56 protein-coding genes and 1 pseudogene (2 of these 57 only partly in view) are annotated in these 54411 nt (G+C 72.5%); 21 read left to right on the top strand and 36 right to left on the bottom strand.

Annotation, left to right across the window (positions count from 1 at the left end; translation table 11 throughout):
* Positions 1–911, bottom strand: the 5' portion of a protein-coding gene (locus tag C1N81_RS41710) for an MBL fold metallo-hydrolase (protein ID WP_394436701.1). 19 nt of this gene lie to the left of the window's left edge; the window shows 911 of its 930 coding nt (coding positions 1–911); its start codon is at positions 909–911; its stop codon lies off the left edge, out of view.
* A 145-nt stretch (positions 912–1056) separates the two neighbouring features.
* Between C1N81_RS41710 and C1N81_RS41705 the strand changes: the two genes are divergently transcribed.
* The 3 genes from C1N81_RS41705 to C1N81_RS41695 all read left to right on the top strand — a co-directional run bounded on the left by C1N81_RS41705 (position 1057) and on the right by C1N81_RS41695 (position 3357).
* Positions 1057–1269 carry a hypothetical protein gene (locus C1N81_RS41705; RefSeq protein ID WP_394436698.1) on the top strand — a complete coding sequence of 71 codons (213 nt, stop codon included), beginning with the start codon at positions 1057–1059 and terminating at the stop codon, positions 1267–1269.
* Positions 1256–2647 (top strand): amidase, encoded by a 1392-nt coding sequence (locus C1N81_RS41700; protein WP_394436695.1) that lies wholly within the window; start codon positions 1256–1258, stop codon positions 2645–2647. Before C1N81_RS41705 ends, C1N81_RS41700 begins: the two co-directional genes overlap by 14 nt.
* A gap of 89 nt (positions 2648–2736) precedes the next feature.
* Positions 2737–3357, top strand: a complete 621-nt coding sequence (locus C1N81_RS41695; RefSeq protein ID WP_394436692.1) for a TetR/AcrR family transcriptional regulator — start codon at positions 2737–2739, stop codon at positions 3355–3357.
* Between the two features lie 30 nt (positions 3358–3387).
* Here C1N81_RS41695 and C1N81_RS41690 read toward each other — a convergent pair whose 3' ends face one another.
* Positions 3388–4089 carry a scabin-related ADP-ribosyltransferase gene (locus tag C1N81_RS41690; RefSeq protein ID WP_394436690.1) on the bottom strand — a complete coding sequence of 234 codons (702 nt, stop codon included), beginning with the start codon at positions 4087–4089 and terminating at the stop codon, positions 3388–3390.
* 206 nt (positions 4090–4295) lie between these two features.
* Between C1N81_RS41690 and C1N81_RS41685 the strand changes: the two are divergent.
* The 3 genes and pseudogenes from C1N81_RS41685 to C1N81_RS41675 all read left to right on the top strand — a co-directional run bounded on the left by C1N81_RS41685 (position 4296) and on the right by C1N81_RS41675 (position 7561).
* A pseudogene (locus tag C1N81_RS41685) lies at positions 4296–5578 on the top strand (alpha/beta hydrolase).
* A gap of 76 nt (positions 5579–5654) precedes the next feature.
* Positions 5655–6665: an SPFH domain-containing protein gene (locus C1N81_RS41680; protein WP_394436688.1), complete on the top strand. Its 1011-nt coding sequence runs from the start codon at positions 5655–5657 to the stop codon at positions 6663–6665.
* Positions 6662–7561 carry an NAD(+)/NADH kinase gene (locus C1N81_RS41675; protein WP_394436686.1) on the top strand — a complete coding sequence of 300 codons (900 nt, stop codon included), beginning with the start codon at positions 6662–6664 and terminating at the stop codon, positions 7559–7561. The genes C1N81_RS41680 and C1N81_RS41675 overlap by 4 nt, the downstream gene beginning before the upstream one ends.
* Positions 7562–7564: 3 nt before the next feature.
* Here the strand turns inward: C1N81_RS41675 and C1N81_RS41670 are convergent, their stop codons facing one another.
* From C1N81_RS41670 to C1N81_RS41655, 4 genes are read right to left on the bottom strand one after another with little or no spacing between them, the layout of a single operon-like run.
* On the bottom strand, positions 7565–9025 hold the full coding sequence (locus C1N81_RS41670; RefSeq protein WP_394436683.1) for a glycoside hydrolase family 76 protein: 1461 nt from the start codon (positions 9023–9025) through the stop codon (positions 7565–7567).
* Between the two features lie 50 nt (positions 9026–9075).
* Complete coding sequence (locus C1N81_RS41665; RefSeq protein ID WP_394436680.1) at positions 9076–9651, bottom strand: PASTA domain-containing protein; 576 nt, start codon at positions 9649–9651, stop codon at positions 9076–9078.
* A 30-nt stretch (positions 9652–9681) separates the two neighbouring features.
* Positions 9682–9981 carry a hypothetical protein gene (locus C1N81_RS41660; protein ID WP_394436678.1) on the bottom strand — a complete coding sequence of 100 codons (300 nt, stop codon included), beginning with the start codon at positions 9979–9981 and terminating at the stop codon, positions 9682–9684.
* Positions 9982–9988: 7 nt separating this feature from the next.
* Positions 9989–11359 carry an endo-1,4-beta-xylanase gene (locus tag C1N81_RS41655; protein WP_394436675.1) on the bottom strand — a complete coding sequence of 457 codons (1371 nt, stop codon included), beginning with the start codon at positions 11357–11359 and terminating at the stop codon, positions 9989–9991.
* A gap of 413 nt (positions 11360–11772) precedes the next feature.
* On the opposite strand from C1N81_RS41655, the gene C1N81_RS41650 reads away from it, so the two are divergent.
* Together C1N81_RS41650 and C1N81_RS41645 are read left to right on the top strand one after the other, a co-directional pair.
* Positions 11773–12366 carry an LOG family protein gene (locus C1N81_RS41650; RefSeq protein WP_394438561.1) on the top strand — a complete coding sequence of 198 codons (594 nt, stop codon included), beginning with the start codon at positions 11773–11775 and terminating at the stop codon, positions 12364–12366.
* Complete coding sequence (locus C1N81_RS41645) at positions 12363–13286, top strand: alpha/beta hydrolase family protein (protein WP_394436672.1); 924 nt, start codon at positions 12363–12365, stop codon at positions 13284–13286. Before C1N81_RS41650 ends, C1N81_RS41645 begins: the two co-directional genes overlap by 4 nt.
* Here C1N81_RS41645 and C1N81_RS41640 read toward each other — a convergent pair.
* From C1N81_RS41640 to C1N81_RS41630, 3 genes are all read right to left on the bottom strand, one after another.
* Complete coding sequence (locus tag C1N81_RS41640; protein ID WP_394436669.1) at positions 13274–14167, bottom strand: alpha/beta fold hydrolase; 894 nt, start codon at positions 14165–14167, stop codon at positions 13274–13276. The genes C1N81_RS41645 and C1N81_RS41640 overlap by 13 nt on opposite strands.
* Before the next feature lie 12 nt (positions 14168–14179).
* A complete protein-coding gene (locus C1N81_RS41635; protein ID WP_394436667.1) occupies positions 14180–14722 on the bottom strand; it encodes a hypothetical protein in 543 nt (180 codons plus the stop codon).
* Between the two features lie 91 nt (positions 14723–14813).
* The gene (locus tag C1N81_RS41630) at positions 14814–15674 is read right to left on the bottom strand and encodes a class I SAM-dependent methyltransferase (protein ID WP_394436665.1); all 861 of its coding nucleotides are present in this window, start codon (positions 15672–15674) and stop codon (positions 14814–14816) included.
* A 180-nt stretch (positions 15675–15854) separates the two neighbouring features.
* On the opposite strand from C1N81_RS41630, the gene C1N81_RS41625 reads away from it, so the two are divergent.
* Positions 15855–16544 (top strand): TetR/AcrR family transcriptional regulator, encoded by a 690-nt coding sequence (locus C1N81_RS41625; protein ID WP_394436663.1) that lies wholly within the window; start codon positions 15855–15857, stop codon positions 16542–16544.
* Between the two features lie 27 nt (positions 16545–16571).
* On the opposite strand, the gene C1N81_RS41620 is transcribed toward C1N81_RS41625, so the two are convergent.
* The 8 genes from C1N81_RS41620 to C1N81_RS41585 form a co-directional block, all read right to left on the bottom strand.
* Positions 16572–18179, bottom strand: a complete 1608-nt coding sequence (locus C1N81_RS41620) for an FAD-dependent oxidoreductase (protein ID WP_394436661.1) — start codon at positions 18177–18179, stop codon at positions 16572–16574.
* Positions 18180–18225: 46 nt separating this feature from the next.
* Positions 18226–19197 (bottom strand): AurF N-oxygenase family protein, encoded by a 972-nt coding sequence (locus C1N81_RS41615; RefSeq protein ID WP_394436659.1) that lies wholly within the window; start codon positions 19195–19197, stop codon positions 18226–18228.
* Positions 19198–19228: 31 nt separating this feature from the next.
* A complete protein-coding gene (locus C1N81_RS41610; protein WP_394436656.1) occupies positions 19229–20743 on the bottom strand; it encodes a flavin-containing monooxygenase in 1515 nt (504 codons plus the stop codon).
* A 169-nt stretch (positions 20744–20912) separates the two neighbouring features.
* On the bottom strand, positions 20913–22217 hold the full coding sequence (gene ccrA / locus C1N81_RS41605) for a crotonyl-CoA carboxylase/reductase (protein WP_394436654.1): 1305 nt from the start codon (positions 22215–22217) through the stop codon (positions 20913–20915).
* A 72-nt stretch (positions 22218–22289) separates the two neighbouring features.
* Complete coding sequence (locus tag C1N81_RS41600) at positions 22290–23294, bottom strand: alpha/beta hydrolase (RefSeq protein WP_394436652.1); 1005 nt, start codon at positions 23292–23294, stop codon at positions 22290–22292.
* Positions 23295–23322: 28 nt separating this feature from the next.
* Complete coding sequence (locus C1N81_RS41595; RefSeq protein ID WP_394438558.1) at positions 23323–25704, bottom strand: acyltransferase domain-containing protein; 2382 nt, start codon at positions 25702–25704, stop codon at positions 23323–23325.
* Positions 25638–27389: a beta-ketoacyl synthase N-terminal-like domain-containing protein gene (locus C1N81_RS41590; RefSeq protein ID WP_394436649.1), complete on the bottom strand. Its 1752-nt coding sequence runs from the start codon at positions 27387–27389 to the stop codon at positions 25638–25640. Before C1N81_RS41590 ends, C1N81_RS41595 begins: the two co-directional genes overlap by 67 nt.
* A complete protein-coding gene (locus C1N81_RS41585; RefSeq protein ID WP_394436647.1) occupies positions 27386–29113 on the bottom strand; it encodes a fatty acyl-AMP ligase in 1728 nt (575 codons plus the stop codon). The genes C1N81_RS41590 and C1N81_RS41585 overlap by 4 nt, the downstream gene beginning before the upstream one ends.
* Before the next feature lie 275 nt (positions 29114–29388).
* Here C1N81_RS41585 and C1N81_RS41580 point away from each other — a divergent pair, with 275 nt between their 5' ends.
* Positions 29389–30795: an MFS transporter gene (locus C1N81_RS41580; protein ID WP_394436644.1), complete on the top strand. Its 1407-nt coding sequence runs from the start codon at positions 29389–29391 to the stop codon at positions 30793–30795.
* Positions 30796–31054: 259 nt separating this feature from the next.
* On the top strand, positions 31055–32299 hold the full coding sequence (locus C1N81_RS41575) for a PucR family transcriptional regulator (protein ID WP_394436642.1): 1245 nt from the start codon (positions 31055–31057) through the stop codon (positions 32297–32299).
* 28 nt (positions 32300–32327) lie between these two features.
* Here C1N81_RS41575 and C1N81_RS41570 read toward each other — a convergent pair whose 3' ends face one another.
* Both C1N81_RS41570 and C1N81_RS41565 read right to left on the bottom strand, forming a co-directional pair.
* Positions 32328–32972, bottom strand: a complete 645-nt coding sequence (locus C1N81_RS41570) for a dihydrofolate reductase family protein (protein ID WP_394436640.1) — start codon at positions 32970–32972, stop codon at positions 32328–32330.
* Positions 32973–33105: 133 nt separating this feature from the next.
* A complete protein-coding gene (locus C1N81_RS41565) occupies positions 33106–33699 on the bottom strand; it encodes a TetR/AcrR family transcriptional regulator (protein WP_394436638.1) in 594 nt (197 codons plus the stop codon).
* A 115-nt stretch (positions 33700–33814) separates the two neighbouring features.
* Here C1N81_RS41565 and C1N81_RS41560 point away from each other — a divergent pair, with 115 nt between their 5' ends.
* Positions 33815–34759 (top strand): SDR family oxidoreductase, encoded by a 945-nt coding sequence (locus tag C1N81_RS41560; RefSeq protein ID WP_394436636.1) that lies wholly within the window; start codon positions 33815–33817, stop codon positions 34757–34759.
* A gap of 26 nt (positions 34760–34785) precedes the next feature.
* Here C1N81_RS41560 and C1N81_RS41555 read toward each other — a convergent pair whose 3' ends face one another.
* Complete coding sequence (locus C1N81_RS41555; RefSeq protein ID WP_394436635.1) at positions 34786–35289, bottom strand: DUF2267 domain-containing protein; 504 nt, start codon at positions 35287–35289, stop codon at positions 34786–34788.
* Positions 35290–35415: 126 nt separating this feature from the next.
* A complete protein-coding gene (locus tag C1N81_RS41550; protein ID WP_394436634.1) occupies positions 35416–35859 on the bottom strand; it encodes an Hsp20/alpha crystallin family protein in 444 nt (147 codons plus the stop codon).
* Positions 35860–36132: 273 nt separating this feature from the next.
* Here C1N81_RS41550 and C1N81_RS41545 point away from each other — a divergent pair, with 273 nt between their 5' ends.
* The gene (locus C1N81_RS41545; RefSeq protein WP_394436632.1) at positions 36133–36816 is read left to right on the top strand and encodes a hypothetical protein; all 684 of its coding nucleotides are present in this window, start codon (positions 36133–36135) and stop codon (positions 36814–36816) included.
* 58 nt (positions 36817–36874) lie between these two features.
* A complete protein-coding gene (locus C1N81_RS41540) occupies positions 36875–37423 on the top strand; it encodes an EF-hand domain-containing protein (protein WP_394436630.1) in 549 nt (182 codons plus the stop codon).
* Between the two features lie 17 nt (positions 37424–37440).
* Here C1N81_RS41540 and C1N81_RS41535 read toward each other — a convergent pair whose 3' ends face one another.
* The gene (locus C1N81_RS41535; protein ID WP_394436627.1) at positions 37441–38202 is read right to left on the bottom strand and encodes a nucleotidyltransferase domain-containing protein; all 762 of its coding nucleotides are present in this window, start codon (positions 38200–38202) and stop codon (positions 37441–37443) included.
* Between the two features lie 32 nt (positions 38203–38234).
* Entirely contained in the window at positions 38235–38933 is a 699-nt protein-coding gene (locus tag C1N81_RS41530; protein ID WP_394436625.1) for a restriction endonuclease, read from the bottom strand.
* A gap of 207 nt (positions 38934–39140) precedes the next feature.
* On the opposite strand from C1N81_RS41530, the gene C1N81_RS41525 reads away from it, so the two are divergent.
* Positions 39141–39701: a GNAT family N-acetyltransferase gene (locus C1N81_RS41525; RefSeq protein WP_394436622.1), complete on the top strand. Its 561-nt coding sequence runs from the start codon at positions 39141–39143 to the stop codon at positions 39699–39701.
* 115 nt (positions 39702–39816) lie between these two features.
* Here the strand turns inward: C1N81_RS41525 and C1N81_RS41520 are convergent, their stop codons facing one another.
* The 4 genes from C1N81_RS41520 to C1N81_RS41505 all read right to left on the bottom strand — a co-directional run bounded on the left by C1N81_RS41520 (position 39817) and on the right by C1N81_RS41505 (position 43222).
* Entirely contained in the window at positions 39817–40185 is a 369-nt protein-coding gene (locus tag C1N81_RS41520; protein WP_394436619.1) for a VOC family protein, read from the bottom strand.
* Between the two features lie 41 nt (positions 40186–40226).
* Complete coding sequence (locus tag C1N81_RS41515) at positions 40227–41327, bottom strand: PHP domain-containing protein (protein WP_394436618.1); 1101 nt, start codon at positions 41325–41327, stop codon at positions 40227–40229.
* A 101-nt stretch (positions 41328–41428) separates the two neighbouring features.
* The gene (locus tag C1N81_RS41510; RefSeq protein ID WP_394438555.1) at positions 41429–42364 is read right to left on the bottom strand and encodes an endo-beta-N-acetylglucosaminidase H; all 936 of its coding nucleotides are present in this window, start codon (positions 42362–42364) and stop codon (positions 41429–41431) included.
* A gap of 294 nt (positions 42365–42658) precedes the next feature.
* Complete coding sequence (locus C1N81_RS41505) at positions 42659–43222, bottom strand: TetR/AcrR family transcriptional regulator (protein ID WP_394436617.1); 564 nt, start codon at positions 43220–43222, stop codon at positions 42659–42661.
* 115 nt (positions 43223–43337) lie between these two features.
* On the opposite strand from C1N81_RS41505, the gene C1N81_RS41500 reads away from it, so the two are divergent.
* Positions 43338–44609 carry an MFS transporter gene (locus C1N81_RS41500; protein WP_394436616.1) on the top strand — a complete coding sequence of 424 codons (1272 nt, stop codon included), beginning with the start codon at positions 43338–43340 and terminating at the stop codon, positions 44607–44609.
* Between the two features lie 30 nt (positions 44610–44639).
* On the opposite strand, the gene C1N81_RS41495 is transcribed toward C1N81_RS41500, so the two are convergent.
* Both C1N81_RS41495 and C1N81_RS41490 read right to left on the bottom strand, forming a co-directional pair.
* Entirely contained in the window at positions 44640–44849 is a 210-nt protein-coding gene (locus tag C1N81_RS41495; protein ID WP_394436615.1) for a 4-oxalocrotonate tautomerase family protein, read from the bottom strand.
* Between the two features lie 52 nt (positions 44850–44901).
* Positions 44902–45669 (bottom strand): SDR family oxidoreductase, encoded by a 768-nt coding sequence (locus C1N81_RS41490; RefSeq protein WP_394436614.1) that lies wholly within the window; start codon positions 45667–45669, stop codon positions 44902–44904.
* An 86-nt stretch (positions 45670–45755) separates the two neighbouring features.
* Between C1N81_RS41490 and C1N81_RS41485 the strand changes: the two genes are divergently transcribed.
* A complete protein-coding gene (locus C1N81_RS41485; protein WP_394436613.1) occupies positions 45756–46613 on the top strand; it encodes an MmyB family transcriptional regulator in 858 nt (285 codons plus the stop codon).
* Positions 46614–46668: 55 nt separating this feature from the next.
* On the opposite strand, the gene C1N81_RS41480 is transcribed toward C1N81_RS41485, so the two are convergent.
* Positions 46669–46845, bottom strand: a complete 177-nt coding sequence (locus C1N81_RS41480; RefSeq protein WP_394436612.1) for a hypothetical protein — start codon at positions 46843–46845, stop codon at positions 46669–46671.
* Between the two features lie 215 nt (positions 46846–47060).
* Positions 47061–47576 (bottom strand): MarR family winged helix-turn-helix transcriptional regulator, encoded by a 516-nt coding sequence (locus C1N81_RS41475; RefSeq protein ID WP_394436611.1) that lies wholly within the window; start codon positions 47574–47576, stop codon positions 47061–47063.
* A gap of 217 nt (positions 47577–47793) precedes the next feature.
* On the opposite strand from C1N81_RS41475, the gene C1N81_RS41470 reads away from it, so the two are divergent.
* The 4 genes from C1N81_RS41470 (at position 47794) to C1N81_RS41455 (ending at position 50849) form a co-directional block, all read left to right on the top strand.
* A complete protein-coding gene (locus C1N81_RS41470) occupies positions 47794–49296 on the top strand; it encodes an MFS transporter (protein WP_394436610.1) in 1503 nt (500 codons plus the stop codon).
* Positions 49297–49497: 201 nt separating this feature from the next.
* Positions 49498–49734 (top strand): 30S ribosomal protein S18, encoded by a 237-nt coding sequence (gene rpsR / locus C1N81_RS41465; protein ID WP_394436609.1) that lies wholly within the window; start codon positions 49498–49500, stop codon positions 49732–49734.
* A 31-nt stretch (positions 49735–49765) separates the two neighbouring features.
* On the top strand, positions 49766–49930 hold the full coding sequence (gene rpmF / locus C1N81_RS41460) for a 50S ribosomal protein L32 (RefSeq protein WP_394436608.1): 165 nt from the start codon (positions 49766–49768) through the stop codon (positions 49928–49930).
* A gap of 151 nt (positions 49931–50081) precedes the next feature.
* Positions 50082–50849 carry a polysaccharide deacetylase family protein gene (locus C1N81_RS41455; protein WP_394436607.1) on the top strand — a complete coding sequence of 256 codons (768 nt, stop codon included), beginning with the start codon at positions 50082–50084 and terminating at the stop codon, positions 50847–50849.
* 25 nt (positions 50850–50874) lie between these two features.
* Here C1N81_RS41455 and C1N81_RS41450 read toward each other — a convergent pair whose 3' ends face one another.
* The 5 genes in view from C1N81_RS41450 to C1N81_RS41430 are tightly spaced (at most 39 nt apart) and all read right to left on the bottom strand, a layout consistent with a single transcriptional unit that may run on beyond the window.
* Positions 50875–52188: an alpha-glucosidase/alpha-galactosidase gene (locus tag C1N81_RS41450; RefSeq protein WP_394436606.1), complete on the bottom strand. Its 1314-nt coding sequence runs from the start codon at positions 52186–52188 to the stop codon at positions 50875–50877.
* On the bottom strand, positions 52185–52361 hold the full coding sequence (locus C1N81_RS41445; RefSeq protein WP_394436605.1) for a hypothetical protein: 177 nt from the start codon (positions 52359–52361) through the stop codon (positions 52185–52187). Before C1N81_RS41445 ends, C1N81_RS41450 begins: the two co-directional genes overlap by 4 nt.
* Positions 52362–52400: 39 nt before the next feature.
* Complete coding sequence (locus C1N81_RS41440; RefSeq protein WP_394436604.1) at positions 52401–53294, bottom strand: carbohydrate ABC transporter permease; 894 nt, start codon at positions 53292–53294, stop codon at positions 52401–52403.
* Complete coding sequence (locus C1N81_RS41435) at positions 53291–54247, bottom strand: carbohydrate ABC transporter permease (protein ID WP_394436603.1); 957 nt, start codon at positions 54245–54247, stop codon at positions 53291–53293. Before C1N81_RS41435 ends, C1N81_RS41440 begins: the two co-directional genes overlap by 4 nt.
* A gap of 9 nt (positions 54248–54256) precedes the next feature.
* On the bottom strand, positions 54257–54411 hold the 3' end of the coding sequence (locus C1N81_RS41430; RefSeq protein WP_394436602.1) for an ABC transporter substrate-binding protein. It continues 1177 nt past the right edge of the window; only the last 155 of its 1332 coding nucleotides appear in the window; its start codon lies beyond the right edge, outside the window — the gene reads right to left on this strand; it ends in the stop codon at positions 54257–54259.

The raw sequence follows: 54411 nt of genomic DNA, 5'->3' as shown, positions 1-54411 counted from the left end.
GACAGCCGGAACGCCCCCTCGTGCGCCACGACCCGTCCGGCGGTGGGCGGGGCGAAATGGGTGCCGAGGACGAGCGTGTCCGTGCCCGCGAGGGAGCCGAGCAGCGTACGGCGGGTGGCCTCGGACCGTTCGGGGTCGATGTCGACGCACGCCCCGATCCCGGGGTGGGCGAACTGGACCGGGTGGTGGATGCAGTCGCCGGTGATCAGAGCGGTCGCTCCGCGGCTCGTCAGCTCGACGGCGACGTGCCCCGGGGTGTGCCCCGGCGTGGGAAGCATGCGCAGCCCGGGGGCGAGCCGGGCCCCCTCCGCCGGGACGTCGACGAGGTCGAGCAGCCCCGCCTCCTCGACCGGGAGCACGGAGTCCCGGAACATCTGCGCCCGCGCCTCGTCCATGGCGTACCCGGCCCAGAACTCGCGCTCGGCGCGCGAGGTGACGTAGCGGGCGCGGGGGAAGGTGGGCACCCACGTGCCGTTCTCGCGCCGTGTGTTCCAGCCGACGTGGTCGGCGTGCAGGTGGGTGAGGATCACCAGGTCCACGGAGTCCGGCGGGAACCCGGCGGACGTAAGGCGCCGCAGGTAGTCGGTGTCCAGGCCGTGCCAGGCGGGGTTGGCGCGCTCCTTGCCATTGCCGATACCCGTGTCGACCACGACGCGCAGGCCGTCGAGGACGAAGGCGAAGCTGTGGCTGTCCAGGCGCAACACCCTGCCGGAGTCGACGTGTTGGGGGTGCAGCCAGTCTTGCCCGGCCACGACGTCCGGGGTGGCGTCGGGCAGCAGCCACGCACCGGTGGCGGGCGGCAGGGGGATCTCGTCGACGCGGTGCACGACGACGTCACCGACCGTCCAGGTACCACCGGCGCTCCCCTCACTCCCGTCGGTCGCGTCCGTCGAGGGGGAAGTGCGCGCCATCGGTCGTCTCCTTGAGGTAGGGCCAGGGCGTTCGGGCCCGGACGTAGGGGCCCAACATGTAAACGCTAAGTGTTTGCGTTAAGTCACCGTAGGCCCTACTGTCACCTAACGCAAACTCTTAGCTTTTATTCAAGGGAGAACCGTCATGTCCTCCGTCGAACCCACCCCGGCCCAAACGGCCCTCTGGGCCGCCCGCGCGGGGCTCCCGCTGCCCGCCGACCGCCATGCCGCCGTCGCGGCCACAGCGCTGCACATCCACTCCGTCGTCACCGTCCTGCGCGAGCTGGACTTCGGCGACACGCCGCCCGCTCCCGCCTACCGAGCCGCCGAGGAGGCGACCCTCGATGCAGCCGTATGAACTCACCCTGGCCGCGGCGGCCGACGCGATCCGGACCCGCCGGCTGTCACCCGTGGAGCTGACCGACTCCGTCCTCGACCGCGTCGCGCAGGTCGAACCGGAGCTGCACGCCTACGTCGCCGTCTCCGTCGAGCGGGTCCGCCGGGCCGCGCGCGACGCCGAGCGCGAGATCGCCGCAGGGCGCCACCGCGGCCCGTTGCACGGCATACCGATGGGGCTCAAGGACCTCATCGACGTCGCGGGCGCGGCGACCTCGGCGAGTTCGCGGGTGCGGGCCGGCCATCGGGCGCGGGCCGACAGCACCGTCGCCGCCCGCCTGTCCGCCGCCGGTGCCCTGCTGGTCGGCAAGACGCACACCCACGAGTTCGCCTACGGGCTGACGACCCCGCAGACCAGCAACGCCTGGAATCCCGGCCGCGTGGCGGGCGGCTCCAGCGGCGGGTCCGCCGTCGCGGTGGCGGCGGGCACCGCGACGTTCGCGCTCGGCACCGACACCGGCGGATCGATCCGGGTGCCCGCCGCGCTCAACGGGGTCGTCGGCCTCAAACCGACCTACGGCCTCGTCCCCCGCCACGGCGTCACCTCCCTGTCCTGGTCCCTTGACCACGTGGGCCCGATCACCCGCACCGTCGAGGACGCGGGCCTGGTCCTCACCGCCCTGACCGGTCACGACCCGCGCGACCCCGCCTCCCTGACCACACCCCCCACGGACTACCGACCCCGCGCGAGCACGGATCTCAAGGGGATACGTGTGGGCGTGCCGCGCACCTACTACGTCGACCACGTCGACCCGGAGGTGGCGGCCGCCGTCCGGCACGCCGTCGAGGGCCTGCGGTCCCTCGGCGCCCGTCCGGTCGAGGTCGACATCCCGATGACCCGCTACATCCAGGCCACCCACTGGGGCCTGATGGTGCCCGAGGCGACCGCCTACCACGAGAGCACCCTGCGCACGGTCCCCGAGCTGTACCAGGACGACATCCGCCTCCTCCTCGAAGCCGGTGAACTCATGTCGGCGGGCGACTACTTGCGCGCACAACGAGCCCGCACACGGATGCGGCAGGAGTGGTCACACGTGTGGAACGAGGTCGACCTGGTCGCGGCCCCCACCGTCCCGGTCACCGCCGTCGAGGCGGGCCGGGCGACGGTCACGTATGCCGACGGCACGGTGGAGGGTGTCTCCGACGCATACGTGCGTCTCTCGTCCCCCGCGAACATCACCGGGGCGCCCGCGCTGTCCGTCCCCATCGGCCACGACGGCGCGGGGCTGCCGATCGGGATGCAGCTCATCGGGCGTCCGCTCGGGGAGCACGTGCTCCTGCGGGTCGGTCACGCCTACGAGCGGACACAGCCGGCCCGTCGGCTCGCACGTGCGGCGTAGGGAGCGCCCCGCGCCCAGCGCCCCGCGCCCGCGTTCGCGTTCGCGTTCGCGTTCGCTAGACGCAACTCATTCGCTTTAGGGTAGGTGGCATGAGCAGGCAGATGGTGCGCCCCGGCGGGCGCAGCGCCCGGGTCCAGGCATCCGTCCACACCGCCGTGCGCGAACTGGCGGCGGAAGTGGGGCGGGACGCGCTGACCGTACCGCTGGTCGCCCAGCGCGCGGGCGTGACACCGTCGACGATCTACCGGCGCTGGGGTGATCTGCAGGAGCTGCTGTCGGACGTGGCGGTCGAGCGGCTGCGGCCCGACACCGCGCCTAGGGACCTCGGCGATCTGGCGTCCAGCCTGACGGCGTGGGCCGAGCAGTTCCTCGACGAGATGGCCTCCCCCGCCGGCCGCGCCTACATCCGGGACGCCCTGCTCGGCGACCCGGACGGCAGCAACGCGGGCCAGTGCTCGGCGTACGCCGCCGACCAGATCGGCCTCGTCCTCACCCGCGCGGCCGGACACGGCGCGGACGGGAACGGGGACGGGGACGAGGGCGCGAGCGGGGACGGGGACGCGAGCGGGGACGGGGTGCCCGACGTGGAGACGGTCGTCGACCGCGTCGTCGCGCCCATCATGTACCGCATCCTCTTCCGCCCTGAGGGCCTGGACGCGGCCTATGCGCGACAGCTCGTCGCCGATCTCCTCGGGCGGACCGGCCGGTGAGGACCGGTCCGCGGCGGAACCGGGGCCCGCTCAGAACGCCGGTTCGAGGAGGGGCCGGAAGTCCGGGTTGCTGCGGCAGCTCAGCTCGTCGTAGGTGTTGACCTTGGTCTCCGGGTCGGTGCGCACCAAGTGGTACTTGCAGGCGCTCTTGATGTGCTCGCCGTCGACGCCGCCGGGGAAGTCGATCTCCTTGTTCCAGAGGTACGGGGAGTCGTAGCCGTTGTGGTGAGCGGTGGCGTTCACGTCGATGCCGCCCGGCGCCTCGATCTCGTAGACCCAGCCCGTCTTGGCCGACCCGTACGTGGCGAACTTCTGCGCCACCCACTTCTCACAGCTCGTGCTGAGGTGTGCGGTGTCCTGTCCGCCGCCCTTGACGATGTACTCGGCCAGCGGGGTGAGCTTGTCGCCGCGCGGGGTGAAACCCTCGTCGAAGAGCTGCTCCACGTTCTCGCGCCGGTCGCCGCGCCAGAGCGTGTTGGTGTCGTCGCGCCACTGCCAGTTCTCCTGGCTCGCGGTGCGCCACACGGCCGGGGCGATGGCGCGGGAGGTGGTCGTGCGCCACCAGTCCGTCGGGTCGTACTGCGTGACCGGCCCGCAGGGTCCGGTGTCGGGGGCAGAGGCCCGCGCCGTGGCGGCGCGGTCGGCGTCGGTCGCGCCCGCCGGGGCGGCGACGGTCAGCGAGGCGGTGGCGAGAGCGGAAGCGGCGAGGACGCCCAGAGCGGCCTTCAACATGGTGCACCCCATCAGGAGGTCGGCAGAACGGGCCCTTTCTATCGGCGTTCCGATCAAGAACCGGCCGGAACGCACACCCGGTCACCCCCTTGGGGCCATCAGTCATATCGGGGACGTCGGGGAGCCGCGTCGGGGGGCTACCCCCACCCCGCACCGGCCTGCTCACCCGATGGGCCCCCGTCCCGCGGCCCAAATACCGTCGCCGCATGACCACTTACCGCGCCAAGGCGCTCCTGCTGGCCCTCTCCGCCACCACCGTCGCCGCGACTCTGACCGCGACGACCGCGCCTCCCGCCACGGCCCGTGCGCACGACGCGCCCGCTCTCGACTGGCGTCCCTGCGCGAGACCCGACGCGGGCGGGCCGGCGCGGCAGGAGTGCGCCACCCTCCCCGTCCCGCTCGACTACCGCGACCCCTCGGGGCCCCGGCTCTCCCTCGCCGTCTCCCGCGTCCGGAGCGACCGGAGCGCCGGACGGCGCGGGGTCCTGATGGTGCTTCCCGGCGGCCCGGGAGGGTCCGGGGTACAGCGTCTGACGCAGAAGGGCGCGGCCCTGCAGAAGAATCTGGGCGGCGCGTACGATCTGGTCTCCTTTGATCCGCGCGGAGTCGGCGGCAGCACTCGCGCCACCTGTCAACTTCCGGATGTCTACCGGCACTTGACGGCTCTGCGGTCCTGACCCTCCCCCACCGGCGCCATCGACGCCACCGTCGACCGCTCGCGCCGCATCGCCGACCTGTGCGCCCGCAACGGCGGTCCGGCCCTGGGCGGCTTCACCTCCGCCAACCAGGTGCGGGACATGGAGCTCCTGCGCCGCGCACTCGGCGAGCCGCGGCGCGGATACGGCAGTTGTTCCTCGATGTGGCCGCCCGCCTGGACCGCGCGCCCAGGGAGTCGACGACACCGGGCGTGCCCCTCACCGGGAACCGTCTGCGCCAGGCCCTGCAGAACGCCCTCTACAGCGACACGAACTTCCCGGCCCTTGCGCGGCTCGTCGACGCGGGCCGCAGCACGGATCCGCGGGTGCGGCCCGTCCTCAGTCCGGATGTCGCGGGTCCGCTGCCGGACGCGGACGCCGCCGTCACGATCGCCGTGATCTGCAACGACGTGAGCTGGCCGAAGGGAAACGGCGCGATCGCCTCGTACCGCCGGGCGGTGGCCGCCGACCGGGTGCGGCATCCGCTCACCGCGGGGTTCCCCGCGAACATCACACCGTGCTCCTTCTGGAAGTGGACCCCGGCCGAGAAGCCCGCGCGAATCACCTCTCGGGGCCCCTCAACCATCCTGATGGTCCAGAACCGGCGTGACCCGTCGACGCCGTACTTCGGCGCGCTGAAGGTGCGGGAAGCGCTGGGCGCGCGAGCGCGGCTGGTGAGCGTGGACGGTGGCGGGCACGGCGTCTATCTGGGCACGGGGAACGCCTGCGCCCAGCGCGCGGTGACGGAGTACCTGCTCACGGGCGTACGACCGCGCCGCGACACGGACTGCTGAACCACCTCTTCTCGTCCTCTTGACGCTAAGCGTCGCCCGAATTAGAGTCACCTTGACCTTAAAGAAGGAGGCTCCCATGGCCGACATCACCAGGCGCTTCGGCTGGCGCCATCTGCGGGCGGCGCCCACGGCCCACGTACGGCACCACCGTTCGGGGAAGCTCGCGCACGACGGCGCCGGGCTGAGCTTCTGGTTCCGGCCACTGACCGCCGCACTCTCCGAAGTGCCGGTGGACGACCGGGAGTTGGCGATGACGTTCCACGCCCGCACCGTCGACTTCCAGGACGTCGCCGTGCAGGCGACGGTCACCTACCGGATCGCCGACCCGGCCGTCGCGGCCGAGCGGCTCGACTTCTCCGTCGATCCGGACACGGGGGTGTGGCGCGGCGCCCCTCTTGAGCAGCTGGGCACGCTGTTGACCGAGAGCGCCCAGCAGCACGCTCTCGAAGTACTGGCCCGCACACCTCTGGCGGCGGCCCTCGCCGAAGGGGTGCCGGCGGTGCGCGAGCGGGTGGTGCAAGGACTGCGGGAGGAACCGCGGTTGCCCGCCACCGGGATCGAGATCGTCGCCGTACGGGTGATGGCGGTACGGCCCGAACCGGAGGTGGAGCGCGCCCTGCGCACACCCGCACGCGAGCTGATCCAGCAGGAGGCGGACCGGGCCACGTACGAGCGGCGGGCCGTCGCCGTGGAGCGGGAGCGCGCCATTGCCGAGAACGAGCTGGCCAGCCAGATCGAACTCGCCCGGCGCGAGGAGCAGTTGGTCGAACAGCGCGGCGCCAACAGCCGCAGGGAGGCCGAGGAGAAGGCGGCGGCCGACGCGGTCCGGGTCGGCGCCGAGGCCCAGCGCGCGGTGCGCCTCGCCCAGGCGGAGGCCGAGGGCGCCCGTACGGTCGGCGAGGCCCGCGCCCAGGCGCAGGCGGCCTGGCTGCGGGTGCACGGCGATGTGGATGTGGCGGTGCTGCACGCCCTGACCGGCACCCGGCTCGCCGAGAACCTGCCGCGCATCGACAGCGTCACCGTCTCCCCCGACGTACTGACCGGGCTGCTCGCACGGCTCGGCGCGGGCCAGGAGCCGGAGGCGTGAGCCTGGCGCCCCGGGCCGTCCTCGTCCATCGCGCCACGGAGTACGAGGAGCTGGTCGCCCGGCACGGCACCCACGGGCAGGCGGCCTTCTTCCTCTCCTCGCGGGGCCGGTCCATCGAGGAGGTCGTCGAGCGGCACCGCCGCGCGGAGCGGGCGCTGGCGCTGGCGTCGGCCGGGGTGCCGCTGAACTGGCGGCGCGCGCAGGTCGAGCGGGCCGACCTGGACCGGTTCCTGTTCGGTCCCGAGGACGTGGTGGTGGCGGTCGGGCAGGACGGGCTCGTCGCCAATGTCGCGAGTTACGTCGACGACCGGCCGGTGGTCGGCGTCGACGCGGACCCCGGCCGCAATCCGGGGGTCCTGGTGCGGCACCGCCCGGCGGACGTCGCCCGGCTGCTGCCCGCCGCCTTCTCGGGCTCCGTGGGCGGCGACGAGCTGACCATGGTCGAGGCCGTCACGGACGACACGCAGCGGCTGGTGGCGCTGAACGAGATCTACGTCGGTGCGGCCGGGCACCGCACCGCCCGATACCGCCTGGGTCTCGACGGCGACAGGGGTGCCGTCGAGACCCAGGCCTCCTCCGGGGTGCTGGTCGGCACGGGGACGGGGGCGAGCGGCTGGCTGCGGTCCGTGTGGCAGGACCGCTCCGCCCAGCCGCGCCTCCCCCACCCGACGGAGGAGCGGCTCGCCTGGTTCGTCCGCGAGGCGTGGCCGTCCCCCACCACGGGGACCAGCCTGAACGCGGGTGAACTGGCGGCGGGCGCGCGGCTGTCGGTGACCGTGGAGTCCGAGCGCCTCGTCGCCTTCGGGGACGGCATGGAGAGCGACGCGCTCGAACTCACCTGGGGCCAGACGCTCCGCGTGGGCCTGTGCCCCACGAAGCTGCGGCTCGTCGGGTGAGAGCTATGGTGCCGCGTTCAAGAGGTCCAGGGCGCTCTGCTGGCGGGCGGCATCGGTCCGGTCGACCGGGCCCGACCAGCGCAGCCCGTACTGGTCGAGCGCAGTGCGGTCCGCCTGATACGCACGGTCTGCCTGTTTACGCAGGTAGGAGCGGTACGGGTGGTCGGACAAGGCCGCGTCGAGGGTGGCGAGGCCGCGGACGTGGGCGCCCTTGAAGGACGGGCCGTCCGCACCGCAGTCGCCGCTCTCGCACGGGTCGCGCAGGATGCCGTCGGCGGTGTTCAGCGCGGAGGAGGTGGTCGCGGCGTCGGCGATCTGGCGGGCCGCCGTCAGGGTCGCGCCGTCCCCGGTCGCCCGGTGCAGTGCGGTGAGGGCGCCGAGGAGGACACCCTGGTTGTAGGACCAGACGGTGCCGTTGTTGGTGCGGCAGGTGGCCAGGTCAAGGCCGTCGTTGACCAGATGGCCACTGTTGATCATGCCGCTGTTCCGGAACCAGTCCCAGCCCGCGCGGGCCCGCCCCAGATACGTGCTGTCGCCCGGGATGCGCTGGTGCAGCGCCGCGTTCAGCTCGATGTACAGGGAGTTCGGGATGGCGTTCTTGTACGTCTTGGCGGTGCTCCACCACACCCCGCCGCCACACGTGGTGTCCCAGTAGGCGGCCATGTGGTCGGCGTCGGCGCGCGCCGTGTCGAGGTAGCGCCGCTCCCCGGTCAGGTCGTACGCGGCGATCCAGGCCAGGCCCCACCAGCCGGTGTCGTCCAGGTACTCGTTGCGGAACTGTCCCTGGGCGGCGCCGAGTTGCTTCTCGTAGGTGGTGGAGATGGCGTAGCGGTAGCTGCCCATGCCGGTGACGCGGATGTTGTCGATCACGGCGGTCAGGGCGTTCGCGGAGTTCCACCAGCCGGTGGTGGCGAAGAGGCCCGTGCTCTGGTCGTAGGACATCATCTGCGCGGTGGCGGCGGCCCTCGCGCGGTCGCCCGCGTTCCAGGTGGTGCGCGCCCACGGGGTGCAGGCGATGTCGGCCCGGTCGACGGCCTTGCCGCAGGCGCGCAGGGCGCCGACGCCGCGCTGCGCCCAGTCGTCGTTGTTGTACATGAGCGTGCGCCATCCGGTGCGGCCCGCGGGCACGGAGGTGTTGCCGAGCCTGCTGCCGGAGGCCCAGCTGCGACCGCCGTCGAAGGAGCGGTCGAGCCACACCTCGTCGCCGGCCGCGCCGCCCTCGACCGAGGCCCAGCCCATGGCGGAGCCGTCGTCGAGGTGCAGCGCGAACGTACGGTTCGCGAGCTTCGCGGTGACGGGGGTGCGGTCGCCGCCCGCCTGGGCGGGGTCGCGCGCGTCGCAGTAGGTGTTGCAGACGGCGGCCGCCGCACCCGGACGGGGTGCGGCGTGCGCCATGGTTATGGGGACGAGTGCCTGGCACGCGGTGAGTGCCGCGGCCACGAGGAGGACACGTAAGCACTTCATACCGCTACTGTCCGGCACACGTGTGCCGGAAGGGAAGACGGTGGCGGGCGTTACGCTTGCGGACACGTCCCGACGGCGACGTAGAGCCTGACGTCCTGATCCGCGTCGAAGGGGCGGCCGGGCGCCGGGGACTGCCTGCACACCTCTCCGTCGACACGGGAGAGGTCCTCCTCGCTCACGGCGCCGTCGGTCCCGTAGTACACCTCGATGCCGCCGCCGCTGTACCCCTTCTTCAGCAGCGTGTCATAGGCCCGGTCGAAGTCCTGCCCCGTGACGGAGGGGGTCGCGGGGACGGCGACGTGCGCGTTCCGCCGGGCCGGGCACTTCTCCGCGTACGGGACCGCCCAGAAGTCGACCGCGCCCGCCGCGTCGTCCTGCCGGGAGAAGCAGTACCGCCAGAGGTCCGGGCGCTTCATGTCGACGGTACGGCCGAGGTCGGTGGCGTCCGCGACCGAGTAGCCGAGGCCCTTCGCGCTCGCGCTCCTCAGGTGTGCGGGAAGGCTGTCCGGCGGGAGGGACGAGGCCGTCGGCGCGGGCGTGTCCGAGGACCGGTCCGTGCAGCCGGCGCTGACGGCTGCCACCGCCAGCACCAGGGCTGTGCCGCCGGCGATTCTTCCGAGGTGCAAGGGTCGTTCTCCTGTCGGTCCGGTCCGCGGTCAGCGCGTGGCGTCGAAGTGGTCGCGGAGTTCCTCGTCGCAGTTCTCCTGCTCCGAGGTGCGGATCCGGCTGAACGAGAGCACTCCGCCCTCGTCGTCCTTCCGCTCCGCCCTGGCCGCGGCCAACTGCTTCTCGACCTCCGCGATGTACTGCGCGCAGGCGGCGCTGACAGGCGCCTTCTCCCGCCGGCCGGAACCCGACGACCCGTTGAGGGCGAGAGTGGCGGCCACGCCTCCCGCGCACAGCACCGCCCCCACGGCGATCCATGGGCGACGGCTCATCCGCGGTGCTCTGGGCATTGCGGCATCATACGATCACCGCCCCGGTCGTGCAGGCGCCGAGTACGGGTGCGGCCCCGTTGCCGTTCTTCTGGGCGGTGAAGCCGAAGCTCGTCGAGGCACCCGGCGCCAGGCTGCCGTTGTAGGCGGCGTTCTTCACCGTCATGACGGTGCCGCCGCTGTCCCAGCTCGCCGAACCGTTCCAGACGGTGACGATCTTCTGCGGGGCCGGCACCGTCAGGGTCGTGGACCAGGCGGTGATCGGTGAGCTGCCCGCCGTCACCGTCACCTTGCCGTTGTATCCGTCGTTCCATGCCTCCGCGGTCGTGTACGAGACGCTGCACGTCGCCCCCGATCCGTCGCCGCCTCCGGGGGTTCCGGAGCCGCCGAGCGCGGTGAGCGCCGCCGAGTACGCCGGTTTGGCGGTGTAGTTGGAGTCGAAGAGGAGCGGGGTGCCGCTGCTGCGCCACGAGTACTTGTCGGTCACACCCCAGACGGTGATGCCGGTGCAGCGGGACACGGCGAGACACGCCTTGACGACATTGCCGTAGTTGGTCGCCTGGGCGGTGCCGGACCCCTCGATGTCGAGTTCGGTGATCTGCACGTCGACGCCGAGGTCGGCGAAGCGCTGGAGGTTGGCCTGGTAGTCGGACGGGACCGGGGACGCGCTGTTGAAGTGGGACTGGAAGCCCACGCAGTCGATCGGCACCCCGCGCGCCTTGAAGTCCTTGACCATCGCGTACACCGCGTTGCTCTTCGCGTTGACGCCGTCGGTGTTGTAGTCGTTGTAGCAGAGCTTGGCGTCCGGATCGACGGAGCGGGCGGTACGGAACGCCTCCTCGATGAAGCCGTCGCCGAGCCTGTCCTGGAACGGTGAGCTGCGCCGGGCGCCGCTGCCGCCGTCCTGGAACGCCTCGTTGACGACGTCCCAGGCGTAGATGTCGCCCTTGTAGTGCTGCATGACCTGCGTGATGTGGTTGTTCATCGCCGAGCGCAGATCGGTCGCGGACAGCCCCGACACCCAGGAGGGCAGTTGTGAGTGCCACACCAGGGTGTGGCCGCGGACCTTCATGCCCTTGCTCCGGGCATGGTCGACGATCTGATCGGCGTTGCCGAACGTGAAGGAGCCGCGGGTGCCCTCGGTGGCGTCCCACTTCATCTCGTTCTCCGGGGTCACCTGGTTGAACTCCCGGTCCAGTGTGGACGCGTAGGCGGATTCGCCCAGGTGGTTCGCGGCCACGGCGGCGCCGAAGTAGCGGCCCTTGGCGGCCGCCGCCGAACCGAGGCTGTCGGCCGCCGCGGCGGTCTGCGACAGCGCCGCGACGGTCACCGCGGTGAGGAGCGAGGCCACGCCGGTTCTCAGGGCGACGCGGGCACGTGAACGGTTGCTCGTTGCCATCTCATCCCTTCCGGAGGCGTCGCGAGGCGCCGGGACGGGTGGTGCGTGCGGTGCGGACTTCCGTGCGGAGCGGACAATCGTGTGGACGGACGATCGTGCCGAGCGGCGGGATGGAGCCGGGGACGTATCGCGACGCCGAAAAGTTTCAGTAACGGTCCCGAAACACTGCGGAGACCGTACGGACAGACGGGAAGCAGGTCAACCACTTCGGTCGAGATGGCCGGAGAATGCGGGCCGGGCACCAATGTGGCTCAAGTGGCGTGCCCCCCAGAGGCGTTGGCGATAGTTTTCGACGCCGTCGAACCGGCAGGGAACCCGCATGGGGCCGGCATCGGATCGCCTCCGCCCTCACCCCCAAAGCCCCGCGCGTGGTACACCCGGAGGATCTGTCGCCGATGTCCTGGGGATCTTCCATGCGCCGCCTCGCCGTCTTCCTCGCCTCGTCCAACGGGCACGACCCGGCCCACGCCGAACTCGCCGCGGCCGTCGGCACGGAGCTGGCCCGGCGGGGCATCGGGCTCGTCTACGGCGGTGGGCACAGCGGACTGATGGGGATCATCGCGGACAGCGCCCTGGCGGCGGGCGGCGAGGTCGTCGGCGTCATGCCGCGCAGCATGGTCGAGCGGGAATGGGCGCACGAGGGCGTGACGAAGCTGATCCTGTGCGACTCCATGCACGAACGCAAGGCGATCATGGCCGAGCACGCCGACGCCTTCGTCGCCCTGCCCGGCGGCCTCGGCACCCTGGAGGAGATCTTCGAGGTGTGGTCGTGGCGCCAGCTCGGCTTCCACTCCAAGCCTGTCGGCTTCCTGGACACCGGAGGTTTCTGGACACCGCTGCTCGCGTCCCTGCGCTCCATCGCCGACTCCGGCTTCCTGCCCGCGTCCACCCTGGACGACCTGGCCGTCGCCCCCGACCTGCCCGCTCTCCTCGACGCGCTGGAGAGGCGCCTGCGCGAAGCGCCGGAGCCCGCGCACGGCGAGACGTGGCACCGGCTCGACAGGTGAGGCCCCGCCCCTCCCCCCTGCGGGACGTCACGTTCGCCGGCGGCGCGGTGCGGCTCGCCGGGGTGCTGGGGCTGCCCGGGGCCGGTGTGCCCGTCCGGGCGGGGGTGGTGCTGGTCGGAGGGTCCGGGCCGACCGACCGGGACAACGACACCTTCTTCCCGCCGCTGCGACGGCACTTGCTGGATGCCGGGATCGCCGTCCTCTCCTACGACAAGCGGGGCGTCGGCGCGTCGTCCGGCGACTGGCGGGACTCGACCCTGACCGACCTGGCGGCCGACGCGTCCGCCGCGCTGGGCTTCCTCCGCTCCGCATCCGGGGTACGCGCCGACACCGTCGGCCTGTTCGGGCACAGCGAGGGCGGCTGGGTGGCGCTGCGTGCGGCGAGCGGGCGGGACGACGTCCCCTGGGTCGTCACCACCGGGTGCCCCGCGGTGAGCCCGGCGGCGCAGGAGCGCCACGCGCTGGCGGTCCGGCTACGGAAGACGGGCACGGGGAACCGTGACGCGCTGGCCCTGTACGACCGCCTCGTCGAAGCAGGGCGGTCCGGCGCCGACTTCGCGACGGCCCGGCGGCTGGTGGAGGCGGCCGGGGCCCCGCCGGAGCTCGACCCGTTCTGGGCCGGTATGGACGAGCGGCTCTGGACGTTCGTGCGGCGCAAGCAGGACCACGACCCGGCCGCCGATCTCCACCGGCTCCGCTGCCCCCACCTGGCCGTCTTCGGCGGCGACGACCCGCTGGTGCCGGTCGCGGACAGCCTGCGCGTGCTCGGCGCGGCCGCCTGCCGCGCGGATCGTCCCCGGCGGGCGGCGCTCACGGTGGAGGTCGTGCCGGGGGCCGATCACCGGGTGCGGATGCCGGGTTCCGCGAGCATGGCGCCGGGGTGCCTCGACGCGGTGACGCGCTGGATTCACGGGGCCTGACGCAGGGGCGGCTGCTCCCGTTCGGGCCGCAGGAAGTCGGCGAGCGACGCGGCCAGTTCCTGCGGGGCCTCCTCCGCCACATGGTGGCCCGAGTCGATGCCGTGGCCGCGGACGTCGTCGGACCAGTCGCGCCAGATCGCGCGCGGGTCGCCGTACAGGTCCTCCAGGTCGTCGCGGAGCGACCAGAGGATCAGGGTCGGGCAGGAGAGACGGGTGCCTGCGGCACGGTCGGTCTCCTCGTGGCGGCGGTCGACGGTGAGTCCCGCGCGGTAGTCCTCGAGCATCGCGCGGACGACGTCCGGGTCACGGGTGGCCCGGCGCCATTCGGCGTGGTTCTCGGCGCCCATGAGCGCCGGGTCCCCGTGGTACCAGCGGTCGGGGTCCGCGGTGATGACGCGCTCGGGGATGTCCGGCTGGGCGAAGAAGAACCAGTGCCACCACCGCGTGGCGAAGTCGGCGTCGACCCGCGACAGATGCTCCGTGAGGGGCAGGGCGTCGGCGAAGACCGCCCGCGAGACGGCCTCGGGGTGGTCGAGCGCGAGGCGCAGGGCGACGCTGCCGCCGCGGTCGTGCCCCACCAGCGCGAAGCGGCGGTGCCCGAGGTGGCGCATGACGGCCACCACGTCCCCGGCGACGGCACGTTTCGCGTAGCCCGCGTGGTCGGCGGTGAAGCGGGGTCCTCGCGAGCGCCCGTAGCCGCGCAGGTCCGGGCAGACCACCGTGTGACCGGCGCGGACGAGCAGTGGGGCGACGCGGTGCCAGGTCGCCGAGGTGCGGGGGTGGCCGTGCAGGAGGACCACGGGCGGTCCTTCGCCGCCGTACCGGACGAAGGCGGACGCCTCGCCGAGATCGACCCGTGTCTCCCTGAATTCCTCGAACACCGTGCGGACTCCCTAGCGCGGCTGAGGCGTCGGAGCCGGGGCCGTGGCCTGCGTGCGCAGCGCCTCGTCCATGGCGCGCAGGCGGCGCGTCTGGAGGTTGCCCGCGTAGGTCAGCCAGCCGAGGAACACCACGGTGAGCACCGCGAAGCCGACGGTCTGGCGCGTGCCCGCGGTGAGGCCCGTGAGCACGGTGATCGTCACGAACATGACCGCCAGCACGATGAAGGCGGCCACGCGGTGGCGGGAGCGGTGCAGACGCTGGTCGACGAGTTCACGCATCGCCTGTCGCTCTCCGGGGTCGGTCGGTGGGTCGCCGCGGCGCAGTCGCTGGTCGAGGGAGACGAGACCGTCCGTGCTTCCGGCGGCCTTCCGCTCCCTGCGGCGTACGGTGAGGATCACCGCGAGGCCGCCGAGGGACGTCAGAGCCAGTCGGGCCACCACCGCGAGGAACGAGCGTCCTGGATACAGGAGTTGGATCAGGAGGGCGCCCAGGAGCACGGACAACGCGTACTGCGCCCAGAGGTGTTTGCTCAGGTAGATGTGCAGGCGTTCCATGGTCGCTCCCCGTCCCCTCTCCCGGGCCCCCCAGGACCCCTCGGTCACGCCCCGGTTACCCGGCCCCCGCGCGCACATGCCCCGGCCCCCGTCATGGCTTCGTCGCCGTGTGGATGTTGTAGCGCCATGCCTCCTGGTGGCGGTACATCTCGACCCCGCTCATCGCGTTGATCAGCGAGTCGCCGTAGCCGAACCTCTCGGCGACCCCGTACGGCAGGGCGCCGAGGGCCGCGAACGCCCGCAGCATCGGCAGGACATGGGCGGTGGCGTCCAGGGTCGCCTCCACCACGAACCCGGTGTCCGCGAGGAGCCGCTCCAGGCAGCCGTGGTGCAGCGTCAGCATCGCGGGCATCGCCGACAGTTCGCAGACCCGGCGCAGCGCCCGGTTCGCCTCCGGCGTGAGCTGCTGCGCCGGGGTGCTGGAGTACTCGAACATCACCAGGCGGCTCCCGGGGCGCAGCACCCGGTGGAACTCGGCGAGGGCCATCTCCGGGGCCGCGGAGTGGACGAAGGACTCCATGGTGTAGAGGCCGTCGAAGGAGTCCTTCGCGAAGGGCAGTGCGTGGTAGTCGGCGACCAGGAAGCGTGTGCCGCCCCGCGTGTCCCGCCGCTGTGCGGAGCGTTTGCGGGCGCGGGCGACGTCCGCCTCGATGCCGTCGATCCCGGTGACGTGCGCGCCGGTCTCCCGGGCGACGGTACGGGCCACGTCGCCGATCCCGCAGCCCGCGTCGAGGACGGCGGACGCCGCGGGGACCGCCAGTTCGCGCGCCGCGACGGCCTCCATGCGGCGCATGGCCGCGGCGAAGGCCCAGGGTGAGCCGCCGGGCTCGTACCAGCCGAAGTGCCGGGTGCGGCCGAGCAGTATGGCGTAGCCCCAGCGGGACTCCCAGCGCCGGTAGTAGGGCAGGACACGTTGGCGGTAGTTGGTGCCGCTGTCCGTGGGGTCGGTCATTGCTGCCACCTTCGTTCGGTCCCCGGCGGGCGTGTGACGGCCCGGTGGGCGGATGTGTCCGGTGAACGACCCCGTCCCCACCAGGTCGCGGCGGGGGCAACCTGCGCGGCGGCGCCGGAATTCGGCCGTATGAACGACGATGCCCGTCGTTGACGTCCGGGTCCCCGATATCCTGGCGCGATGGCGGACAGAACCGGCGGCGAGCCGCCCATCGACAGGCGCTCCACCCGGTGGGACGAGCACAAGGCGCAGCGTCAGCTCGAGCTGGTGGACGCGGCGGTCGCCCTCATCGAGGAGGAGGGCGCGCGGTTCCGGGTGCAGCGGCTCGCGGAGCGGGTGGGGCTGCCCCGGTCGGTGCTCTACCGCCACTTCAAGGACCGCGCCACGATGGACGAGTTGATCCGCCGCCGGGTGGTGGAGTCGTTCATGCGGCGCATGGAGCCCACGCTCACCTTCGACGGCACGATCGAGGAAGCGGTCCGGCGGGTCGTCGGCGCGCACCTGGACTGGGTGTCCCAGCATCCGCGGCTGTACGCGTTCATGGGCGTCGGAGAGCACGCGATGGGCGACGGGTCGCTGGTCGCGGACACGAAGACGGCCATCGCGATGATGCTGAGCGACCGGTTCGGTGACGTGCTCAAGGCGCTCGGGGTGAGCGAGGCGCCGATCCGTTCGGTGGCGATCGGGATCGTCGGCTTCGTCGACACCTCGGTCAACCAGTGGATGCGGGACGAGCGGCGCGAGCAGTCCGAGGAGGAGCTGCGGGCGATGCTGTGCCGTTCGGTGTGGGCGGTCCTGGACGCGACGCTGCGGGATCTGGGCGTGAAGCTGTCGCCGGATCAGCGCGTGGCGGACCTGGAGCGGGCCTGACCCCGCTCCCGGTCCACGTGACGGCCGTCAGGCGCGTGTCGCCGGGATCGCCTCCGCCGCCCGGCACAGGGACTCGGTGTCCGTGAACTTGACGCGCGGGCGGCCCTGCGCCTCGCCCGCCTCGCGTTCGGCCCGGTCGATGGCCCGCCAGGCGTCCAGGTCGAGCGCCTGCGTCGTCGTGCGGACGGCGTGCTCGGGCCCCGTGAGGCGGCCTGCGGCGAAGTCGTCCAGGAGCGACTCGACCGTCTCCTGCGCGCAGGTCTTGTTCGTCCCGATGAAGCCGGTCGGGCCGCGTTTGATCCAGCCCGCGACGTAGACGCCGGGTTCGACGCGGCCGCCTTCGTGCGGCACGGTCGCGCTCGCCTCGTCGAAGGGCAGCCCCGGCACGGGCCGGGCGCGGTAGCCGACGGAGCGCAGGACGAGGCCGGTCTCCAGGGTCTGTACGTCGCCGGCGGGGCGGGCGCGGACGGTGCCGTCGGCGTCGGTGTGCAGCTCGGTCGGGGTGATCTCCAGGGCGCGTACGGACGTGTCGCCGGTGATCCTGACCGGGCTTGTCAGGAAGCGCAGGACGATGCGGCGGCGGCCCTCGACCGGTGTACGGGCGGCAAGCTCCGCAAGGAGCCGGGTCTTGTCGCCGGTGTCCGGGTCCAGGCCCTCGGGCCAGCCTTCGACCAGCACGTCCACGTCCTTCAGCACGGACAGCGCGAGGAGTTCGGGGACGGTGAACGCGGCCTGGGCGGGTCCGCGGCGGCCCAGGAGCACGACCTCGCGGACCTTGCTGGCGCGCAGCGCGGCGAGCGCCCGGTCGGAGATGTCGGTGCGGGCGAGGGTGTCGGGGTCCGCGGTGAGGATGCGGGCGACGTCCAGGGCCACGTTGCCGTTGCCGATGACGACGGCGCGTTCGGTGTCCAGGGGGTGGTCGTCGTGGGCGCGGTCGGGGTGGCCGTTGTACCAGCCGACGAAGTCCGTCGCGGAGACGCTGCCGCGCAGGTCCTCGCCCTCGATGCCGAGGCGTCTGTCGGTCGCGGCGCCGACGGCGTAGAGCACCGCGTGGTGCTCGCGCAGGAGGTCGCTGTGAGTGAGGTCGGTGCCGAGTTCGACGCCGAGCCGGTAGCGGAAGCCGGGCTGCGACTCGATCGTCCGGAAGAGCTGGGTGACCTGCTTGGTGTCCTGGTGGTCGGGGGCGACTCCGGCCCGCGCGAGCCCGTACGGCGTGGGCAGCCGGTCGTGGACGGTGACGCGCACGCCGGGGTGGCGCAGCAGTTCGTCGGCGGCGAACATCCCGGCCGGGCCCGCGCCGACGACCGCCACGGACAACTCGCCCTCCGGCAGCCCGCGTTGGCGCGGCACCACGTACATGGGGCTGCGGTCGGTGTGCGGGTTCTGCTTGTAGTAGTCGGCGTTCAGCTGGAGGAACGGCAGCTCGCCCTCGCCGAGCTTGGTGTGCGACTTGAGCGCGTCGACGGGGCAGGCCGTCGTGCAGGCGCCGCAGTCCACGCAGGTCTGCGGGTCGACGTAGAGCATCTCGGCCGTGGCGAACCCGGGCTCGCCCGGCGCGGGATGGATGCAGTTGACCGGGCAGGCCAGCACGCAGGAGGCGTCGGCGCAGCAGGATCGGGTGACGACGTACGGCACGGCGGGCTGGTCTCCGTTCGGGGATACGACGGGCTGGGGCTGACGGTCAGTCGGTGTGCAGGGCGGGCTCGCCGCGGAAGCGGGCCGGGCGGCCGTCGATCCGCAGGGCCTTCCAGACCGGCCGGGACACCTTGTTCATCAGGCCGATGTCCTCGGCGAGCATCCGTACGTCGGAGAACAGGTCGTGCAGCATCTTGCTGCCCGCCTCGGACTTCCAGAAGACGTCCTTGATGACCCAGTCCGGGATGCCGACCTGTGCGGCGGACTTGCGGTCCGGGATCATGATGACGTCGCACAGGACCCGCATGATCACCGGGAAGAGGACGGACAGGGCGGCGCGGCGGGCCTTGCGCATGTGCGGGACGCGCAGGCGCAGGAACTCGTGCGCGAAGGAGATGTGCCGCGCCTCCTCGGCTATGTGGATCTGCATGATCCGCTGCGGCAGGGGGTGGACGGGTTCGCCGCTGCGCAGGGCCGACTTCTGGAGGTGGTCGATGGGCTCCTCACCGGCGAGGATGCCGGTGAAGAACGCCTCGGGGTAGAGCGAGCCGGCGAGCGGCAGGAAGCGGCTGACCTTGCGGAACCAGCGCTTGCCGCCCGCGGTGTCCACGCCGGTCCTATTGACCAGCTCCTGGAACATCTGCGTGTGGTGGGTCTCCTCGGTGATCTCGTGCGTGAGGTAGCGGAACTCCTCGTTGCGGTTGCCGAGTTCGTAGAGGTAGTCGAGGGCGCCGCGCATGAGGATGTTCTCGAACTGCATGCCCACCTTGGCGATGACCGCCCAGCGCCAGATCCCGATCCGGATCTGCGTCTCCAGGGGCTGTTCCCGGTACCAGGGGTGTGCGCCGAGGGCGTCCGCGCTGGTGAGCACCCAGCGCGGGTCGCTCGTGTCGACGGCGAACTCGGGGTCGTCCCAGCTGATGTCTTTGAAGGCGTTGAAGTTGACGTTCACGGAGCCCTCGGACAGGGTCCGCAGGCGCTCGTCGTACAGCTTCCTGGTCAGGTTCGCGGTCATCATCGTCCTCGGTTCCTGTTGTACGGCCGTACGGTCAGGCGGCGCGGGTCGGGGCGTCCTGGGCCACGCCCGCCTTCTCGAAGCGCAGGGGGCTGTCGTCGATCGGGGCGTCCTGGAGGAGGGCGCGGTCGCGGTAGTAGTTGTTCCACAGCCGCCAGGGGTCGCGGGTGCCCTGGCGCGGCATGACCTCGTTGGCGCGGGCGATGTAGCCGGAGGTGAGTGCCTCGCCCATGACGGAGAACTCCGAGCGGTCGGAGTCGGAGGCGACCGGGGTGGCGACGGCGTGGCCGTGGCGCCGCATGTGGGCGATCAGGCGGGCGGTGTAGGCGCCCGCGAGGTCCGCCTTGAGGGTCCAGGAGGCGTTGGTGTAGCCGATGACGAGGGACATGTTGGGCACGCCTTCGAGGAGGACGGCCTTGTAGAGGACGCGGTCCTTGACGTCCACCGGCACGCCGTCGACCGAGAGGGTCATGCCGCCCATGAGGCGCACGGTCAGGCCGGTGGCGGTGACGATGATGTCGGCCTTGATCTCCCGGCCGGACTTCATGCGGATGCCGTCGGCGGTGAAGGTGTCGATCTGTCCGGTGGCGATCGACGCCTCGCCGCGCTTGAGCACCTTGAACAGGTCCCCGCCGGGGACGACGCACAGGCGCTGGTCCCACGGCTTGTACTTCGGGCTGAAGTGCCGCATGTCGACGCTCTTGCCGGCCTGGGCGCGGACGAGGCCGAGGAGCACCTTGCGGGCGAGGCGCGGGTACGCGCGGCAGAAGGCGTACATGCCGCGCTGGAGCGCGATGTTGCGGGTGCGGACGACCTTGTGGGTCAGCCGGGCGGGGGCGCGCAGCTTCTGCAGGACGGAGGTGAGCGGGTCGACCTCGGGCAGCGCGAGGACGTAGGTGGGCGAGCGCTGCACCATGGTGACGTGCGCGGCGCTGCCGGCCATCGCGGGCAGCAGGGTGATGGCGGTGGCGCCGGAGCCGATGACGGCGACGCGCTTGCCGGTGTGGTCGAGGTCCTCGGGCCAGTGCTGCGGGTGGACGAGGGTGCCCTCGAAGTCCGCCTCTCCGGGGAACCGCGGCCGGTAGGGCGTGTCGTAGTCGTAGTAACCGGTCGCGCCGACGAGGTAGCCGGCGCTGTAGGTCTCGCGCCCACCGGTGGACTCGTCCTCGACCTCGACGGTCCACCGGCCGGTCTCGTGCGAGAAGTCGGCGCTGATCGCGCGGCGCCCGAAGCGGACGCGGTCCAGGATGCCGCCGTCGGCCGCGGCGTCCTCCACGTACTGCCGGATCTTCGCGCCGTCGGCGAGGATGCGCTTGTCGCGCCAGGGGCGGAAGCCGAAGCCGAAGGTGGGCATGTCGGAGTCGGAGCGGATGCCGGGGTAGCGGAAGAGGTCCCAGGTGCCGCCGACCCGGGCGCGGCGCTCGAGGACGACGAGCGAGGCCGCCGGGTTGTCGCGCAGGACATGGCGGGCGGCGCTGATGCCCGATATGCCGGCACCGATGACCATCACGTCGACTTGGCTGACGTGGGTGACGTGGGTCTGCTCCATCGCGGAGGGTCCTCACTCTCGCTCGCGGGCCCCCGGGAGAGGCAGGGGCGGAGGTGCGCCCCGCCCCTCGGGGCACGGCAGTTGCTCAGACACGTGGTTCCACTTCTGCGTGTGATGGCAACTTACCTGCGACACGGTGTTTCAGATACCTCCAGTAACGTGTTCTGGGTCACATTCCCATGAGCGCCCGCCGCTTCTCGCGGTCAAAGACGCCGAGCCCCGGGCGCGGGGCGAGGCCGAGAACGCCGACCTTGCCCGTGTGCAGGCTGCGCTGGACCAGGCGGGCGGCCTCGCGCGTCTCCTCCAGGGGGTACGTCGCCGAGAGCGCGGGGCGCAGCAGGCCGAGGTCCAACAGGCGGTGCATCTCGCTCAGTTCGGCCAGGTTGACGCCGTGGCTGCCGATGACGCGCTTGAGTCGCATCCACAGGAAGCGGTTGTCGAACTCGTGCTGGTAGCCGGTGGTCGAGCCGCACGTCACGACGGTGCCGCCGCGCCCGACCACGTACACGGACACCCCGAACGTGGCCCGCCCCACGTGCTCGAACACGATGTGCGGATCGGCGCCGACGGCGCTTCTGATCAGCTTCCCGAGGCGGCGTCCGGGGACGGCGGGGTCCTCGGGGACGGTCCCGTCGAGGCCGATCTCGCGCCGGTCGATGACGACGTGGCAGCCGAACTCCCGTGCCGCGCGCGCCTTCTCCTCGCTGCCGACCACGCCGACCGCGATGCCACCGCCGCTGCGCACGAGCTGCGCCGCGTACGCGCCGAGGCCGCCCGAGGCGCCCCAGATCAGAACGACGTCGCCCTGCTTCATCCGGGCGCCGCGCTCACTGACGAGCATCCGGTAGGCGGTGCCCGCGCACAGGGGGTTGCTCGCCGCCTCCTCCCAGGTCAGGTGGGCCGGTTTGGGCAGGAGCTGATTGGCGCGGGCGACGCAGTAGTGGGCGAGGCCGCCGAAGTTCGTCTCGAAGCCCCAGGCCAGCTGGGAGGGGCCCATCATCCCGTCGGCATGCGTCGCGGGGTCCTCGTCGTCGACGTACACGGGCGAGACCACGACCCGGTCGCCGACCCGCCAGCGCCGCACACCCGCGCCCGCGCGGACGACGACGCCCGCCGCGTCCGAGCCGATGACGTGGTGCGGGGCGTCGTGGCGGGCGGCCCAGCCGCCGTCGCGGCCGAACTTGCGGAGGAACGAGAAGGTCGGCACCGGCTCGAACATCGCCGACCACACGGTGTTGTGGTTGATGCCGCTCGCGAGGACCGCGACGAGCACCTCGTCCGGGGCGAGGTCCGGCATCGGCACCGGGCCGACGTGGATCGACTTGCGTACGTCCTTGTCGTCGACGCCTTTGAACGTGTCCTGGTCCTCGGCGCGCAGATGAGCCGCCAGGTATCGCGTCGGCACGGGTAACTCGGCGAGCGTGGCGGCGGGGGCGCCGGCCACCACGGCAGCGGCGAGCGGATCGGCTTCCATGGCGTTCCTTTCGGGCTGGATGGGGACGCGAACGGGGTCTTCAGGTCGCGGTCGGTTCAGGTCGCGGTCGGTTCAGGTCGCGGGCAGTCCGAGTCCGGCGGCGAGGGTCGGCCAGGACGCCTTGAACTCGCCCTGCCACGACGACCAGGCGTGCGAGCCACCCGCGTACAGATGGGTCTGCGCGGGCACACCGAGCGCGGTGAGGCGGCTGGTGAACTTCCGCGCCTGCGCGTACAAGGTGCCTTCCAGGACGGCGCCCTGGAGGTTCCCGTAGTCGTCGCTGGGGATGCCACTGCCCTGCGAGACGTACAGGCGGGTGCCCTTCAGTTTCTCGGCGAGGGCGTACGGGTTGTGCGCGGTCCAGTTCGCGCGCTGGAGCAACGGGTCGCCCCACAGCAGTCCTGGCAGTTGCAGTTCCCGGGCGACGATCGCGTTGACGACGGTGATCATGCCGATCGCGGTCGTGTCGAGGACCCCGCTGTACGAGGCCGCCGCCGCGAACGTCCCCGGTCTGCGGGCGGCGAACGCGAGCGCGCCGTAGCCGCCCGTGGAGACCCCGGCGACGGCCCGCCGCTCCCCCGCGTAGAACTCCGCGCGCAGCAGCGCCATGACCTCGTCGACCTGGAACGTCTCGTAGTCGGGGCTGCGGCGGCCGAGGTTCCACCAGTCCGTGGGGATGCCGGTGGCGCCCGACGACGGCATGACGGTGATGACGTCCTGCCCGGCGAGGAACGCCTCGATGTCCGTCTCACGGGTCCAGGACGTGTAGTCGTCGTGCGCGCCCTGGAGCAGGTAGAGGACGGGCCGTTCGCGCTCGGGCGCCTCGGCGTACGAGGCGGGCAGCAGGACGCGCACCGGCACGTCGGCGCCCACGGCCGGTGACCGTACCGTGAGGTCGACGGTCCGCTCGTCGAGCCACTTCCTGGCGGTGATCTGGGCGCCGTCGGCGGCGGTGACGCGTTCGGCGGCGGCGGGCGCGCCCTGGGCGGGGGACGCGCCGAGGGCTCCGCCGGTGACGAGCAGCGCGGCGGTGGCGGTGCAGGCGGCGAGCCGGGTGCGGCGGGATCCGGGGGGCATGGCGGCTCCTGAGGTGGGATGCGGGGGTTCAGCGGGTGCGGGGCGCGAGGGCGCGGACCAGGTGCTCGGCGAGGACGTCCACCACGGGGGGATCGAGCAGCGCCAGGTGGTGTCCCGGCAGCGGGGTCACCGTGAGGTCGGCGCAGTGCGCGTCCCAGCCGAGGGCCCGGTCGGTGCGCTCGTAGCGGAGGTCGCGGACCATGTGGGGCGCGGGGCGGGTGGCCCGGTAGAGCAGGGTGCGCCCCGCGTAGGGCCCGGGGGTGTGGCGTTCGCCGCTGCGCAGGTCGAGGTAGGAGGTGCGCTGGTGGGCCAGGACGGCGGCGGGCAGGTCGACGGCCTGTTCCAGGAGTTTGAGGACGAGATCGATCTGGCCGCGGTCGTCCAGGTTGCGCAACTCCTCGTAAGGCAAGAGGAGTTCGGCTCCGTACGTGGTCCTGATGTACGCGGCGAAGCCCTCGAAGCGGCGTCGCGCCCCGGCGGCCGGACCGTCCCCGGGCGGGGCCGGCAGCGGGAGCACGGAATCGATGAGGACGAGCGCGTCGACCTCACCGTGCGGGGCGAGCGACCGCGCCGCCTCCTGCGCGACGAGCCCGCCGTACGACCAGCCGCCCAGGACCCAGGGCCCGTCCGGCGACACGCTCCGGACGCGGCGCGCGAACTCGGCCGCACGGCCGCGCACGTCGTCCGGCCGCTCGACCCGGTCGAAGCCGAACACCGGCCGTGAGCCTTCGAGCCGCCCGGCGAGCCGCCCGTACACATCGGAGGAGCCACCGGCGGCGTGCGCGAGGAAGAGCGGGGGGTGGGGGCCGCTGCCGGGGAAGGAGCGCAGGGTTCCGCGAGTGCCGCGGGCGGGTGGGGCGTGGTGCGGGACGGCCCCGGCCGCGCCCTCGATCAGCGCGCCCACCCCTCGCAACGTGCCTTGCCGCAGCAGCACCCCCGCCTCCAGGGTCAGCCCGAACTCGTGCTCCAGTGCGGTGCGGATGCGGACCGCGGTGAGCGAGTCGAGGCCCAGGTCCGTCAGGGGGACGTCGGGGTCGAGGCGGTCCGGGGCGAAGCCCATGACGTGCGCGACCACGGTGCGCAGGCGGTCGAACGGGGCTGCCTCCGAGGTGGCCGCGGTCGTGTCCGGCAGCGGCGGTTCCCCGGGCGCCTCCCCCGCCCAGAAGCGCCGGTGGTGCCACGGCGGCGAGGGCACGTCGACGATCCGGCCCGAGCGGTGCAGCGTCTCGCGCGCCGCGGGGACGCCGAGGCCGTGCACCAGGAACGAGGCGAACGACGAGCGGAACGTCAGCGCGTCGTCGGTGCCGCGCCGCAGTGTGGGCAGGATGAGCGGGCGGTCCACGCCCGCGTCCGCGAGGGTCCGGGTCAGCGGATGCAACTGCGTGGGGTGCGGGGCGATCTCGACGAAGACGCGGTGCCCGTCCTCGGCGGCGGCCCATACCGCCTGCGCGAAGCGGACGGGGCGGCGCGCGTTGGCCAGCCAGTACGCCGTGTCGTACGGGTCGGCGGCGCGCGGGTCGTCCAGGACCGTCGAGTAGCGGCGGCACCCGGGCCGCGCGTGCCGGATCCCGCCCAGTTCCCACGCGAACTCGGGGAGCAGCGGTTCGACGTCCGGCGAGTGGCCCGCCGCCGTCACGGGCATGGCCCGCGCGAAGCCGCCGTCGGCGGTGACCTCGGCGACGAGCGCCTCCACGTCGGAGGTCGACCCGGTCACCACGCACTGCGCGGGTGAGGCGTGCACCGCGATGTTCAGCGACGGCAGTTCCCGGGCGAGGAGCGTCACGTCGGCGGCCGGGAGGTCCACGACCGCCATCAGCCCGCCGCTCAGGGTGGCGAGGAGCCGGGAGCGCACCGCGACGATCCGCGCCCCGGTCGCCGGGTCGAGGGCGCCCGCCGCGACGGCCGCCGCGATCTCGCCCAGGGAGTGCCCGACGACGGCGGCGGGCTCGACCCCGTAGGACCGCCACAGTTCGGCGAGCGCGACCTGGAGCCCGTACAAGGCCGGCATGGCGACGGTGAGGGACGACAGGTCGGCGTCGGGCTCCGTGGCGGCGCGCAGGGAGATCCCGGCGTGTTCGCGCAGCACGGGTTCGAGCCGGTCGACGGTGGCGGCAAACACCGGTTCCGCGGCGAGGAGGGCGCGCCCCATGCCGGGCCACTGGGACCCGTAGCCGGAGAAGACCCAGACGGGACCGGGTGCGCCCGCGCCGAGCGGGGCACGGTCGGCGGTGATCAGGTGGGCGTCGGGGGCGCCCGTGGCGAGGCGGTGCAGTGCCGTGGTGGCGGTCGGCAGGTCCCGGGCGACCACGGCGGCGCGGCGGCGGCCACGTCCCGTGCGGCCGGTCAAGGTGCGGGCCACGTCCGGCAGTCGGACGCCGCGAGCGGCTCCTGAAGCGAACCAGTCGGCCAGCGCGCCCGCCTGTGCGCGGAGCCGGGCGTCGGTGGGAGCGTCGAGGAGGAGCACGGACGGCTGGTCCGCGGCGCCTGCCGGGACTGACAGCGGACGGACAGCGGGGTGGACAGCGGGGTGGACGGTGTGGCGGCCCGGTGCTCGGCGAGCGCGACGTGCGCGTTCGTGCCACCGAAGCCGAACGCCGAGACGCCCGCCGTCGCGGTCCCCGAGTAGCGCGGCCACGGCTCGGGGTCGGTGACGACGCGCAGGCCGAGCGCGTCGAGGTCGAGGTGCGGGCTCGGCTCCGTGAAGTGGAGCTGGGGCGGCAGTTCGTCGTGGTGCAGCGCGAGGACGGTCTTGATGAGCCCGGCGATCCCGGCGGCGGCCTCCAGATGGCCGAGGTTGGTCTTCACCGAGCCGAGCAGCAAGGGTTGTTCGGGGGCCCGGTCGCGGCCGAGGACGGCGCCGAGCGCGCCCGCCTCGACGGGGTCGCCGAGCGGGGTGCCGGTGCCGTGCGCCTCGACATAGTCGAGCAACTGCCCGTTGCCACCGTGTACTTGACGCAGCAGAGCCCGTTGCGCGGACGCGTTCGGGGCGGTGAGTCCGTTCGAGCGGCCGTCGGAGTTGACCGCCGTGGCGGTGATGACGGCGAGGACGCGGTCGCCGTCGCGTTCGGCGTCGGCGAGCCGCTTGAGGACGACGACGCCGCAGCCCTCGCCGCGCACCATGCCGTCGGCCGCCGCGTCGAACGCCTTGCACCGCCCGTCCGCGGCGAGCGCGCCCGCCCGCTGGAAACCCAGGGTCACGGCGGGCGAGAGGAGGACGTTGACACCCGCCGCGAGCGCCGTGTCGGACGTGCCGTCCGCCAGACTGCGCACCGCGTGGTCGACGGCCACGAGCGAGGACGAGCAGGCCGTGTCCACGGCGAGGCTGGGACCGCGCAGGTCGAGCGCGTACGAGAGGCGGCCCGCCGCGATGCTCAGCGCTCCCCCGGGCGCGGTCCACGGGGTCACCGCCTCGGGCCGGGCGGCGGTGAGGTGCGCGTACTCGGTGGAGCTGACGCCGACGAACACGCCGGTCCGCGTCCCGGCGAGGGAGGGCGCGGGCAGCGCCGCGTGGTCCAGGGCCTCCCGGACCACCTCAAGGAGCAGGCGTTGCTGCGGGTCGAGGGCGACCGCCTCGTCCGCGGCGATACCGAAGAACTCGGCGTCGAAGTCGGCGACGGCGTCCAGGAAGGCGCCGTGCCGGCAGAGGTCCGCGGGCAGCGCGGAACCGGGCGGCACGAACTGTTCCCACCGCCCCTCGGGCACCGTGGAGACGGCGTCGCGGCGCTCGGTGAGCAGCCGCCAGTACGCGGCCGGGGAGTCGGCCCCGCCGGGGAAGCGGCAGCCGACCCCGACGACGGCGACCGGACAACTGCCCGACCGGACAGGGTGGTTGACGGGCGCGGCGGGGACGGATTCCTCCTCGTCCGTCGTGAGCGCCGCCACCAGCGCGCCCGGCGTCGGCGTGTCCCAGAGCAGCGTCGCGGGCAGCCGGCGCCCCACGACCTCCCCGAGCTGCGCCGTGAGCGTGACGGCATCCCGCGAGGTGAGGCCCAGTTCGGCGAGCGGGCGGTCGTCGCCGATCTCGCCGGGCGCCACCCCGTACCACTCGCCGAGCCGCTCGACGAGCAGCTCGCGCACCCGGAGCGCGGCGCTCACCGCGGCGTCCCCGCGCGCAGCTCGCCGGAGAGGAACCGCTGCCGGGCCGCCGCACGGGCGATCTTGCCGCTCGACGTCCGGGGCACCGCCCCCGCCGCTACGAGGACGAGTTCGGCCAGGCGCAGACCGTGCCGGGTGGCGATCGCCGCGCGGGCGGTGACCGAGGCGTCGCACGCGGCGGCCTCGTCAGGGGCGGCGGCGCCCCGCCGCGTCTCCGCCACGACCACCAGCTCCTCGCCCTCCGCGCCGTCGTCGCGCGGCACGAGGAACGCGGCGAGCCGGTCCCTGCGGACCAGGTCCACGGCCGACTGCACGGTCTCCTCGATGTCCTGCGGGTAGTGGTTGCGGCCGTCCACGATGATCAGGTCCTTGAGCCGCCCGGTCACGAGGAGTCCGCCGCCGTGCAGCGCGCCGAGATCGCCGGTGCGCAGCCATCCGTCGCGGAACGTCTCGGCGGTGCGCTCGGGCTGTTTCCAGTAGCCCGCGCCGACGTTCGGGCCCCGGACCTGGATCTCGCCGACCCGGTCCTCGTCGAGCACGGTCCCCGTCTCGGGCGCGGCGATCCGCACCTCCTGCCCGACCGGGCGCCCGCAGTCGGCGAGCTGGACGCTCGCCCCCGCCGTCGCGCCCGTGACCTCCTCGATCCGGCCCTCGGCGAGGGCCGTCGCGTCGCACCGCACGGTCGCCGCAGGGCGGTCGGGCGGGTCGGCGGTCACGAACACGGTCGCCTCGGCCAGCCCGTAGGCCGGGCTGACGGCCTCGGCGGGGAGTCCGGCCGGGGCGAACGCGGCGAGGAACCGCTCCAGCGTGCCAGGGCGGACCGGTTCGCTGCCGTTGAGCAGCGTCGCCACCCGGTCCAGGCGCAGCCCGGCGGCCTCCTGCGGGTCGACGCGGCCGGCGCAGTAGTCGTAGGCGAAGTTGGGCGCCGCGCTGATCGTCCCCGGATAGCCGCCGAGCAGCCGCAGCCAGCGCACGGGGCGCTCCAGGAACGCCACCGGGTCGAGCAGCACGGACGCGTACCCCGCGCAGACCGGTGCGGCGACGCTCAGCACGAGCCCCATGTCGTGGAAGAGCGGCAGCCAGCCCACCGACGTGTTCCGGCCCGGGGCGATGCCGAGGGCGGTGACGGCCTGGCGGGCGTTGGCGACGACGTTGGCGTGCGTCACCATCACGCCGGACGGGGTGCGGGTGGAGCCGGACGTGTACTGCAGGTAGGCCACGTCGTCCGGGGCGGCCCGTGGCAGGTCGGCCGCGGGCGGCGCCGGTCGCGATCCGTCCACGGCGAGCGCGGGGAGGCGGCCGTCCGTGAACGCCTCCACCGACGTCCGCGCCGCTCCGTCCGCCGACACCAGCGCGCAGGACGGCTCGCAGTCGTCGAGGACCGCCCGCAACCGGCCGTCGTGGCCCGGCAGATCGGGCGTGAACAGCGGCACCGCGATCACTCCGGCGTACAGGCAGCCTAGGAACGCCACCGCGTAGTCCAGGCCCTGCGGCAGCAGCAGCGCGACCCGGTCGCCCGGCCGCACCGTGGCCGCGAGCTGTCCGGCGACCGCGCGGGCCCGCGTGTCCAGGCCGCGCCAGTTGAGGCCGCGGTGCAGGCCGGGAGAGTGCGGTGCGGGGAAATCGACGAAGGTGAGGGCCCGTTGATGGGGGCGGTCGTGCGCCCACTGCCGCAGCCGGTCGGTGAGCAGCGGCTCGGGCGTGGGCGTCGTCGTCTCGGTCATCTCGGCTGCTCCCTGCGTGACGGAGGTGAGGACGGGCAGTGGTGACGGACCGTGCGGCCAAGGCATTAGGTTCCGCCGCCGTGGGACGGGTGAGAAAGACGGGACGCTGACAGTTGTTGTGAGACTGACTGTCAGCGAGGTGACAACCCGCACGCCCCGAATCGGCAGCCGCCGCAGGAGAGCGCGCCGCGCCCGCGCGTCCACAATCCAGGGGAACTCCATGAGGCACTCCACGAGCACGTGACCTGTGCGATCGACCGAGGGGCGGGGCGGCCATGCACCGGGGAAGACTGTCGGCGCTCCTCGCCCTGGTGTGCGTGGCCGGGTTCCTGACCACGCTGGACAACACGGTCATCAACGTCGCCCTGCCCACGCTGCGGTCCGAACTGGGCCTGAACATCGCCGACTTGGAATGGGTGGCGAGCAGCTACGTGCTCTCCTTCGGGGCGCTGCTTCTCGCCGGAGGACGCCTCACCGACCTTTGCGGGCGGCGCCCCGTCCTCACCGCCGGGCTCGTCGTGTTCACCCTCGCCTCGGCCGCGGCGGCTCTCGCCGCGAGCGGCACCGCGCTCATCGCGGCTCGCGCCGTACAGGGCGCCGGAGCGGCGCTCGTCATCCCGGCCTCGCTCGCGATCGTCGCCGCCGATCTGCCGGAGCGGCGCCGCTCCACCGCCGTGGGACTGTGGACGGCCGCCCTCGCCGTCGCCCTCGCGCTCGGGCCCGTCATCGGCGGCCTCGTCACCGAACACTGGGGCTGGAGCTGGGTGTTCCTGCTCAACGTGCCGTTCGGGGGGCTCGCCCTGCTGCTCGTCCCGGCGGTCCCGTCAGCGGGCCCCGGGCGCCCGGCGGGCCGCTTGGCCGTCCTCCTCGACCTGCCGGGCGTGGCCCTGTCCGCCTGCTCCCTGTTCCTCCTCACCTACGCGCTGGTGAAGGGCGGCGAGGACACCTTCACCGCGCCGCCCGTCCCCCTGTGCCTGGGCCTCTCGGCCGCGACGGGTCTCGCGTTCCTGGTGGTCGAGGCACGGACCCGCCTGCCCCTGCTCGACCTGCGGATGCTGCGCGACCGGTTCCTCGTCGGCGGGATCGCCGCGCAGGTGCTGTGGGGCATGGGCGTCAACGGCGTGTTCTTCTTCACCGCCCTCTACCTCCAGCAGGTCCTGGGCTTCTCGCCGGTCGAGGCGGGACTCGCCTTCCTTCCGCTGGCCGCCGCGCTGCTGCTGTGCACGCCGTTCGCCGAACGGGCCGCCCGGCTCGCGGGCGGCGCCCACCGCTCCATCGCGGCCGGACTGGCGCTCGTCGCGGCGGGGCTGCTGCTGGTCGCCCAGGCCGGCGCCGGTGCCGCGTACGCCGACCTCCAGCCGGGCCTCGTCCTCATCGGTGTCGGCTCGTCGCTGACCACGCCGCTGACCGTACGCTCCGTCGAGGCCGTTCCCGCCTCCCGCACGGGGACGGCGTCCGGCCTGGTCAGCGCCGCGCGCGAGATCAGCGGCGTCTTCGGCGTGGTCCTCATCGGCATCGTCCTCACCCGCACGGAACGCGACGCGCTGCGCGACGGCGCGGACCCGCCCACGGCGTTCCTCGACGGGTACGACACCGGGCTGCGCCTCGCGGCCATGTGTGTGTCGGTGGGCGCCCTGATCACCTTGGCCACACTCCGGCGCCGGGCCCGGGGTGGCGCATGACACGTGTGCGGGGTGGCGCACGACACATTGCCCGCACTTGTGTCCGCCCGCGCGAAACACCCACGTGACACCCACGTGTCTTGTCACTCCGGTGACGGGGACGGCCCCCTCCTCGCCCGCACGCGCGGAACACACCGCCGCGTTGTCACCCGGGTGACAGACCGCGCCGCCGAATCTGTGTGTTCCCGACGGGGCGCGTCCGGCGGCCGGGCAGTATCGTCGCCGAGCCCCTGATGACCCCACGCGCAGAGGGAGCCTCATGGCCGACGGAGCCCGCACCACGGCCGAACGCCCTACGGACAACACCGCGTTCCGGTGCTTCCCCGCCGAACTCCACGACCAGTTGCGGCCGTTCCTCGGTGACCTCACCGACGAGGTCGTGCGGGCCATCAGAACCGAGATCGCCGAGTACGCCCGGCCGATGGACGAGACGTACATGCACGTCGTGCACCGCGGCGTCGAGCAGGCCCTGGAGGGGTTCCTCGCCCGCGTCGCGGACTCCGAGACCGACTGGGAGGACGTCAAGGCGACCTACCAGCGCATCGGACGGGGCGAGGCCGACGAGGGCCGCAGCCTCGACTCGTTCCAGGCGGCGCTGCGGCTCGGCGCCCGCGTCACCTGGCGGCGGGTGAGCGAACTGGTCCGGGCGGACCGCCTCCCGCAGCACGTCCTCGTCGCGTTCGGCGAGGCCATGTTCCTGCACCTGGACGAGATGGCGGCCGCCACCACCGCCGGCTACACGGAGGCCCGGCTGCACACGGCAGGCGAACTCCAGCAGCGCCGCAGCCGGCTGATCGACCTGCTCACCGTCGATCCGCCGGTCTCCCCCGAGGCCGTCGCCGATCTCGCGCACACCGCGCAGTGGCCGGTGCCGAAGGAGATCGCCCTGGTGGTGACCGAGGGCCGGGGCGAGGCGGTCCGCCCCATCGTGCCTCCCGAGTTCCTCGCCCGCTTCGAGGGCCAGTCCGGCGTCGTCGTCGTGCCCGACCCGGAGGGCCCAGGACGGCAGCGGGCGATCACCGCCGCGTTACGGGGCCTGAACGCCACGCTCGGCCCGACCGTCGCGCTCGGCGAGGGCGCCCGGTCCCTGCGCTGGGCCCGGGACGCGCTCGACCTCGTACGCCGTGGCGCGCTGCCCGCCACCGGTCTCGTCCGCTGCACCGACCACCTCGCCACGCTGCTGCTCTTCCGCGACGAGGACCTGGTCGACGCGCTCGCCCGGCAGCATCTCGGCCCGCTCGACGCCGTACGCTCCCCGCAGCGCGAGCGGCTCGCCGAGACCCTGCTGTGCTGGCTGAGCTGCGCCCGCAACGCGAGCGAGGTCGCCCACCGCCTCGCCGTGCACCCCCAGACCGTCCGCTACCGCCTGCGCCAGCTGGAGGAGGTCTTCGGCGACCGACTGCGCGACACGACGGCCCAGTTCGAGATGCAGCTCGCGTTACGGGCCCTGAGCCTGCGCCGCTCGCCGCAGGCGCCCGGGGCGCAGGCGGGCCGGGGCACGTGAGCCCCGCGCCCGACGGCCGGGCCGCGCGTCACCGCCGCCAGAACAGGTGATGCGTCACGCCGCTCGGGCTCGGCACGACCTCCTGGTGGAAGCGGTCGCGCAGCTCGTCCGGGGAGTCCCAGAGCCGCAGCCCCGACCCGAGCTCCACGGGCGCGACCGCCACGTGCAGGGTGTCGACGAGGTCGGCGTCGAGGAACTGCCGGACGGTGGTGACCCCGCCGCCGAGCCGGACGTCCTGGCCGTTGGCCGCCTCCCGCGCCTGCCGCAGGACCGACGCGGGGTCGCCTTCGACGAAGTGGAACGTGGTGTCGGAGAGGCTGAACGACGGACGCGGATGGTGGGTCATGACGAACACCGGAGTCCGGAACGGCGGCTCCTCACCCCACCAGCCGCGCCACTCGTCGTCCTGCCAGGGCCCGCGCTGGGGCCCGAACTTGTTGCGGCCCATGATCTCGGCGCCGATGTTGCGGGCGAAGTCCCGGGTGAAGTAGTCGTCGAGCCCGCGGCTTCCGCCGGGCTCCGTACGGTTGGGCCAGCTCGCCGTGGAGCCGGCCCAGGAGAACAGCCGCTCGGGGCGGTCGACCCCGAAAGGCCGCTCAAGGGTCTGGTCCACACCGGCGGCGATCCCGTCGGTCGACACCATGAAGTTCATGACTCTCAGCAGTTGCTCCACGCGCTGACCCGTCCGTCCTGTCCGTTCGGTCCCTGTCGCGGTCCCGGTCCGGGTCGCGCGATCAGGGTGCGGGAACGCCCCGCACACCACGACGTCGAACGGGGAGCGGCCGGATCGACACGTCCCGCGACCTTCAGTCCGGACGGCACCCGCGAACGATCGACGCGATCACATCGTCGAGCCCGCGGTCGCCCGCGTCGGGCAGCGGCACGCCGCTCACGGCGAGTCCCACGTACCCGTGCAACGGGGCGAACACCGTCAGGGCGACGCGCTCCAGGGGCCCCTCCCTGACCTCGCCGTGCCGCTGTCCGGTGGCGACCAGCTCAAGCCCCTGCTCCATCCACCGGCGCGCGGCGTCCCCCAGGTCCTGGGAGGCCTCCGGGCTGTGCTTGGCCGAGAACATGAGGTCGAGGAGGGCGGCGTTCGCCAAGGAGAAGCCGACGAAGGCGCGGGCCATGGCGGCCAGGCGCTCGGCGAACGTCGGGCCGACACCTTCCCGGGACGCCGCGAGCGTGCCGACGAGCCGTTCGAAACCGGCCAGGGCGAGCGCGTCGAGCAGCGCCTGCTTGCTCTTGAAGTGGCGACTGGGCGCGGCCGGGCTGACGCCGAGGTCGCGGGCGAGTTCCCGCAGGGACAGCGCGTCCGATCCCCGCTCGCGCAATGTGTGCTCGGCCCGTTCGAGCAGGGCGGCGCGGAGGTCTCCGTGGTGGTAGGGGCGCTTCGTCATGGCGTCAGCCTAAACCGGACACGCCGCATGTAGACGTTGCATACATTGTGATCGATGCATACATTAAGAGGGAGCCACCACCCGTGGTTCGGCGAGACGACCTCTGGAGGGGCTCATGCCGCGCACACCCATCGACCTCACCCTGCCCGACCTCGGCGGACGGCGCGCGCTCGTCACCGGCGCGAGCGACGGCATCGGCCTCGGCATCGCGACGAGACTCGCCGCGGCGGGCGCCGAGGTCCTCCTGCCGGTGCGCAACCCGGAGAAGGGCAGGGCCGCGATCGACAGGATCACCCAGGCCGTCCCCGGGGCGGACGTGTCCCTGCACACCCTGGACCTGTCGTCCCTCGACTCGGTCGCTGCGCTCGGCGACACCCTGCGCGAGGACGGCCGCCCGATCCATCTCCTCGTCAACAACGCCGGGGTGATGACCCCGCCGGACCGGCAGACGACCGCCGACGGCTTCGAGCTGCAGTTCGGCACCAACCACCTCGGCCACTTCGCCCTGGCCGGCCATCTGCTGCCGCTGCTGCGCGCCGGGCGGGCCCGCGTGACCTCACAGATCAGCGTCGCCGCGAACCGGGGTGCCATCAACTGGCAGGACCTGAACTGGGAACGCTCCTACAACGGAATGAAGGCCTACAGCCAGTCGAAGATCGCCTTCGGGCTCTTCGGGCTCGAACTCCAACGGCTCAGCGAAGCCCACGACTGGGGCGTCACCAGCAACCTCGCCCACCCCGGCGTCGCCCCGACCAACCTGCTCGCCGCGCGCCCCGAGGTCGGCCGCGCCAAGGAGACCGGCGGCAGGAAGCTGATCAGCGCCCTCTCCCGGCGCGGCATCCTCCTCGGCACGGTCGAGAGCGCCCAGCTCCCCGCCCTCCAGGCGGCGACGGCGCCCGACGCCGAGCCCGGGCGCATGTACGGGCCGAGCGGGTTCGGACACCTCGGAGGGCCGCCGGCCGAGCAGAAGCTGTACTCCCGGCTGGGCGACCCCGAGGAGGCACGGCGCCTGTGGCGCGTCTCCGAGGAGCTGACGAAGGTGTCGTTCCCCGGCAGCTGAGCCGCGCCTGCCGGGTGGAGCGGCCGTCAGGCCGCCTGCACCACCTGGTCGGCCGGCAGGCGGCGCGCCGCCACCATGAGGTCGGCCTGCCCGAACAACAGGGCGTACCCGCTGGGCAGTTGCGCCAGGATGCGCTGGAGCAGCTCCTTGTCCACGGTGCGAGCCAGGGCGCCCAGGACGGAGCCCACGTGCCAGCGGGTGGTGGCGTAGGGCGCGCCCGTGGACTCGGCGAGGGCCTTGACGAAGGCGTGGGCCGTCAGCGGGCGCGGGGCGGGCAACGCCTGGGCGAAGCGCCGGGCGGCCCGCGGCGGCAACTGGCGTGTGAGATCGACGCGTTCGTCACCGACGATCTGCTGTCCGAGCGCGTCGAGGACGGCGGCGGTGACGCGCTCCGCCTGTTCCGGGGTGGCGTAGGCGCCCTGGTAGCGGATCAGCTCCAGCAGGGCGGCGTCGGAGCGGGCCGGGGTGGAGGAGGGGGTCGAGGAGGAGGGGGTGGTCGAGGAGGGGGTGGTCAAGGAGGGGGTGGACATGGGAGCGGTGGCCTTTCACACATCGCACGGTCGGACCGCCGGGGGCCGGGCGCGCCTGCCGGACGCACGGCCGGCCCCCTGGCGGTCAGTGGGGTGGGCGGGGGCGCCGGGGCTCAGGAGGACAGCTCAGGAGGACAGCTGCCTGGGCCCGCTGTCGCTCGCCCGGCCGACGTTGATCTTGCGCGGCTTGGCGCGTTCGGCGATCGGGATGCGCAGCGTCAGCACACCCGCGTCGTACGTGGCCTCGATGCGCTCGGTGTCCAGCGAGTCGGCCAGGACCAGTTGCCGCGAGAAGACCCCCATCGGCCGCTCGGAGAGCTCCAGCTGGACGCCCTCGCCCGTCACCGCGGGGCGGCGCTCCGCCTTCACGGTCAGCATGTTGCGTTCCACGTCGATGTCGACGGCGTCGGGGTCGACCCCGGGCAGGTCGAGGGCGATGACGTAGGCGTCGCCGTCGCGGTAGGCGTCCATCGGCATCTGCGTGGGCTTCGACCACGTGCCGGCGCCTGTGGCGAACAACTGCTGGGCGAGACGGTCGAACTCACGGAAGGGGTCAGTGCGCATCAGCATTGTCGCTACACCTCCAGGATTCCAGGGCATTTCATGCCTCATGCGCTGCACCTGACGTTGTTGTAGCATGTCATCGGAACGATGACAAGCGACCACGTCAGCCGATCGATGACATGCTCCGCCGGGTCACAGGACCAACTGACCCGCTCCGCCGGGTCACCGGACCCACTGACCCGCTCCGCCGGGTCACAGGACCAACTGACACGCTCCGTGCGGCTCGGCAGAGCGATACGCGATGAGCGACCGTGAGCGACAGACGCAGGAGGAGCCGCCATGGCCCAGCCTCAGCCCCAGTCCCAGTCCGAGCCCCCGCACCCGCACCCCGACGCGCAGGCCCCCGATTCCTTCCATGCCGCCTACGCGGCCCTGCGGGACATGACCCGGTCCGCCCGCGCCGCGCACGACGACGCCCCCGAGGTCCCCGCCCCCGGCGTCGACGCCGCGCTCGACGCCCTGATCCTCCTGCGCGAGCTGCGCGGGCAGATCGCCGGCTGGGAGGCGTCCCTGATCGAGACGGCCCGGGACGCGGGCGCCAGCTGGGCCAGCCTGGCCCGGCCCATGGGTGTCAACAGCCGCCAGGCAGCCGAGCGCCGCTACCTGCGCCTGCGCCCCGGTGCCCCCGGGTCGACCGGTGATCAGCGCGCCCAGGCCGTCCGCGACGAACGCGCCGCCGAGCGGCAGGCCACCTCCTGGGCCCGCGAGCACGCCGGGGAACTGCGGCTGCTCGCCGGGCGGCTCGCCGCGCTCGCCGACCTCCCGGGCACCGCGCAGCCCCCGCTCGACCGCGTCCGCGAGGCGCTCGACCACAGTGACGCGGCCCGGCTCCTCGGCCCCCTCGCCGACCTGCGCACCCACCTCACCGGCCACCCCGCCCTCGCCCGGCAGGTCAGCCGCGCCCTGGGCGACGCGGACGCCCGGCGCGCCGCCGTCACCGCGCGGCGCGAACAGGCGCACTGAGGCGCGGCGACCGGGAATGGGCCTGTCCGAACCGCATCCGCGGCTCTACGTTGCGCCTATGACCGAGCTGCGCACACGCAAGTACGAGCGCTGGTTCCACGCCGCGGACGTCGACGGGGACGGGGCGATCACCCGGCAGGACGTCGTCCTCATGAGCGAGCGCTACGTCCAGGCCCGCGGCATACTCACGGACGCCCCGCAGGCACGGCAGATGTACGAGACCATGCACCGGTTCTGGGAGTCCGTCATCGCCCCGTTCGACCTCGACAAGGACGACCGGGTGACCTCGGCCGAACTCACACAGGCGTTCACCGCCGCCTTCACCGACCGCGCCCGCTACCCGGAGGAACTCGCCCCGGTCGCCGACCGCTTCTTCGACCTGGCCGACAGCGACGGCGACGGCGCGATCACCCGCACCGAGTTCACCCACATCTTCGGCAGCACCGGACGGGCCGCCGACGAGGAGTGCGCCGAGGTCTTCAGCGCACTCGACCTCGACGCCTCGGGCGCCCTCTCCCGCGCCGAATACCACAGGGCCGCCGCCGAGTTCTTCTACGGCGACGACCCCGGCGCGGCGGCGAACCACCTCTTCGGCCGCCTCTCGTGAAGCCGTGACAAGGCGGCCTACTCCGCGTTCCGTGTCCTTGCGAGCGTCTGCCTGATGCCGCGCCGCACGAAGGCACGGGCCCGCATCCCCCGGCGTACGCGCTGCCGCAGGCCGATCGGTGCCGGGTCCCCGTAGCGGCGGTCGTGGATGTCACGGACGACGTCCTCGGGCGCACCGAGTGCGGCCAGATCCGCCAGCGCCTCGCGCTTGGAGATCAGCCGCCCGTCGCGCAAGGTGGCGTCGGCGCGGGCCAGGACCAGCAGGCCGAGGTCCACCCAGGGGTCCTTGAGCCAGCGCCACGGCTTGCCGGTGGCGGGCAGCCAGTAGTTCTCCAGGTCGTGCCGGACGAACTCCCGCAACGCGCCGGGCGCGAGCGGCGGCAGCAGCTCCGACGGGGCCGGGCCGTGGAGCACGAGCCCGCCGGTGAGGAGTTCCTCGCGGGTCACCGGAGTCACCGGCCGGGCGAAGAGCGTACGGTGCGCCCAGGTGACATGGTCGGCCCCGACCTCGCCGAGCGCCGTCACCGCCATGTACGAGCAGTGCAGCTTGGCGGCGGCCGGCTCCTCGGCCAGCAGTCTTCGGTGGATGCCCGCCAGCGCCGTCTTCCGCTCCGTGTCCGGCTCCTTCTCGACCACCGCGATGAGGTCCAGGTCGCTGCGGCCCGGCTGGAAGTCGCCCAGCGCGAGTGAGCCGTGCGCCCATACGGCCACCGTCGGCACCGCCTGCTGGATCTCGGAGACGAAGCGCTTCAGGAGGAGATCAGTCTCGTTCGTCGTCATACCGCCAGGAACCTCTTTCCGTCGCTCGGATCTCAGCTCAACGAAGTGGGACGTCTCGGGGGCGGCACCGACGGCAACAGCTCCCACAGAGGCCGTGCGCCCGCGGCCCAGGTGGCCAGGGTCTGCCGGTCCACGAGCGCGATCGACAACTGCCGGGCCAGCGGCGGGCACTTCGACGAGAACCGGCCGTTCGTCACGAGCACCACGACATCCGCACGGTGCAACGGCCGCGCCGTCCCGTTCAGCCGCTGCAGGTCCGGCGTGCCGACCGCCGAACCGTCCGCCCCGGCCCTGCGGTGCTTGCACTGGATCACCCAGCGGCGGCCCAGCGGATCGGTGGCCAGGACGTCCGCCCCGTTGTCCCCGGCCCCGCCGACCTGCCGGGCGTCCGCGCACCCGTCGCGCCGCATCAAGTCGCGCACCGCGTACTCGAAATCGCGGTGGTGCAACGCGTCGAGCTGGACCAGGGCGTAGCGCAGCCCCCGCCGCCGCGCGTCCGCCCAGGCGGCCCGCTGCTGCCGTTGCCGCACGAGGCCGACGCCCGCGAGGACCGCGAGGAGCCCGAGCACGACCAGCACCCACCAGTGGGCCACAAGCCAACTGATCGCGGCGCCCGCCAGATACAGGGTGACCGCCGCTCCCAGTAAGCCGGTGAGCAGGTGCGCCTGCCGTCGCTGCCGACGTCTGCTCGGACGGCGTCGGCGGCGCCGCGCGGGGGCCCGCCCGGTCATCGCTCACCGTCGCGCGGGAAGCGGACCGGGTCGATGACCTCCGTACCGTCCCCGCGCCAGTACCTACGCCTGTACCTGTCGCTCCGCACCACGGCTCCCCCTCCGCCATCACTGCCGACGCTCACCCATGCTGGCACGGGCCACTGACAACCGGCCCTCGACGAATAATCACTGCCCCCTCCCCTCCCCCTCGGGGAAGATCGCGGCATGCATGTGTTCCTGGAGACCGGCCGACTCGCGCTGCGCCCCTTCACCACCGCCGACGCCGACGACCTCCTCACCCTGGACAACGACCCCGACGTCATGCGCTTCCTGAACGGCGGGAAGCCGACAAGCCGGGAAGCGATCCTTGCCCGAACCCTGCCGCGGCTCCTCCACGTCCACCCGTGCATCGGCACCCGTGGCTACTGGGCCGCCGAGGAGCGGAGCAGCGGCGCCTTCCTGGGCTGGTTCGAGTTCCGGCCCCTCGACGAGCACAGCCCTGCCCTGGTGGAACTCGGCTACCGGCTCAACAAGGCGGCCTGGGGCCGGGGTTACGCCACGGAAGGTTCGAGAGCCCTGATCGACAAGGGGTTCACGGACCTCGGCGTGGAGCGCGTCACCGCGAACACCATGGCGGTGAACGTCCGGTCCCGGCGGGTCATGGAGAGGGCGGGCCTGTCCTTCCTCCGCCACTTCACCGGGGAGTGGCCGGAGAAGATCGCGGGCTCCGAACAAGGCGAGGTGGAGTACGTCCTCGACAAGGCGGACTGGGAACGCCACCGGTAACGGGCCACCCGGTCCCCAGCCCCGTTCACCGTCCTCCTTTGCCTGTCCCCCGTTCCCCGTTGCCTGTCCCCCGTTCACCGTCCCCCGTCTCCGTCCAGTGCTGACCCACGGCCCGTCACTTCACGAACACACAGAACTCGTTGCCCTCCGGATCGGCCAGCACATGCCACGCGATCTCGTGGTCGCGTGCCCGGACCAAGGTCGCCCCCAGCTCCACGAGCCGGTCGGGGTCGCCCCACACGTCGAGGTGCATCCGGTTCTTGAGCGTCTTCTTCTCCGGCACCGGGTTGATCCAGATGAGCGGCCCGTTCCCGCTCGGGTCCTCGATCGGCACGGGCCATTCGCGGGGCCGTACCTCGCCCTCGTCCGACGGGCTGCGCCGGTACCCGAGCGCCGCGCACCACCAGTCGGCGAGCGTCTGGTGGTCGACGGCGTCGAGCGCGAGGTCCTTGAAGCGGGCGGGAGCCGCGTTGTGGTCGGTCATGGGCGCCATGCAAACACCGCCCGCCAAGGTGGCACCAGCGGTTAAGCGGCGCCGCGCTTCGCCCGCGTCCACTCCAGCAGCTTCTCCGCCGGCCACGTCGTGACCACGCGCTCGGCGGGCACCCCGCACTCCTCCGCGCGGGCGCAGCCGATCACCTGCCAGTCCAGTTGCCCGGGGGCGTGTGCGTCGGTGTCCACGGAGAAGAGGGTTCCGGCCGCCACGGCGCGGCGGAGCAGACGGCGTGGCGGGTCGAGTCGCTCCGGTCGGCTGTTGATCTCGACGGCGGTGCCCGCGGCCGCGCACGCCTCGAACACCGCGTCCGCGTCGAACTGCGACTCGGGTCTGCCGCGCCCCGTGACCAGCCGGCCGGTGCAGTGGCCGAGGATGTCGGCGCGCGGGTTGCCGACGGCCGCGATCATGCGCCGGGTCATCGCGTCGGCGTCCATGCGCAGTTTGGAGTGGACGGAGACGACCACCACGTCGAGCCGGTCGAGCAGTTCGGGCTCCTGGTCGAGGGAGCCGTCGTCGAGGATGTCGCACTCGATGCCGGTGAGCAGCCGGAACGGCGCCCAGCGGGTGTTGAGGTCGGCCACCGCGTCCAGTTGCTCCCGCAGTCGTTCGGGAGACAGGCCGCGGGCCACGGTCAGGCGCGGGGAGTGGTCGGTCAGGACGGCCCATTCGTGCCCGATCTCCCGGGCGGCCCGCCCCATCTCCTCGATGGGGCTGCCGCCGTCCGACCAGTCGGAGTGCAGATGGCAGTCGCCGCGGAGCAGCGCCCGCAGCGCGCCGCCCGCCCCGTCGGCCACCAGGGGTGTCGTGCGCGCGTCCTCTTCGAGGCGGGTCAGATACGCGGGGACGCCGCCCGCGTAGGCCTCCCGGATCACCGCGGCGGTCTTCGGGCCGATCCCTCTCAGCGCCTCCAGCGAACCGGTGCGCATCCGCTCCTCGAACTCGGACTCCGGCAGGTCGGCGATCACCTCGGCGGCGGTCCGGAAGGCGCGCACCCGGTAGGTCGGGGCGCGGTCGCGCTCCAGCAGGAACGCGATCCGCTCCAGCGCCCGCACCGGGTCGGGCGCCGGGTCGCGCGCCGATTCGCGCGCCGATTCGCGCGCCGGTTGCCTGTTCGCCTTGGACACCGCCATCGAGCCGCTCCCGTTCGACTGGTCCGTCCCTCCTCAGGATGAGCGGCGGGACCGCGTTCGGCACGCGGGGGACGACGCGATGACGGTGTCCGGGCGGCGGCCTACGGCGTGTAGACCGCGGCGCTGCCGTACAGCTCCCGCGTGAACGCGGACACGTCCGCGCTGCGGTTCGCCCCGTCGAGGTTGTACGTCAGATAGACGCCGTACCCCTCGCTGACGGTGCGCCGGGCCAGGGACGTCACCGTGCTCTGCGCGGTCCGGCCGATCTCCACGGCCGCCGGGGACAACTTCGACTTGGGCAGTCCGATGTTCGGGACCTGCCAGCTGCCGTAGTACGGGTTCCATGCGTAGTCGAACGAGGAGGCGACGTTGACGCCGCCGTAGGAGAGCCGGGTGGCCGCCGGGCCGATGTTGTAGAGGCTGATGATCTTGCCCGGCATGTTCGCGCGCAGCGCCGACACCAGGTACACGAACGAGGAGGCGTTGGGCTGGCCGGTGCCGTTGTTGCCGTACTCGGCGTACTCGTCGTCGAAGTCGATGCCGTCGAGGCCGTACTTGGTCACGGTGTCCGACAGCTGCTTCGCGAACGCCGAGGCGGCCGCCTGGGAGGGGAAGTTGGCGAAGCCGGCGCCCTGGTGGTTGCCGAGCACCGACAGGACGACCTTGATCCCCTTCTGCTGCAAGGGCCGGATCTCGGTGGCGGCGTTGTCGAGGACGCGCTGCACGTTCTCGTTGAAGTGCAGGTACGCCGACTTGGTGCCGGTGTCGTAATTGATGTTGGCGGCGAAGATGACGGCGACGTCGAAAACGTTGTCACCGCCGTTCGCGAGGGTGTACTTGCCGACATTGCGCATGCTGTTGTTGTTCACCTCGACGTACGCCACCGAGGTCGGCCCCTGCTTGGCGACGTGGGCCGCCGGAGGGGTCGCGGGGGCGGAGTCGGGGGCCGCCGCCGCGCCAGCCGTAAAGCTCAGGCTTAGGGTGAGGGTTACGGCGGCCGAGAGGGCGAGCGCGACCCTCCGCGCTCTGCCGCGTATCCGGCCGCCCTGCACGCGAGCACCTCCTACGCGGGTGTCTCCTACGCGGGTGTCCCGTACGCGGGTGCCTCGTTCGCGGGTGTCTGCTTCGCGGGCGCTCCGCGATCGGGTGCTCTGTATCCGGGTGAACATGTCTGATCGGTCTCCCATCGCCCGGTCGGCGCCCGACGGATGCGAGAGCGCCGGATGAGCCCTCGATCTTTCCGCTCCCCCGCCCGGATCCCCAGCACCGCGCGCCAACTCTTCACGATCCCCTCGCACATGGCCGGAACCGCGCGCGGCCGGGTGGCCGGATCAAGCGTGTCCGCCCCGGGCCGCGACCGCGTGGACGATCGCGGTCACGCCCGCACGGTCCGTCGGCCTCGCGTCGAAGGAGTTGTGGATGGAGAAGCCCTCCACGAGCGCGTCGAGCGCCCGTGCCGTCAGGGGGTCGAAGTGGCGGGCCAGGGAGTCGCGGCTGGCCTGCATCCAGGAGCGCGTCACCGCGCGCAGTCCGGGGTGGCGGGTGGCGAACGCGTAGAGCTCGTAGCTGAGCAGCAGGTTGCGGTCGGTGCCCCAGACCTTGCCGCAGATGATCTCCACGACGGCGGCCTCGGCCTCCTCGGGCGTACGGGCGGCCTTGAGGAGCGCCCCGTAGCGCTGCGAGACGGATTCGGCGAGCCGTGTGAACGCCTCGGTGAGCAGGTGCTGCATGTCGTCGAAGTAGTAGGTGAGCGAGCCGAGCGGGACACCCGCCGCGTCGGCGATTCTGCGGAAGGTCACCTTGATGGCGCCGTGCTCGGCGACGACGTCGAGGGCCGCGTCGAGGATGCGTTCGCGCCGCCCGGGGTCGTTGGGGCCGCGACTGCTGCCGGTCATCTCGTTGATCCGCCTTCTCTCTCCACCGCCAAGTGTGTACGTTTGTACATACTCGACATGCTCAGGTGCCGACCCTGTTCCCCCGCATTCTTCCGGACCTCAGTGGAGCCTCCCCTTGATCGACCGCGCCCTGCGCAGACGCCGCCAAGCCCTGTTCCTCTTCTTCTTCCTCCCCGGCATCTCGATGTCGTCGTGGGTCACCCGCACCCCGGACGTGCGCGATCGGCTGGGCGTCTCCACCGGTCAGATGGGCCTGGTCCTGTTCGGCCTGTCCGTCGGCTCCATGGCGGGCATCCTCTGCTCAGGGCGGCTCGTGTCGCGGTTCGGCACGCGCCCGGTGATCGCGCTCGGCACGGGCCTGATCATCGTCAGCATGGCCGTCGTCGCGGGAGGCGGCGCGGTGTCGTCCGCGCCGATGGTCGCCGCGGGGCTGTGCCTGTTCGGCGCGGGCATGGGCTCCGGCGAGGTGGCGGTCAATGTGGACGGCGCCGACGTCGAACACCTCACCGGCAGCGCCGTCCTGCCCACCCTGCACGGCTGTTTCAGCCTCGGCACCGTCCTCGGCGGGCTGACCGGCATGGCGGCCACCGCCGCGCACTTCCCGGTCGCCTGGCACCTCGTGGTCGTCGCCGCCGTCTCCACCGGCATCCTCCTGTACGCGCTGCGCTCCGTACCCGCGCGCGTGGGCATCGGCGACACCCCCGGTACAGCCACGGCCGCCACGACGGCCGGCGAGCCGCAGGACAGGCAGCCCGTGTGGAAGGACCGCCGGCTCCTGCTGATCGGCGGCATCGTCCTGGCCATGGCCCTCGCCGAGGGCGCGGCCAACGACTGGCTGCCGCTCCTCATGGTCGACGGCCACGGCGTGGACGCGGCCCTCGGCTCCCTCGTCTACGTCGGGTTCGCCGCCGCGATGACCCTGGGCCGCTTCAGCGGCACGTTCTTCCTCAACCGGTTCGGGCGGGTCGCCGTCGTGCGCGCCAGCGCCGTCTCCGGATCGATCGGGCTCGTCCTCGTCATCTTCTCCGACAGCGCGGTCGTCGCGGCCGCCGCCGTCGTGTTCTGGGGGCTCGGAGCGGCGCTCGGCTTCCCCGTGGCCCTGTCGGCGGCGGGCGACTCCGGGCCCGACCAGACGGCCCGCGTCAGCCTCGTCGCCACCATCGGCTACGTGGCCTTCCTGGTCGGCCCGCCGGCCCTCGGCTTCCTCGGCGACCACTACGGGCTGCGCTCCGCGATGCTGGTGGTGCTCGTGTTCGTCGTCGCGGCCATCGCCCTGGCCTCCGCCGCCGACACCCGCACCGCCTCGGTGCCCCGGAGCACCGGGCCCGACGGGACCGCGCCCGACGCTCCGGGGATCACCGACACGGAGCGGTCGGCGGCGAACTGAGGCGCCGGCCACCGCTCGACCGTGGGTGCGTCACGCCTCGCCGTTGAGCATGGCGGCGGTCAGGACGTTGCCCGCGACGCCCCAGCCGCCGTCCGGCACCTCGTCGACCAGGACGACGGTGGTGGGGCGGGCGCGTTCGCCGTAGATCTCGGCGTACAGGTCGGTGGTGCGCTCGACGATCTTCTTCTTGTCGTCGGCGGTGAGGGTTCCGGCGGGAACCTTGAAGTGGGCGAAGGGCATGAGTCTCTCCTCGTAGGTCTCTGTGGGCTGTTCGGTGTCCGGCGTACGGATCTCAGACCATGCCGCCGTTGGCCCGCACCACCTGGCCGTTCACCCAGTGGCCCGCCGGGCTGACGAGGAAGGCGACGACCCGGGCGATGTCCTCCGGGGTGCCGAGCCGTTCCAGCGGCGGGACCTTGGCGAGCTGCTCGACCTGTTCGGGCGTCTTGCCCTCCAGGAACAGGTCCGTCGCGGTGGGCCCGGGGGCGACGGTGTTCACGGTGATGTCCCGGCCGCGCAGCTCACGGGCGAGGATCAGCGTGAGCGTCTCCGTGGCCGCCTTGCTCGCGGCGTAGCCGCCGTACGCCGGGAACCGCGTGCCGACCACGGAGGTGGAGAACCCCACGAACGAGCCGCCCTCGCGCAGGCGCCGCGCGGCCTGCTGGGCGATGACGAAGGTGCCGCGGATGTTGGTGCGGTGCATGGCGTCGAGCTGCGCCAGGTCGAGATCGGCGATGGTCGAGAGGATCATCCGCCCGGCGCAGTTCACCACGGCGTCGACGCCGCCGAACTCCCGCTCCGCCTGCTCGAACATGGCGGCGGCCGCGTGTTCGTCGGCGACGTCCGCCTGGACGGCGACGGCGCGTCCGCCCGCGTCGGTGATGGCGGCGACCGTCTCGTCGGCCGCCCCCGCGTCACGCGCGTAGTTCACGATCACGGCGAAGCCCTGCCGGGCCAGTTCGAGGGAGACCGCCCGGCCGATACCGCGTGAGCCGCCGGTGACGACGGCGGCGCGCGCCGGCGCCGAGGGGGTCGTGCTGGTGGAGTCGTTCGTAGTCATGTCTCCACGATGCGCGGCACCGGCGGACGGAGCCAGGGGATGTCATCCCCTGGGTGGACGCCCCGGCCCGGCGCAGAATGGCGGACATGGCTTCTGTGAGACACACCGAGCTGGGAGCGTTCCTGCGCTCGCGGCGCGCACGCATCCGCCCGGCCGACGTGGGCCTCCCCCACGGGCCGCGCCGCCGGGTGCCGGGGCTGCGCCGTGACGAGGTCGCCCAGCTCGCCGGCGCCTCGGTGGACTACTACAACGAGCTGGAACGCGGCGCCGGGTCGCAGCCCTCCGAGCAGATGCTCGCCGCGCTCGCCAGGGCGCTGCGCCTGACGGCCGACGAGCGCGACTACCTGTACCACCTGGCCGACCGCCCCCTGCCCGCGCACGGCGGAGCGGCCTCGCACGTCCATCCCGGGATGCTCGATCTGCTGACCCGGCTGACCGCCCCGGCCCAGGTGATCACGGACCTGCACGTCACCCTCGTACAGAATCCGCTCGCCGTGGCGCTACTCGGGGACCAGTCCGGCTTCCGGGGTGCCCGGGCGAGCTTCGTCCACCGGTGGTTCGTGGAGCCGGAGGCGCGGCGGCTGTACCCGGAGGCCGATCATGAGCGGCAGTCCCGGTCGTTCGTCGCCGATCTGCGGGCCGCGGCCGCCAGGCGGGACGCCAAGGACACCGAGGCGAGTGCGCTGATCGCGGCGCTGCGCGAGGCGTCCGCCGAGTTCGCCGGATTGTGGGCCGCGCACGAGGTGGCCGTCCGGCGTGACGACCGCAAACGGCTCAACCATCCCGCCCTGGGGCTGCTAGAGGTCAACTGCCTCAATCTGTTCAGCGAGGACGGGCGGCAGCGGCTGCTCTGGTTCACCCCCGCCGTCGGCACGGACAGCGCGGACCTTCTCGATCTGCTGGCCGTCGTCGGTACGCAGCAGGTCTCCGGCCCGGCGCGCTGACGGGCGGGGCCCCGATTCGGCGGGCCCGCGATGTGGGGCCGCGGGCCCGCGAGGCTCAGCGCACCTGCCGCAGCGTGTCGGACAGGGCGCGACGGGTGGCGCACTCGCGCCAGTTCGCCACGCAACGGCGGCAATGCGTCGCATGCTCCAGGAGCGCCCGGTACGCCACGTCGACGGACGCGTTCCGCACTGTCATGCCCCTGCGCGGTCCGGGCTCCATCATCTCGGCCATCTCGACTCCATCCGGTCGGCCGTACCCCGGGCCGTACGTGCGGTTGCCGGGGTTCGACTGTCCTTCCCCGCACATGGCAGTGGCAGATGCGCGAACGGCACACGTGTAGACCGCATACGTCGTGACGGTCGCCCTTCCGGGACGACGCGGGCCCTTAGGGCGGCTCGGCCCTTCCGGTGGCTCAGCCCTTCAAGTGCCTCAGCCCTTCCGGTGGCTCAGCCCTTCTCCGCGTGGCAGACGGACGCGTCCTGGCCCGGCAGGACGGCCCGGCTCGGCGCGCGGCCCGAGTCGTGGGCGTCGTAGAGGGTGCGCAGGGCCGCCGCCAGTTGTCGCCGCGTGTCCTCGTCGAGCGGGGCGAGGAACGCCGCCTCGGCCTCGGTGCGGGCGTGGTCGGCGTCGCGCCGGCAGGCGGCGCCGGCCTCGGTGAGCGTCACGACGTTGCGCCGGCGGTCACGGGCGCTGCGGTGGCGCTCGACGAGGCCCTTGGACTCCAGCGCGTCGATGACGGCGACCATCGTGGTGCGGTCCATGCCGATGGCCGACGCCAGCTCGTTCTGCGAGCGCTCCGCGCCGTCCGCCGCGATGACGGAGAGCACGCCCAGCTCCTTGGGGTGCACGTCGTAGGGGGCCAGCGCCTCCCCCATCAGATCGGCCAGGCGCAGATACGCGTGCTTCATCAGGTAGCCGAGCCGTTCGGTGAGCAGGTCGGCCAGTCCGGCGTCGTCCGTCATGCCTGATAGCGTATCCTGTATCTGATAATCAGTACTACTGACGATTCCTGACACGTACGAAGCGCGCACATGTGGGACCCACCCGACCCTGGGTACCCGGACATTTCGGCCGGACATCGACGTCCCGGCACACCGCACCAAGCGGCGCATCGCACTCATCGGATCCATCGCATCTATCGCACACCCCCTCTCCCAGCAAGGAAGCGACGTCCTCGACATGAGCGACTCCATATCCACCGGCGCCACGCGGACGGCGCCGGGCCCGCACTCCTCCGACGCGGCGGAGGCCCCGGACCCCCGGCGCTGGTGGGGCCTGGTCGTCATCGCCCTGGCCCAGCTCATGGTCGTGCTCGACGCGACCATCGTGAACATCGCGCTGCCGTCCGCCCAGACCGACCTCGGCATGTCGGACGGCAACCGGCAGTGGGTCATCACCGCCTACACCCTGGCCTTCGGCGGCCTGCTGCTGCTCGGCGGCCGGGTCGCCGACCTCGTCGGCCGCAAGCGCACCTTCATGATCGGCCTGGTCGGCTTCGCCCTCGCCTCCGCCGTCGGCGGCGCGGCCAACGGCTCCGGCATGCTGTTCGCCGCCCGCGCGGCGCAGGGTGTCTTCGGCGCGCTCCTCGCGCCGTCGGCCCTGTCCCTGATGACGACGACCTTCACCGACCCGCGCGAACGCGGCAAGGCCTTCGGCATCTACGGCGCCCTCGCCGGCGCGGGCGGCGCCGTCGGCCTGCTCCTCGGCGGCATCCTCACCTCGTACCTGAACTGGCGCTGGTGCCTGTACGTCAACATCCCGATCGCGATCGTCGCCGTCATCGGCGCGAAGATCCTGCTGCACGACCGCCCCGGCCACAAGGACGTCCGGCTCGACGTGCCCGGCGTGATCCTCGGCTGCGGCGGTCTGGTCGCCATCGTGTACGGCTTCTCCGAGGCGGAGCCGCGCGGCTGGGGCGACTCGATGGTCGTCTCGCTGCTCATCGGCGGCGTCGTGGCGCTGATCGCGTTCGTCCTGTGGCAGGGCCGCGCGAAGTCGCCGCTGCTGCCGCTGCACATCCTGCGTGACCGCAACCGCGCGGGCTGCTTCCTGACGATGGGCCTCGCCACGATCGGCATGTTCGGCCTGTTCCTGTTCATGACCTACTACCTGCAGGGCATCCTGGGATACTCCCCGGTCAAGACGGGCCTCGCGTTCCTGCCGATGTCCGTGGCGATCATCATCGGCTCGACGCAGATCTCCGCGCGGCTGCTGCCCCGTGTGCAGGCCCGCGCCCTGATGGTGCCGGGCATGCTGCTCGCCGCGTGCGGTCTGCTGATCCTGACCCAGCTCGACGTCGACTCGGCGTACGCGACGCACGTCCTGCCCGCCGAGCTCGTCATGGGCCTCGGCATGGGTCTGACGTTCATGCCGGTCTTCTCCACGGCCACGCACGGTGTGCGGCCGCAGGACGCCGGTGTCACCTCCGCCATGGTGAACACCTCGCAGCAGGTGGGCGGTTCGCTGGGCACGGCCCTGCTGAACACCATCGCCACCTCCGCGACATCGACGTACATCGCGAGCCACCTCACCGACCCGTCGAAGAAGGCGCAGGTCGTCGCGGAAGGTGTGGTCCACGGCTACACCCACGCGATCGGCTACGCGGTCGTCGCGATGCTCCTCGCGGGCTGCGCGGCGGCCCTACTGGTCAACGCGAAGCCGGTTCGCCACGGCGCGCACTGACGCCTGGACCCGGCCTTCCGGAGGGCCCGCGGAACCGAAAGGTTCCGCGGGCTCTTTTCGCGCCCGGTCCGTGCCCGCCGGGATATGAGCCACCTCGTTTTCGATAATGGAAATCATTGTCGTAAGCTGCGTGCACGACCCCGCACCGACCGTCCAGCGGCCGTGCACCGGCCACCGACGCCCGATCCACGAGGAGCCTCCATGCCCCGGCCCACCAAGTCCGCCCTCGCCCGCAAGAACCGGCCGAACCCGCTCGACGTCGCCGGTATCACCCACGTCGACTACAAGGACACCGACCTGCTGCGGAAGTTCATCTCCGACCGCGGCAAGATCCGCAGCCGGCGCGTGACGCGGGTCAGCCGGCAGCAGCAGCGGCAGATCGCCGCGGCCGTCAAGAACGCGCGCGAGATGGCGCTGCTCCCCTACCCCGGCCGCTGAGCCCCTCTCACCCATCCACGGAAGGACCGTCATGGCCGTACCCAAGCGCAAGATGTCCCGCAGCAACACCCGGCACCGCCGGGCCCAGTGGCGGGCGAACACCCCGGTCCTCGTCCCCGTCACCGTCGACGGACACACGTATCTCGTGCCCCAACACCTGAGGAAGGCGTACGAGCGCGGGCTCCTGCGCCCGTAGAGGCGAGGCGTTCGGAGCCGTTGTCCGCGCCCCTTCCCGGATTTGTCCGCGCTCTGTAACAGAGGCATCCCCCGACCTGCGCCTCCCGTCCTCCCACATGGTCACAGGGTGACCGGAGAACGGCGGACAACGGCGTGACAAAGGGGCGGGCATGGCGCAGCACGGCGGCGGGCGGGGCTGGAACAGCAAGATGGTCGGCGCGGCACTCGGGGTGACGTTGCTCGCGACCGGCGCCTCGGTGTGGACCGCGCAGGCCGGTTCCGCCGACGGTCCGCCGCCGAAGGCGAGCGCCCCTGCCGCCCCCGCCGTCAAGCCGGTCGCGGTGACCATCGCGCACGCCTCGGACAAGGGCGAGCGCGGCATCAACCTCACCATCGACGACGGCCCCGACCCGACGTGGACGCCGCAAGTGCTGGACCTTCTGCGGCAGTTCAAGGTGAAGGCCACGTTCTGCATGGTGGGGACGCAGGCGCAGGCCCACCCGGACCTGGTGAAGAGGGTCGTCGCCGAGGGGCACCGGCTGTGCGACCACACGGTGGCGCACAACACCGCCATGGACAAGGCGTCCGAGTCGTACCAGTCGCAGCAGATCCTCGACGCCGAGCGCATGATCACGAAGGCGTCGGGCGGTGTCCGGCCGGTGTACTACCGGGCGCCGGGCGGCGCCTTCACCCCGTACAGCCGCAAGCTGGCCGCCTCGCACGGGATGCGTCCGCTGGGCTGGAACGTGGACACCAAGGACTTCGAGCGGCCGGGTACGGAGGCCATCGTCGCGACCGTGGAGGAGGAGCTGTCCAACGGACCGACGCTCCTCTTCCACGACGCGGGCGGCGACCGCACCCAGACCCTGGAGGCGCTGCGCCGCCTCCTGCCGCACCTCAAGGAGCAGGGCTACACGTTCGGGTTCCCGGTGCGGTGAGGTTGGGCGACCGCCCTGCCCCCGGTCAGTCGCCCAACTGGGCCCGCAGCCCCGGCTGGAGCCTCTCCCCGTGCGCCGCGACCATGGCGTCGCACAGCTGCCAGATGCGTTCGACGGGGAGGGCCGCCGCCGTCGCCGGGTCCGTCATGGCCGCGTGGCGGATGTGGCGCGGCTCGTCCTCCAGAGCGGCCCGGACGACGAGGTCGTTGGCGCTCAGGTAGGTGCGGTTGAGGGCCGCCAGCTGCGGCGGGAGCGCGCCGATGCGGGTGGGCTGGACGCCGGAGGAGTCCACGAGGCAGGGGACCTCGACGACCCCGTGGGCGGGGAGGTTGTCGATGAGGCCGTGGTTGGGCACGTTGCCGTAGACGGTGCGCGGGGTGCCGGTGACGATCGAGTGGATGATCTGCGGGGCGTACTCCATCGTGCCCTCGACCTCCAGCGGCTTGCCCCCGGCGAGCGCCTCGCGGGTGCGCTCGTACTCGGCGACGTTGTCGTCGACGATGCCGAGGTAGGCGCCGATCGGCAGGCGCAGGCGCTCGACCTCGCTGGCGTGGTGCAGGAACCAGGGCACGTATTCGCTGGAGTGCTCGCTGGTCTCGGTCGGGTAGAAGCCGAGGCGCCGATACATGTCGACACGTACCCGGCGCCGCAACTGCTCGTCGGAGGCGATCAGTTCGTCGAGGGTCTCGTAGAGGTTGCGGCCCTCGTGCTCGAAGCGCAGGACCCAGGCCTGGTGGTTGACGCCCGCGGCCCGGTAGGTGATCTCCTCGTAGGGGACCTTCACGAGCTGGGCGAGGTCCCGCATCGTCCAGTAGACCGAGTGGCAGAGGCCGACGACCTTGGTCAGGCCGGTGGCGGCGGTGAGGTACTGGACGTTCATCGCCATCGGGTTGGTGTAGTTGAGCAGCCAGGCGTCCGGGCACACCTCGGCGATGTCCGCGCCGAGTTCCTTCAGGAACGGGAAGGTGCGCAGGGCGCGGAAGATGCCGCCGACGCCGAGCGTGTCGCCGATCGTCTGGCGCAGCCCGTAGCGGGCAGGCACCTCGAAGTCGGTGCGGGTCGCCTCGCCCATGCCGATCTGCACGATGTTGATGACGAAGTCGGCGCCGGTCAGGGCCGCGCGGCGATCGGCGTGCGCGGTGATCGTGGCATCCGCCGCGCCCCGCTCCTCGGCGATGTACTCGGCGGCCACGCGCGCGGTGGTCAGCCGCTCGGGGTCGATGTCGTGCAGGGCGATGTGGGCGCCGGTGAGTTCGGGCAGGGCGAACAGGTCGGCGAGCAGGCCCTGGGTGAAGACGACGCTGCCGGCGCCGACGAAGGCGATCTTGGGGTGGTTCATGAGATGGGTGCTCCGGTGCGGGTGAGGTGGGTGCGGACTACGTCGCGGGCGGGCCGGGCCGGGGTGCCGCCGTGGGCGCGGATCGACGGGGCGGCGCGCTCCTCGTCCCGGGTGCGGACGGCGGTCATCGGGGTCGCGGCCTTCAGGCCGGGCAGGTCGTGTCGGTGCGGCATCACATGTCCTTGCTCCGGTACGGGAAGAGGGGCGGGGGTTCAGCCCTTGAGGCCGCTCGACGTGAGGGAGCGGATGAACGTCTTCTGCGCGAAGAGGAACGCGAGCAGCACCGGCAGGACGGTGATCACGTTGCCCGCCATCACCGCGGACCACCGGGTGTGGTGCGTGCCCTGGAAGGTGGTGAGACCGAGCTGGAGCGTGTACTGGGTGTCGTGGTTGATGGCGATGAGCGGCCAGGACAGGTCGTTCCACGTCGTCAGGAAGGTCAGGACGGCGACGGTGGCGAGCGCGGGGCGGGCCAGCGGCAGCACGATCGACCACAGGACCCGCAGGCGTGCGCAGCCGTCGATCCAGGCGGCCTCCTCCAGTTCGCGCGGCAGGGAGAGGAAGAACTGGCGCAGCAGGAACACCGCGAAGGGGGTGACGAGCGAGGGCACGATGAGCGCCCCGAGCGTGTCGATGAGGCCGAGCCTCTTCATGACCAGGAAGGTCGGGATCATCGTCAGCTGGAACGGCACGGCCATCGTCGCCAGCATCAGCATCATCAGGAGGCGCGACCCCGCGAACCGCATCCGGGCGAAGGCGTAGCCGCCGAGGGCGCCGAAGACGAGGTTCGAGGCGACGGCGACACCGGAGACGATCACCGAGTTGAGCAGCCAGCGCGGGAACATGCCGTTGCTGAGGACGTAGCGGTAGCCGCCGAGGTCGATCCCGTCGGGCAGGAGCGCGGTCGGGAACCGGTTGAACTGGGCGTCGCTCATCACGGAGCTGAGAAGGAGCCACAGCAGCGGGGCCGCGAAGAGCGCGGCGAGCGGGGCGAGCAGCAGGTGCCAGGGGCTGAAGGGGAGGCCGCGGCGCGGGCGGGCGGCGGCGACCGGTTCGCTGACGGGCCGCCGGCCGGTGTGGCGGGGCGGATGCGTCGTCGTGGTCATGAGGCGGCTGCTTCCTTGCGGGAGTGGCGCTCGCGGCCGGCGCGGACGAGGCGCAGGACCACGGCCGGCACGAGCAGCGCCAGGGCGAGGACGTACGCCGCGGCGGCCCCGTATCCGGCGGTGAAGTTCTTGAACGCCTGCTCCCAGATGAAGTGGACGATGACAGTGGTGGAGCCGAGCGGGCCGCCCTTGGTGGTGACGTAGACGAGGTCGAAGACCTGGAGGGCCTGGATCGTCTGCCACAGGAGGAGGAAGACGGTGACGGGGGTGACGACCGGCAAGGTGACGTGGCGCAGCACGTGCCGGTGCTCGGCGCCGTCGAGCCGGGCGGCCTCGATGAGTTCCTGGGGTACGTCCTGAAGGGCGGCCAGATAGATGACGGTGCACAGTCCGGTACCGCTCCACAGGCTGATGACGATCAGTATGTACAGCGCCTGGGAGGGGTCGGTGAGGAACCCTTGCGGGGAGATGCCGAGGCGGTGGAGCACCGAGTTGGCGGCGCCGAACTCGGGGTCGAGCACGAAGGAGAACAGCACGCCCTGCGCCGTCGCGGAGACGACGAACGGGACGAAGAAGAGGGTGCGGTAGACGCCGACGAAACGGATCTTCCGGTTGAGGGCGAGGGCGAGGGCGAGGCCCGCGACGATGGACAGCGGCACGTAAAGGAGCGTGTAGAGCAGGGTGTTGCGCACGGCCTCGTGGAAGTGCGGGTCCCGCACGAGCGCGTCGTAGTTGTCCAGGCCGACCCAGCGGCTGGGGGTGACGAGGTCGTCGGCGCGGAAGGAGAGCAGCAGCGACCACAGGACGGGGACGACGCTGAGGCCGACGATGACCAGGACGGACGGGGAGACGAACGCCCAGGCGGTGGTGGACTCGCGGCGGCGGCGCTTGCGCAGGGCGCGGGGCTCGGACCGGACGGGTGACACGGTCAGCGGAGCGGGAAGTCGTGACATGTCGGGTCCTCAACGCGGGATGAGCAGGGTGGCGTTGGCGTCCTCGGCGCAGGAGCGGATCGCCGCCTGCGGGCTGGAGCGGCCGAGGAGCACGGAGACGGTGGCCTCGCCGAGGGCCTGGGAGATGCTGGGGTAGGCGGGGTGCACCGGGCGGACGCGGGCCG

It is taken from the genome of Streptomyces sp. SGAir0957, assembly GCF_043523415.1.
The sequence above is the reverse complement of the archived record's forward strand: the minus strand, read 5'-3'. Positions and strand labels throughout refer to the sequence as shown.

Excerpts from the sequence above, each read along its gene's own strand:
- C1N81_RS41490 (WP_394436614.1), bottom strand. The coding sequence starts at position 45,669 with ATGACTACGAACGACTCCACCAGCACGACCCCCTCGGCGCCGGCGCGC.
- C1N81_RS41690 (WP_394436690.1), bottom strand. The coding sequence starts at position 4,089 with ATGTTGAAGGCCGCTCTGGGCGTCCTCGCCGCTTCCGCTCTCGCCACC.
- C1N81_RS41455 (WP_394436607.1), top strand. The coding sequence starts at position 50,082 with ATGGCGCAGCACGGCGGCGGGCGGGGCTGGAACAGCAAGATGGTCGGC.
- C1N81_RS41480 (WP_394436612.1), bottom strand. The coding sequence starts at position 46,845 with ATGGCCGAGATGATGGAGCCCGGACCGCGCAGGGGCATGACAGTGCGG.
- C1N81_RS41440 (WP_394436604.1), bottom strand. The coding sequence starts at position 53,294 with ATGACCACGACGACGCATCCGCCCCGCCACACCGGCCGGCGGCCCGTC.
- C1N81_RS41680 (WP_394436688.1), top strand. The coding sequence starts at position 5,655 with ATGGCCGACATCACCAGGCGCTTCGGCTGGCGCCATCTGCGGGCGGCG.
- C1N81_RS41625 (WP_394436663.1), top strand. The coding sequence starts at position 15,855 with ATGGCGGACAGAACCGGCGGCGAGCCGCCCATCGACAGGCGCTCCACC.
- C1N81_RS41535 (WP_394436627.1), bottom strand. The coding sequence starts at position 38,202 with ATGACGACGAACGAGACTGATCTCCTCCTGAAGCGCTTCGTCTCCGAG.
- C1N81_RS41450 (WP_394436606.1), bottom strand. The coding sequence starts at position 52,188 with ATGAACCACCCCAAGATCGCCTTCGTCGGCGCCGGCAGCGTCGTCTTC.
- C1N81_RS41600 (WP_394436652.1), bottom strand. The coding sequence starts at position 23,294 with ATGCCCCCCGGATCCCGCCGCACCCGGCTCGCCGCCTGCACCGCCACC.
- C1N81_RS41610 (WP_394436656.1), bottom strand. The coding sequence starts at position 20,743 with ATGGAGCAGACCCACGTCACCCACGTCAGCCAAGTCGACGTGATGGTC.
- C1N81_RS41630 (WP_394436665.1), bottom strand. The coding sequence starts at position 15,674 with ATGACCGACCCCACGGACAGCGGCACCAACTACCGCCAACGTGTCCTG.
- C1N81_RS41565 (WP_394436638.1), bottom strand. The coding sequence starts at position 33,699 with ATGACGAAGCGCCCCTACCACCACGGAGACCTCCGCGCCGCCCTGCTC.
- C1N81_RS41615 (WP_394436659.1), bottom strand. The coding sequence starts at position 19,197 with ATGATGACCGCGAACCTGACCAGGAAGCTGTACGACGAGCGCCTGCGG.
- C1N81_RS41530 (WP_394436625.1), bottom strand. The coding sequence starts at position 38,933 with ATGACCGGGCGGGCCCCCGCGCGGCGCCGCCGACGCCGTCCGAGCAGA.
- C1N81_RS41705 (WP_394436698.1), top strand. The coding sequence starts at position 1,057 with ATGTCCTCCGTCGAACCCACCCCGGCCCAAACGGCCCTCTGGGCCGCC.
- C1N81_RS41580 (WP_394436644.1), top strand. The coding sequence starts at position 29,389 with ATGCACCGGGGAAGACTGTCGGCGCTCCTCGCCCTGGTGTGCGTGGCC.
- C1N81_RS41525 (WP_394436622.1), top strand. The coding sequence starts at position 39,141 with ATGCATGTGTTCCTGGAGACCGGCCGACTCGCGCTGCGCCCCTTCACC.
- C1N81_RS41505 (WP_394436617.1), bottom strand. The coding sequence starts at position 43,222 with ATGACCGGCAGCAGTCGCGGCCCCAACGACCCCGGGCGGCGCGAACGC.
- C1N81_RS41515 (WP_394436618.1), bottom strand. The coding sequence starts at position 41,327 with ATGGCGGTGTCCAAGGCGAACAGGCAACCGGCGCGCGAATCGGCGCGC.
- C1N81_RS41540 (WP_394436630.1), top strand. The coding sequence starts at position 36,875 with ATGACCGAGCTGCGCACACGCAAGTACGAGCGCTGGTTCCACGCCGCG.
- C1N81_RS41520 (WP_394436619.1), bottom strand. The coding sequence starts at position 40,185 with ATGACCGACCACAACGCGGCTCCCGCCCGCTTCAAGGACCTCGCGCTC.
- C1N81_RS41545 (WP_394436632.1), top strand. The coding sequence starts at position 36,133 with ATGGCCCAGCCTCAGCCCCAGTCCCAGTCCGAGCCCCCGCACCCGCAC.
- C1N81_RS41655 (WP_394436675.1), bottom strand. The coding sequence starts at position 11,359 with ATGGCAACGAGCAACCGTTCACGTGCCCGCGTCGCCCTGAGAACCGGC.
- C1N81_RS41660 (WP_394436678.1), bottom strand. The coding sequence starts at position 9,981 with ATGCCCAGAGCACCGCGGATGAGCCGTCGCCCATGGATCGCCGTGGGG.
- C1N81_RS41495 (WP_394436615.1), bottom strand. The coding sequence starts at position 44,849 with ATGCCCTTCGCCCACTTCAAGGTTCCCGCCGGAACCCTCACCGCCGAC.
- C1N81_RS41585 (WP_394436647.1), bottom strand. The coding sequence starts at position 29,113 with ATGACCGAGACGACGACGCCCACGCCCGAGCCGCTGCTCACCGACCGG.
- rpmF (WP_394436608.1), top strand. The coding sequence starts at position 49,766 with ATGGCCGTACCCAAGCGCAAGATGTCCCGCAGCAACACCCGGCACCGC.
- C1N81_RS41560 (WP_394436636.1), top strand. The coding sequence starts at position 33,815 with ATGCCGCGCACACCCATCGACCTCACCCTGCCCGACCTCGGCGGACGG.
- C1N81_RS41695 (WP_394436692.1), top strand. The coding sequence starts at position 2,737 with ATGAGCAGGCAGATGGTGCGCCCCGGCGGGCGCAGCGCCCGGGTCCAG.
- C1N81_RS41575 (WP_394436642.1), top strand. The coding sequence starts at position 31,055 with ATGGCCGACGGAGCCCGCACCACGGCCGAACGCCCTACGGACAACACC.
- C1N81_RS41550 (WP_394436634.1), bottom strand. The coding sequence starts at position 35,859 with ATGCTGATGCGCACTGACCCCTTCCGTGAGTTCGACCGTCTCGCCCAG.
- C1N81_RS41445 (WP_394436605.1), bottom strand. The coding sequence starts at position 52,361 with ATGCCGCACCGACACGACCTGCCCGGCCTGAAGGCCGCGACCCCGATG.
- C1N81_RS41435 (WP_394436603.1), bottom strand. The coding sequence starts at position 54,247 with ATGTCACGACTTCCCGCTCCGCTGACCGTGTCACCCGTCCGGTCCGAG.
- rpsR (WP_394436609.1), top strand. The coding sequence starts at position 49,498 with ATGCCCCGGCCCACCAAGTCCGCCCTCGCCCGCAAGAACCGGCCGAAC.
- C1N81_RS41700 (WP_394436695.1), top strand. The coding sequence starts at position 1,256 with ATGCAGCCGTATGAACTCACCCTGGCCGCGGCGGCCGACGCGATCCGG.
- C1N81_RS41475 (WP_394436611.1), bottom strand. The coding sequence starts at position 47,576 with ATGACGGACGACGCCGGACTGGCCGACCTGCTCACCGAACGGCTCGGC.
- C1N81_RS41670 (WP_394436683.1), bottom strand. The coding sequence starts at position 9,025 with ATGAAGTGCTTACGTGTCCTCCTCGTGGCCGCGGCACTCACCGCGTGC.
- ccrA (WP_394436654.1), bottom strand. The coding sequence starts at position 22,217 with ATGGAAGCCGATCCGCTCGCCGCTGCCGTGGTGGCCGGCGCCCCCGCC.
- C1N81_RS41555 (WP_394436635.1), bottom strand. The coding sequence starts at position 35,289 with ATGTCCACCCCCTCCTTGACCACCCCCTCCTCGACCACCCCCTCCTCC.
- C1N81_RS41635 (WP_394436667.1), bottom strand. The coding sequence starts at position 14,722 with ATGGAACGCCTGCACATCTACCTGAGCAAACACCTCTGGGCGCAGTAC.
- C1N81_RS41650 (WP_394438561.1), top strand. The coding sequence starts at position 11,773 with ATGCGCCGCCTCGCCGTCTTCCTCGCCTCGTCCAACGGGCACGACCCG.
- C1N81_RS41485 (WP_394436613.1), top strand. The coding sequence starts at position 45,756 with ATGGCTTCTGTGAGACACACCGAGCTGGGAGCGTTCCTGCGCTCGCGG.
- C1N81_RS41470 (WP_394436610.1), top strand. The coding sequence starts at position 47,794 with ATGAGCGACTCCATATCCACCGGCGCCACGCGGACGGCGCCGGGCCCG.